Source organism: Cytobacillus firmus, assembly GCF_023657595.1.
GTDB lineage: Bacteria > Bacillota > Bacilli > Bacillales > Cytobacillaceae > Cytobacillus > Cytobacillus firmus_B.
The window spans coordinates 3,221,759-3,279,429 of sequence record NZ_CP098323.1 but is presented as its reverse complement, the minus strand read 5'-3'; the positions used below and the strand labels follow the sequence as shown (position 1 = coordinate 3,279,429).

Annotated in this window: 53 protein-coding genes, 3 rRNA genes, 2 riboswitches and 2 other annotated features (2 of these 60 running past the window's edge); of the genes, 47 read left to right on the top strand and 9 right to left on the bottom strand. The window is 42.0% G+C overall.

Annotated elements, in window-relative coordinates; translation table 11 throughout:
- On the top strand, positions 1-408 hold the 3' portion of the coding sequence (locus NAF01_RS16535) for an EAL and HDOD domain-containing protein (RefSeq protein ID WP_250800806.1). 837 nt of this gene lie to the left of the window's left edge; only the last 408 of its 1,245 coding nucleotides appear in the window; its start codon lies beyond the left edge, outside the window; the stop codon is at positions 406-408.
- Between the two features lie 125 nt (positions 409-533).
- Complete coding sequence (gene dapF, locus NAF01_RS16530; protein ID WP_250800805.1) at positions 534-1,517, top strand: diaminopimelate epimerase; 984 nt, start codon at positions 534-536, stop codon at positions 1,515-1,517.
- Between the two features lie 17 nt (positions 1,518-1,534).
- Here dapF and NAF01_RS16525 read toward each other — a convergent pair whose 3' ends face one another.
- A complete protein-coding gene (locus tag NAF01_RS16525) occupies positions 1,535-3,373 on the bottom strand; it encodes a DNA ligase D (protein WP_048011435.1) in 1,839 nt (612 codons plus the stop codon).
- 143 nt (positions 3,374-3,516) lie between these two features.
- On the opposite strand from NAF01_RS16525, the gene NAF01_RS16520 reads away from it, so the two are divergent.
- The 13 genes from NAF01_RS16520 to NAF01_RS16460 all read left to right on the top strand — a co-directional run bounded on the left by NAF01_RS16520 (position 3,517) and on the right by NAF01_RS16460 (position 16,753).
- Entirely contained in the window at positions 3,517-4,371 is an 855-nt protein-coding gene (locus NAF01_RS16520) for a non-homologous end joining protein Ku (protein ID WP_048011436.1), read from the top strand.
- A 145-nt stretch (positions 4,372-4,516) separates the two neighbouring features.
- Positions 4,517-5,176: a phosphatase PAP2 family protein gene (locus NAF01_RS16515; protein ID WP_222498066.1), complete on the top strand. Its 660-nt coding sequence runs from the start codon at positions 4,517-4,519 to the stop codon at positions 5,174-5,176.
- A 66-nt stretch (positions 5,177-5,242) separates the two neighbouring features.
- Complete coding sequence (locus tag NAF01_RS16510; RefSeq protein WP_048011438.1) at positions 5,243-5,788, top strand: glycerol-3-phosphate responsive antiterminator; 546 nt, start codon at positions 5,243-5,245, stop codon at positions 5,786-5,788.
- A gap of 172 nt (positions 5,789-5,960) precedes the next feature.
- The gene (locus NAF01_RS16505; protein WP_222498068.1) at positions 5,961-6,785 is read left to right on the top strand and encodes an MIP/aquaporin family protein; all 825 of its coding nucleotides are present in this window, start codon (positions 5,961-5,963) and stop codon (positions 6,783-6,785) included.
- Positions 6,786-6,820: 35 nt separating this feature from the next.
- Positions 6,821-8,311: a glycerol kinase GlpK gene (gene glpK / locus NAF01_RS16500; RefSeq protein ID WP_163142063.1), complete on the top strand. Its 1,491-nt coding sequence runs from the start codon at positions 6,821-6,823 to the stop codon at positions 8,309-8,311.
- Between the two features lie 194 nt (positions 8,312-8,505).
- Positions 8,506-10,170, top strand: a complete 1,665-nt coding sequence (locus NAF01_RS16495) for a glycerol-3-phosphate dehydrogenase/oxidase (protein WP_048011441.1) — start codon at positions 8,506-8,508, stop codon at positions 10,168-10,170.
- Positions 10,171-10,268: 98 nt separating this feature from the next.
- Positions 10,269-11,228, top strand: coding sequence for a nucleoside hydrolase (locus NAF01_RS16490; protein ID WP_222498070.1), 960 nt, complete (start codon positions 10,269-10,271; stop codon positions 11,226-11,228).
- 182 nt (positions 11,229-11,410) lie between these two features.
- Positions 11,411-11,899, top strand: coding sequence for a hypothetical protein (locus NAF01_RS16485; protein WP_048011452.1), 489 nt, complete (start codon positions 11,411-11,413; stop codon positions 11,897-11,899).
- Positions 11,900-12,601: 702 nt separating this feature from the next.
- Positions 12,602-12,684, top strand: a riboswitch (ZMP/ZTP riboswitch).
- A gap of 83 nt (positions 12,685-12,767) precedes the next feature.
- The gene (locus NAF01_RS16480; protein WP_048011443.1) at positions 12,768-13,649 is read left to right on the top strand and encodes a bifunctional 5,10-methylenetetrahydrofolate dehydrogenase/5,10-methenyltetrahydrofolate cyclohydrolase; all 882 of its coding nucleotides are present in this window, start codon (positions 12,768-12,770) and stop codon (positions 13,647-13,649) included.
- A 213-nt stretch (positions 13,650-13,862) separates the two neighbouring features.
- Positions 13,863-14,063 (top strand): cold-shock protein, encoded by a 201-nt coding sequence (locus tag NAF01_RS16475; protein WP_009332508.1) that lies wholly within the window; start codon positions 13,863-13,865, stop codon positions 14,061-14,063.
- 297 nt (positions 14,064-14,360) lie between these two features.
- On the top strand, positions 14,361-15,815 hold the full coding sequence (locus NAF01_RS16470; protein ID WP_048011444.1) for a degradosome RNA helicase CshA: 1,455 nt from the start codon (positions 14,361-14,363) through the stop codon (positions 15,813-15,815).
- Between the two features lie 139 nt (positions 15,816-15,954).
- Positions 15,955-16,155 carry a cold-shock protein gene (locus NAF01_RS16465; RefSeq protein WP_009332506.1) on the top strand — a complete coding sequence of 67 codons (201 nt, stop codon included), beginning with the start codon at positions 15,955-15,957 and terminating at the stop codon, positions 16,153-16,155.
- Between the two features lie 100 nt (positions 16,156-16,255).
- Positions 16,256-16,753: a metallophosphoesterase family protein gene (locus NAF01_RS16460; RefSeq protein WP_227888333.1), complete on the top strand. Its 498-nt coding sequence runs from the start codon at positions 16,256-16,258 to the stop codon at positions 16,751-16,753.
- A gap of 7 nt (positions 16,754-16,760) precedes the next feature.
- Here NAF01_RS16460 and NAF01_RS16455 read toward each other — a convergent pair whose 3' ends face one another.
- The gene (locus tag NAF01_RS16455) at positions 16,761-17,606 is read right to left on the bottom strand and encodes a GNAT family N-acetyltransferase (protein ID WP_048011445.1); all 846 of its coding nucleotides are present in this window, start codon (positions 17,604-17,606) and stop codon (positions 16,761-16,763) included.
- 156 nt (positions 17,607-17,762) lie between these two features.
- On the opposite strand from NAF01_RS16455, the gene NAF01_RS16450 reads away from it, so the two are divergent.
- Entirely contained in the window at positions 17,763-18,155 is a 393-nt protein-coding gene (locus tag NAF01_RS16450; protein ID WP_048011446.1) for a hypothetical protein, read from the top strand.
- A gap of 30 nt (positions 18,156-18,185) precedes the next feature.
- Here NAF01_RS16450 and NAF01_RS16445 read toward each other — a convergent pair whose 3' ends face one another.
- Positions 18,186-18,479 carry a DUF6509 family protein gene (locus tag NAF01_RS16445; RefSeq protein ID WP_048011447.1) on the bottom strand — a complete coding sequence of 98 codons (294 nt, stop codon included), beginning with the start codon at positions 18,477-18,479 and terminating at the stop codon, positions 18,186-18,188.
- Positions 18,480-18,753: 274 nt separating this feature from the next.
- Between NAF01_RS16445 and NAF01_RS16440 the strand changes: the two genes are divergently transcribed.
- The 5 genes from NAF01_RS16440 to rrf all read left to right on the top strand — a co-directional run bounded on the left by NAF01_RS16440 (position 18,754) and on the right by rrf (position 25,256).
- Complete coding sequence (locus NAF01_RS16440; protein ID WP_048011448.1) at positions 18,754-18,963, top strand: cold-shock protein; 210 nt, start codon at positions 18,754-18,756, stop codon at positions 18,961-18,963.
- A gap of 223 nt (positions 18,964-19,186) precedes the next feature.
- On the top strand, positions 19,187-20,014 hold the full coding sequence (locus tag NAF01_RS16435) for a hypothetical protein (protein ID WP_048011449.1): 828 nt from the start codon (positions 19,187-19,189) through the stop codon (positions 20,012-20,014).
- Positions 20,015-20,266: 252 nt separating this feature from the next.
- A 16S ribosomal RNA gene (locus NAF01_RS16430) occupies positions 20,267-21,816 on the top strand.
- A gap of 306 nt (positions 21,817-22,122) precedes the next feature.
- A 23S ribosomal RNA gene (locus tag NAF01_RS16425) occupies positions 22,123-25,058 on the top strand.
- A gap of 81 nt (positions 25,059-25,139) precedes the next feature.
- Positions 25,140-25,256, top strand: a 5S ribosomal RNA gene (rrf, locus tag NAF01_RS16420).
- Together the 16S, 23S and 5S rRNA genes form the textbook arrangement of a ribosomal RNA operon.
- 129 nt (positions 25,257-25,385) lie before the next feature.
- Here rrf and NAF01_RS16415 read toward each other — a convergent pair.
- Positions 25,386-26,009: a LysE family transporter gene (locus tag NAF01_RS16415; protein ID WP_048011338.1), complete on the bottom strand. Its 624-nt coding sequence runs from the start codon at positions 26,007-26,009 to the stop codon at positions 25,386-25,388.
- Positions 26,010-26,218: 209 nt separating this feature from the next.
- On the opposite strand from NAF01_RS16415, the gene NAF01_RS16410 reads away from it, so the two are divergent.
- Positions 26,219-26,398 carry an H-type small acid-soluble spore protein gene (locus NAF01_RS16410; protein ID WP_048011339.1) on the top strand — a complete coding sequence of 60 codons (180 nt, stop codon included), beginning with the start codon at positions 26,219-26,221 and terminating at the stop codon, positions 26,396-26,398.
- 36 nt (positions 26,399-26,434) lie between these two features.
- On the opposite strand, the gene NAF01_RS16405 is transcribed toward NAF01_RS16410, so the two are convergent.
- Positions 26,435-26,584, bottom strand: coding sequence for a hypothetical protein (locus tag NAF01_RS16405; protein ID WP_197087756.1), 150 nt, complete (start codon positions 26,582-26,584; stop codon positions 26,435-26,437).
- A 165-nt stretch (positions 26,585-26,749) separates the two neighbouring features.
- Here NAF01_RS16405 and NAF01_RS16400 point away from each other — a divergent pair, with 165 nt between their 5' ends.
- The 5 genes from NAF01_RS16400 to NAF01_RS16380 all read left to right on the top strand — a co-directional run bounded on the left by NAF01_RS16400 (position 26,750) and on the right by NAF01_RS16380 (position 33,768).
- The gene (locus tag NAF01_RS16400) at positions 26,750-27,091 is read left to right on the top strand and encodes a metal-sensitive transcriptional regulator (RefSeq protein ID WP_048011340.1); all 342 of its coding nucleotides are present in this window, start codon (positions 26,750-26,752) and stop codon (positions 27,089-27,091) included.
- A 17-nt stretch (positions 27,092-27,108) separates the two neighbouring features.
- Positions 27,109-27,315, top strand: coding sequence for a copper chaperone CopZ (gene copZ, locus NAF01_RS16395; RefSeq protein WP_197217025.1), 207 nt, complete (start codon positions 27,109-27,111; stop codon positions 27,313-27,315).
- Positions 27,316-27,463: 148 nt separating this feature from the next.
- Complete coding sequence (locus NAF01_RS16390; protein ID WP_250800804.1) at positions 27,464-29,899, top strand: heavy metal translocating P-type ATPase; 2,436 nt, start codon at positions 27,464-27,466, stop codon at positions 29,897-29,899.
- 268 nt (positions 29,900-30,167) lie between these two features.
- Positions 30,168-30,361: riboswitch (cobalamin riboswitch) on the top strand.
- A 134-nt stretch (positions 30,362-30,495) separates the two neighbouring features.
- Positions 30,496-32,718: a ribonucleoside-diphosphate reductase subunit alpha gene (locus NAF01_RS16385; protein WP_222501377.1), complete on the top strand. Its 2,223-nt coding sequence runs from the start codon at positions 30,496-30,498 to the stop codon at positions 32,716-32,718.
- Positions 32,719-32,730: 12 nt separating this feature from the next.
- Positions 32,731-33,768: a ribonucleotide-diphosphate reductase subunit beta gene (locus tag NAF01_RS16380; protein WP_048011343.1), complete on the top strand. Its 1,038-nt coding sequence runs from the start codon at positions 32,731-32,733 to the stop codon at positions 33,766-33,768.
- Between the two features lie 487 nt (positions 33,769-34,255).
- Here NAF01_RS16380 and bioB read toward each other — a convergent pair whose 3' ends face one another.
- The 3 genes from bioB to NAF01_RS16365 all read right to left on the bottom strand — a co-directional run bounded on the left by bioB (position 34,256) and on the right by NAF01_RS16365 (position 37,455).
- Positions 34,256-35,248 (bottom strand): biotin synthase BioB, encoded by a 993-nt coding sequence (gene bioB, locus NAF01_RS16375; protein ID WP_197217013.1) that lies wholly within the window; start codon positions 35,246-35,248, stop codon positions 34,256-34,258.
- A gap of 24 nt (positions 35,249-35,272) precedes the next feature.
- Entirely contained in the window at positions 35,273-35,869 is a 597-nt protein-coding gene (locus NAF01_RS16370) for a biotin transporter BioY (protein WP_048011345.1), read from the bottom strand.
- A gap of 209 nt (positions 35,870-36,078) precedes the next feature.
- Positions 36,079-37,455, bottom strand: coding sequence for a M28 family metallopeptidase (locus tag NAF01_RS16365; protein ID WP_250800803.1), 1,377 nt, complete (start codon positions 37,453-37,455; stop codon positions 36,079-36,081).
- Between the two features lie 270 nt (positions 37,456-37,725).
- On the opposite strand from NAF01_RS16365, the gene NAF01_RS16360 reads away from it, so the two are divergent.
- From NAF01_RS16360 to NAF01_RS16330, 9 genes are all read left to right on the top strand, one after another.
- Positions 37,726-38,001 carry a DUF2188 domain-containing protein gene (locus NAF01_RS16360; protein ID WP_250800802.1) on the top strand — a complete coding sequence of 92 codons (276 nt, stop codon included), beginning with the start codon at positions 37,726-37,728 and terminating at the stop codon, positions 37,999-38,001.
- 404 nt (positions 38,002-38,405) lie between these two features.
- Entirely contained in the window at positions 38,406-39,158 is a 753-nt protein-coding gene (locus tag NAF01_RS16355; protein ID WP_250800801.1) for a DeoR/GlpR family DNA-binding transcription regulator, read from the top strand.
- Positions 39,155-40,084: a 1-phosphofructokinase gene (gene pfkB / locus NAF01_RS16350; RefSeq protein ID WP_250800800.1), complete on the top strand. Its 930-nt coding sequence runs from the start codon at positions 39,155-39,157 to the stop codon at positions 40,082-40,084. The genes NAF01_RS16355 and pfkB overlap by 4 nt, the downstream gene beginning before the upstream one ends.
- A gap of 1 nt (position 40,085) precedes the next feature.
- Positions 40,086-41,957 carry a PTS fructose transporter subunit IIABC gene (locus NAF01_RS16345; protein ID WP_197249335.1) on the top strand — a complete coding sequence of 624 codons (1,872 nt, stop codon included), beginning with the start codon at positions 40,086-40,088 and terminating at the stop codon, positions 41,955-41,957.
- 251 nt (positions 41,958-42,208) lie between these two features.
- A complete protein-coding gene (locus tag NAF01_RS16340; protein WP_048011351.1) occupies positions 42,209-43,075 on the top strand; it encodes a GNAT family N-acetyltransferase in 867 nt (288 codons plus the stop codon).
- Positions 43,076-43,208: 133 nt separating this feature from the next.
- Positions 43,209-44,006 (top strand): DUF2935 domain-containing protein, encoded by a 798-nt coding sequence (locus NAF01_RS16335; RefSeq protein ID WP_197249336.1) that lies wholly within the window; start codon positions 43,209-43,211, stop codon positions 44,004-44,006.
- 485 nt (positions 44,007-44,491) lie between these two features.
- The gene (locus NAF01_RS25085; RefSeq protein WP_226280784.1) at positions 44,492-44,575 is read left to right on the top strand and encodes a putative holin-like toxin; all 84 of its coding nucleotides are present in this window, start codon (positions 44,492-44,494) and stop codon (positions 44,573-44,575) included.
- A 280-nt stretch (positions 44,576-44,855) separates the two neighbouring features.
- Positions 44,856-44,981, top strand: coding sequence for a hypothetical protein (locus tag NAF01_RS24990; protein ID WP_261391768.1), 126 nt, complete (start codon positions 44,856-44,858; stop codon positions 44,979-44,981).
- 109 nt (positions 44,982-45,090) lie between these two features.
- Positions 45,091-45,852 (top strand): alpha/beta fold hydrolase, encoded by a 762-nt coding sequence (locus NAF01_RS16330; RefSeq protein WP_206701414.1) that lies wholly within the window; start codon positions 45,091-45,093, stop codon positions 45,850-45,852.
- Positions 45,853-45,888: 36 nt separating this feature from the next.
- On the opposite strand, the gene NAF01_RS16325 is transcribed toward NAF01_RS16330, so the two are convergent.
- Positions 45,889-47,148 carry a bacillibactin exporter BcbE gene (locus tag NAF01_RS16325; protein WP_048011354.1) on the bottom strand — a complete coding sequence of 420 codons (1,260 nt, stop codon included), beginning with the start codon at positions 47,146-47,148 and terminating at the stop codon, positions 45,889-45,891.
- 179 nt (positions 47,149-47,327) lie between these two features.
- On the opposite strand from NAF01_RS16325, the gene NAF01_RS16320 reads away from it, so the two are divergent.
- The 11 genes from NAF01_RS16320 to NAF01_RS16270 form a co-directional block, all read left to right on the top strand.
- Positions 47,328-47,960, top strand: coding sequence for an MOSC domain-containing protein (locus NAF01_RS16320; protein WP_222501381.1), 633 nt, complete (start codon positions 47,328-47,330; stop codon positions 47,958-47,960).
- A gap of 61 nt (positions 47,961-48,021) precedes the next feature.
- Positions 48,022-48,273: a binding site (T-box leader), on the top strand.
- A 39-nt stretch (positions 48,274-48,312) separates the two neighbouring features.
- Positions 48,313-48,557 (top strand) — a binding site (T-box leader).
- Positions 48,558-48,623: 66 nt separating this feature from the next.
- Positions 48,624-50,018 (top strand): anthranilate synthase component I, encoded by a 1,395-nt coding sequence (trpE, locus tag NAF01_RS16315; protein ID WP_222501383.1) that lies wholly within the window; start codon positions 48,624-48,626, stop codon positions 50,016-50,018.
- Positions 50,015-50,626, top strand: a complete 612-nt coding sequence (locus tag NAF01_RS16310) for an anthranilate synthase component II (protein ID WP_222501385.1) — start codon at positions 50,015-50,017, stop codon at positions 50,624-50,626. Before trpE ends, NAF01_RS16310 begins: the two co-directional genes overlap by 4 nt.
- Positions 50,598-51,623 carry an anthranilate phosphoribosyltransferase gene (gene trpD, locus NAF01_RS16305; protein WP_048011358.1) on the top strand — a complete coding sequence of 342 codons (1,026 nt, stop codon included), beginning with the start codon at positions 50,598-50,600 and terminating at the stop codon, positions 51,621-51,623. The genes NAF01_RS16310 and trpD overlap by 29 nt, the downstream gene beginning before the upstream one ends.
- A complete protein-coding gene (gene trpC / locus NAF01_RS16300; RefSeq protein WP_197249339.1) occupies positions 51,624-52,412 on the top strand; it encodes an indole-3-glycerol phosphate synthase TrpC in 789 nt (262 codons plus the stop codon). It begins immediately after the preceding gene.
- Complete coding sequence (locus tag NAF01_RS16295; RefSeq protein ID WP_222501387.1) at positions 52,409-53,032, top strand: phosphoribosylanthranilate isomerase; 624 nt, start codon at positions 52,409-52,411, stop codon at positions 53,030-53,032. The genes trpC and NAF01_RS16295 overlap by 4 nt, the downstream gene beginning before the upstream one ends.
- On the top strand, positions 53,029-54,234 hold the full coding sequence (trpB, locus tag NAF01_RS16290) for a tryptophan synthase subunit beta (RefSeq protein WP_048011361.1): 1,206 nt from the start codon (positions 53,029-53,031) through the stop codon (positions 54,232-54,234). The genes NAF01_RS16295 and trpB overlap by 4 nt, the downstream gene beginning before the upstream one ends.
- Positions 54,231-55,016: a tryptophan synthase subunit alpha gene (gene trpA / locus NAF01_RS16285; RefSeq protein ID WP_048011362.1), complete on the top strand. Its 786-nt coding sequence runs from the start codon at positions 54,231-54,233 to the stop codon at positions 55,014-55,016. The genes trpB and trpA overlap by 4 nt, the downstream gene beginning before the upstream one ends.
- 153 nt (positions 55,017-55,169) lie before the next feature.
- On the top strand, positions 55,170-55,958 hold the full coding sequence (locus tag NAF01_RS16280; protein ID WP_048011363.1) for an ABC transporter ATP-binding protein: 789 nt from the start codon (positions 55,170-55,172) through the stop codon (positions 55,956-55,958).
- Entirely contained in the window at positions 55,942-56,697 is a 756-nt protein-coding gene (locus tag NAF01_RS16275; protein WP_048011364.1) for an ABC transporter permease, read from the top strand. The genes NAF01_RS16280 and NAF01_RS16275 overlap by 17 nt, the downstream gene beginning before the upstream one ends.
- 16 nt (positions 56,698-56,713) lie before the next feature.
- Positions 56,714-57,671 carry the 5' portion of an aliphatic sulfonate ABC transporter substrate-binding protein gene (locus NAF01_RS16270; RefSeq protein WP_048011365.1) on the top strand. The gene runs 35 nt beyond the window's last position, so the window shows 958 of its 993 coding nt (coding positions 1-958); it begins with the start codon at positions 56,714-56,716; its stop codon lies off the right edge, out of view.

The following is a 57,671-nucleotide window of genomic DNA, read 5'->3' as shown; positions in this document are numbered from 1 at the left end:
GAAAATATCGTTCATCATTCCCAAATGGCAGAAGAGACCATCAGGTTATCAATGACACGAGCAAAAATGTGTGAGGAAATAGGCAGACTCCAAATCGGAAAAAGCGTTTCGTCAAGCTATTTTATGACTGGAATGTTTTCATTAATGGATTCATTGCTTAATATCCCGATGAAGCAAATTCTTGATGAGCTTCCCCTGCAGGATGATATTTGTGAAGCCCTCCGCGGGGAAATTAATCATCTTAAAGTGATACTCGATCTTGCTGTTGCAGTCGAGAAAGCACAATGGAGCAGAATCAGTGAAATGTGCGAGAAGCTGAATGTTGATGAAAAAACCATTTTTAAGATCTATTCAGAAGCATTAGCCTGGTCCAGTCAGCTGCTGAACCCTGAAAAGATCACAAACTAAAGCCCAAGGTTTGTAGAACTATATTCTCCGAGTCTATATTATATAGAAAACAAATATTGAATAATAAAAGCTTTTATGGCACTCTTATCTATAAGTTGAATTACTATTGATCTGGAGGTATTACATTGAATATTGAACTATTGAAATGTCATGGATCAGGAAATGATTTCTTTATTATAGATGAGATGTCCAATACGTATCATTTTACAGAAGAGAATCGTGCGGAGCTAGCCAGAGCTATATGCGACCGCAGCACCGAGCTGGGCTCAGATGGAATTCTTTTCGTACTAAAAAGTGATAAAGCAGATGCCCGGATGCGTGTTTTTAATCCGGATGGATCTGAAGCCTCAATGTGCGGAAATGGGTTAAGATGCGTCGCCCGTTATGTTTGTGAACTTCTTGGGCTGAAAGAAGCTATCATTGAGACCATGAAAGCTGATTTGCAGGTGAAAAAGCAAGAAGATATATTTGAGGACATTCCGACTTATCTTGTTGAAATCTCACCTGTTTCATTCGATTTGAAGGATCTTCCTTTAGTTCTTGATAAAGATACTGTAATTAATGAAAAAGTGAGCGGGATTTCAGATGAATTAGCTTTTACAGCCTTATCAGTCCCTAATCCTCATTTTGTTTCCATTGTGGAGAAAGAGCAAATAGCATCAGACCTGCAAAAAGAGATCAGCGAATATTTGAATGGACCGAATGAATTCTTTCCTGATGGAGTAAATGTCAGCTTTGTAAAGCCGCTAAAAAAAGGGCGGATTTATGTACGAACATTTGAACGGGGAGTAGGATTTACCAATGCCTGCGGTACTGCCATGTCCGCTTCGACACTTGTCACTTGCATGAATGGGCTTAATAAAATCGAAGAGCCTGTAGAGGTATATAATAATGGCGGAAAGGTGCGCTGTGTAGTCCATGAAGAGAATGGCAGGCAATCCATTGACTTAATTGGAAATGCGAGCTATGTTTACCGCTGTGAAGCAGAGACTGACATGGATAACCCTGCAGAGTTTTCCCTTTCCCCGAAAGAGGAATATACTGGAGAAATTAAGCAGTATGCTAAACTTCAGGAATTTGCTCAGGCAGTACTTAAAGAGTGGTTGTAGGATAAGGCATCAAGGCCTTATCCTTTTTTATTATGTTCCTTTAAAAACTCCAGCACTGGTGAAAACGGCTGAATTTCCTTTGTTTGAAAATAAGTGTTAAAAGGATCGCCATCACTGTTTATTCTTTTAATCATATTGGTTATTTGAAACCTTTCCATAGTGAGCTTTTCGTTAACTTCCTCCCAAAACAGCGGAGCTGCAACAGTCGCCGATTTATTTCCTCTGGGTGAATAAGGGGCTATAATCGTCTTACCTTCTGCATGCTGGATATAGTCCACATAAAGCCGCCCACCCCGGTGTTTCTTCAACCTTTCAATTGTAAAAGAATCCGGGTCTTTGTTTAGGAGATACTGGGCAATGAACTCAGTGAAAAGCCGTGTATCATCAAAGGTATAAGCATTTTCCGGCAAAGGAATATAAACTTGCAGCCCTTTATTGCCTGATGTTTTAACGAAGCTGATTAATTTAAGCTGATCCAGCACCTCTTTAATATAAACAGCGGCTTTAATGGCGAGAGGAAAAGCCTCCCGGGACGGCGGGTCCAAATCAAAAACGATTTCACTTGGTCCGGAGCTTGCGATCGTTTTGAACGGTATATGATATTCAAAAGCAAGCTGGTTGCCAAGCCACAACAATGTTTTTAGATTATTGCAGACAATATAATCAATACCTTCTGACATTTCCGTTTCGACAAAATCCGGTGCGTAATCCGGGCAATTTTTCTGGTAGAAGGGCTCTGCAAAAATCCCATGCGGATACCGGATAACGGTTAAAAGCCTGTTTTTTAAAAATGGCAGCATATAGGGTGCAACTTCTCTTAAAAAATGAATGTAATCAATCTTTTGAATAGCCGGAGTTTCCCATAATGGTTTTTCCGGATGGGTGATTTCTATTTCTGGAGGCAGGTTTTTCTGCTGCTGTATAAATTGATCATATGTACAGGCATCAGGCTTCAAATCGAAACGAAACTGGTGAAAGTGCGGCTCCCGCATTTGCTCCTCATAGATCTCGAGGTATTTAACATCCACACAGATTGCAGGTTCTACATATATGAATTGGCTGTTTTCATCTGCTTTATTTTCTTTAATTATTTGAAATAAGGCTTGTTTTTCATCAGGCTTCAAGCCAAAAAGAAACTGTCCGATTCCTATGACAGTATCCCCCTGATATATCCCGGCATAAAAGTATCCATTAGATTTTTCATAAGCAGTGATAAAACAGGAAACGTATTTCCAGTTTTTGAATTTCAGCCATAAAGAGGTTCTCTTTCCTTCTTCCCATTTATTCTTCATCTGCTTGGCCACAATTCCTTCACCGTCATGAAGAACGATTTTTTCCCATAGCTCCTTAAAACTGGGGTATGGGGGAACTAATTGAATCAGCCTGGAGTCCTTCTCGTCAGGTTTTAAGGGCAAATCACAGCTTTTAAACAAAGCTTCAAGCTCTGATTTTCTGGCAGAGTACTCTTTATCGGCAATTTTTCTGCCATTTATCATCAGGATGTCAAAAACAAGAAAACGGCAGGGAGCTGTTTTGGCTTTCTCAAGAATCTTTTTTTCAGATCTCATTCTCCCCCTGACCTGAATCGACCCAAAATGAGCTTTATAGGCATTTTCCAGCAAGACTACCTCTCCATCTAATATAAGCGGAAGGTATTGTTCAAATTTATCTTTGTGCTGTTCCAAAAAAGCATTAATCTCCGGGAAAAGGTTTAATAAAGGTTTATCGTTTCTGCTTGTCAGTCTGGGTTCCTTGTCCCAGTGCAGGATCCCTCTAAAACCATCATATTTTGCTTCAAACAGCCATTCTTTCTCTTCCGGAACATCGAAAGTTAATGTAGGAAGCATAGGTCTCATACAATTTGGCCTCCTTTACAATCGTCATTATAGTTTTGGCAGTTGCCGCTAAAACTACTCAGTTTCCAATTCTTTTTGCGTATCTCCTTTTTTATTAATACACAAATTATGACTATTACATCAAAATGAATGGGAGTCTGACTATGCATACAATGTGGAAAGGAAGCATCAGTTTTGGGCTGGTTAATATACCAATTAAGCTGCATTCGGCTACAGAAGATAAGGATATCAAGCTGAGAAATCTTCATAAGGAATGTCATTCGCCAATTAAGTATGAGAAAACATGTCCTGTTTGTGAAAAGGAAATTAAGAACGAGGATATTGTAAAAGCTTATGAATACACAAAAGGAAAGTTTGTTGTTTTAGAGGATGAGGATTTAGAAAAGCTTAAACAGGAAAATGAGGATAAAGCTGTAGAAATTATGGACTTTGTAAAAATACAGGAAATTGATCCAATTTACTACAATCGCACCTATTATATGTCTCCAGGGGACGGGGGAGGGAAAGCTTACTCCCTTTTAAGAAAAGCGCTCGAGACGTCTGAAAAAGTAGGTTTGGCAAAAATCATTATCCGCTCCAAAGAACAGCTGGCTGTTGTCCGTGTATATGAAAATACTCTTGTCATGGAGACGATCCATTATCCTGATGAAGTACGCAAGGCTGCGGATGTGCCAAATGTGCCTGCAGAAGACAAAGTGACAGATAAGGAGATCGATACTGCCATCATGCTGATTGATCAATTAACCACAGAATTTAAACCTGAAAAATATAATGATGACTACCGGACAGCTCTTTTGGAGCTTATAGAAGCAAAACGGACTGGCAAAGATATCGTCACACCTGTTGAAAAAGAGCCTGCGGCAAATGTTACCGACCTCATGGCTGCCCTTCAGGCATCAATTGATAAAACTAAACCTGCTGATGCGGAAACAAAGAAAAAACCTGCAGCTAAAAAGAAACGTGCTTCAACAAAAACAAAGGCTAAAAAGCAAGCTTGATGAACCGAAACCGAATTTGCTGATGCAGACTCGGTTTTTTACTGGGCGGATTCGTAATTTCGAGGATGCGGCTCACTCTGATCCGAAAAAAAATGTTCCGTTCATGATGTTTTGTGGTAATTCTAACTAAAAAGGATATGAGTGAATGAACTGGAGAAATATAACACGTAAAAACATATTTTACTTAACGCTTGCCGCCTCTATCATAGCCGGATTTTTGCTGCTATTTATCGAAATAGTGGATGAACTGAAGGAAGAGGAGCTAATTCATTTCGATGAGTCTGTGATCAAGTATGTCCAGGCATTTATTTCTCCCCGGCTCACAGAATTTATGAGTGTAGTTACTTTTTTGGGGTCGGTAAAGTGGCTGGCTTTTTCGGTACTTGCAGCAGCTGTTCTTTTGTTCCTGTTTAAAAAGAGATCACTTGCATGGTTCATGGTTCTTTCATCGGGTCTCGGAGCACTTTTTAACCTGCTCTTAAAATGGATTTTTAAAAGAGAACGTCCGGATATCAGACCTCTGATTGAAGAGCAGGGATTCAGTTTTCCGAGCGGACATTCAATGGGATCTTTTATTTTTTATGGCTCACTTGCCTATATGATCATTCATCTGGCAAAAAGAAAGCGCTGGAAGGCTGCATGGACATTGATGCTGAGCAGCTTTATCATAATGATTGGATTAAGCCGCATTTATTTAGGTGTTCATTTTCCAAGTGATGTAATAGCCGGTTTTGCAGCCGGGGGTGCCTGGCTGACCATCATGATTATTGGATTCCGCTATTATGAGTACCGTAAAGATTTATAAATGGGTATTGAGAAATACGCACATTCTTAATAACATAGGGGAATAACAGAAATAGGAGTGGAACGAATGAATCAAAAAATTTTGCCGGCATCCTCCAATATGAAAGAATTTGAAAAGTTCCTGAAAAGCCCTTATGAAATTGGTGTATTTCTCGATATGCATATTTCACAGCTGAAAAATGTTTCACAGATGGCTAAAGCGCAAAACAAAAAAATGATTTATCATGTTGACCTGATCCATGGCTTGAAAAGCGACGACTATGCCGTTGAATATATTTGCCAGGAATACAAGCCGTACGGGTTAATTTCTACTAAATCCAGCGTCATCCTGAAAGCGAAGCAAAAGGGAGTGATTGCAGTCCAGAGGATTTTCCTCATCGATTCGCATGCACTTGAAAAAAGTTATAAATTAATCGAGAAAACCAGGCCGGACTACATAGAAGTGTTGCCGGGTGCCATGCCATGGATGATAAAAGAGGTAAATGAACGTTTGAATACCCCTATATTTGCCGGAGGACTCATCCGCTCAGAAGAAGAAGTGAAGAATGCGCTTAAAGCAGGAGCAGCTGCCATTACTACATCAAAAATAGAATTATGGGAAAGGTTTTCATAAAAATGTTCTAGAAACGTTTGACAACGTTTTCATAGACTTGTATACTCGGTTTAACAAGTTAATTTATGTGTCGGAGATTAGGAGATTCACACAGTTTAGCCTTTGTAGGCTTAATCTGTCGTGAATCTCCTTTTTTGTTTCCGATCAGCCAAAATGGAAAGGGGATTTTAAGATGTCTGCATTTATGGGAGAAATGATTGGAACGATGATCTTGATTGTTTTTGGAGGAGGCGTTGTTGCCGGGGCGAATTTAAAAAAGACTTTTTCTTTTAATGGAGGATGGATTGTTATTACGATTGCCTGGGGGCTTGCTGTAACGATGGGGGTTTTTGCTGTAGGCTCGATCAGCGGTGCACACTTGAACCCTGCTGTAACCATCGGATTTGCGCTTAGCGGTGTTTTCCCGTGGCAAGACGTGCCCAGATATATTCTGGCTCAGGTCCTGGGTGGGTTCTTGGGAGGGGTGATTGTATTCCTTCACTATCTGCCGCATTGGAAAGAAACAGAAGACCAGGGTGCAAAGCTTTCTGTTTTCTCAACAAGTCCTGCCATTCCCCATACATTTTCAAATTTATTGAGTGAAATAATTGGGACGTTCATTCTTGTATTGGGTTTGATGTTTATAGGAGCAAATCAATTTACTGAAGGGTTAAATCCGATTGCTGTTGGCCTTCTTATCGTTGTTATCGGCATGTCGCTCGGCGGGACAACGGGCTATGCAATTAATCCTGCCCGTGACCTGGGACCGCGTATTGCTCATTTTCTTCTTCCCATTGCAGGCAAAGGGAAATCGAACTGGGGATATGCATGGATTCCGGTAGCTGGACCAATCCTAGGGGGATTAATGGGCTCAAGCTTCTATCAAGTGATGTTCGATGGCAAAGCTTCAGGTATGTTATGGGCAGTGCTGGGTGTTAATATAATAGTATTAATTCTTTCGTATATTTTTGGCAAAAAACAGCCTGGAGAAGTTGATTCTTCTAAAGTTGCTGCATAAATAAGAGTATTGAACGAGATTGGGAGGAGTTCATTATGGAAAAATATATTTTATCATTAGATCAGGGGACTACAAGTTCACGAGCTATTCTATTCAATAAAAAAGGCGAAATTGTCCACACGGCACAAAAAGAGTTCACACAGCATTTTCCAAAGCCTGGCTGGGTTGAACATAATGCCAATGAAATATGGGGTTCAATTTTATCGGTGATTGCAGGTGTCTTTTCAGAATCCGGCATAAAGCCTGAGCAAATTGCCGGCATTGGCATTACAAACCAGAGGGAAACTACTGTTGTTTGGGATAAAGAAACGGGAGCACCGATTTATAATGCGATTGTATGGCAGTCAAGGCAGACCAGCGAGATTTGTGATGACTTGAAAGAAAAAGGCTATAACGGTCTGTTCAGAGAAAAAACCGGCCTATTAATTGATGCATATTTCTCAGGAACAAAGGTGAAATGGATATTGGATCATGTGGAAGGGGCAAGGGAAAAAGCGGAACAGGGAAAATTATTGTTTGGAACCATTGATACATGGCTAATATGGAAGCTATCTGGAGGGAAAGCGCATGTGACCGATTACTCCAACGCCTCCCGGACATTAATGTTTAATATCTATGAACTTAAGTGGGATGAAGAGCTCCTAAATATTCTTGGAGTCCCGAAAGCGATGCTGCCTGAAGTGAAGCCATCTTCCGAGGTGTATGCTAAGACCATTGACTATCACTTTTTCGGAAAGGAAGTACCCATCGCTGGTGCGGCGGGGGACCAGCAGGCTGCGCTGTTTGGACAAGCATGCTTCGAGAAAGGAATGGCTAAAAACACTTACGGCACTGGCTGTTTCATGCTTATGAATACAGGCGAAAAAGCCGTGCAGTCTGAACATGGACTTCTAACAACCATTGCCTGGGGACTTGAGGGGAAAATTGAATATGCATTGGAGGGCAGCATTTTTGTTGCCGGCTCTGCTATTCAATGGCTCCGAGATGGGATGAGAATGCTTAAAGATGCAAAGGACAGTGAAAGCTATGCTAAAAAAGTGGACTCTACAGATGGAGTTTATGTAGTTCCGGCTTTTGTTGGCCTTGGGACGCCATATTGGGATAGTGATGTAAGGGGAGCAGTTTTCGGAGTAACACGGGGAACGTCCAAAGAACATTTTATCAGGGCGACACTTGAGGCACTGGCTTATCAGACAAAAGATGTCCTCTCTGCGATGGAAGCGGACTCTGGCATTGAACTTAAGACGCTTAGAGCTGATGGGGGTGCCGTGAAAAATAATTTCCTGATGGAGTTCCAGTCAGATATTTTAGATGTTCCTGTTGAGAGGCCGGTGATTAATGAAACTACCGCTCTGGGGGCAGCTTATCTTGCGGGATTGGCTGTCGGGTTCTGGAAATCACAGGAGGAAATCGCTGAGCAGTGGGCAATTGACCAATCATATCATCCTTCGATGGATGATCAAGTGCGTGAAAATCTTTATCAGGGCTGGAAAAAGGCTGTAAAGGCAGCTATTGCATTTAAATAATCAGAAGCAAGTTTTTTACACAAATCATATCTTGTATGTTATAATGATCCTAAGTTAATAGTTCGGCAGGAGATGCGGAGAGACCACAAAATCATTATCGTCTTATCGATAATGTATTTTGTGGTCTCTTTTTTATTCCCTGCTTTAAAAGGGTAGTTACAACTACTAGCCTTTTAAAAAAGGAGGAGACAACCATGACATTTTCTAATTTAAATCGTAATGACATGATAAATACACTTACAGCCGAAGAATTTGATCTTCTGATTATTGGCGGCGGCATAACGGGAGCTGGGATTGCTCTTGACGCGGCCACACGGGGAATGAAAACGGCGCTCGTTGAAATGCAGGATTTTGCAGCGGGAACCTCCAGCCGTTCAACCAAACTGGTTCACGGAGGATTAAGGTATCTTAAGCAATTCGAAGTTAAAATGGTAGCTGAAGTCGGAAAAGAGCGGGCGATTGTATATGAAAATGGGCCACATGTAACTACACCGGAGTGGATGCTGCTTCCAATGCATAAAGGAGGCACATTTGGAAAATTCTCAACTTCTGTCGGTCTTAGAGTTTATGATTTTCTTGCAGGCGTCAGAAAATCTGAACGAAGAAGTATGCTCAGTGTCCCGGAAACATTATCAAAAGAACCGCTTATAAAAAAAGATGGACTAAAAGGCGGCGGCTATTATGTTGAATACCGCACAGATGATGCCCGTCTTACAATAGAGGTAATGAAAGCTGCTGCAGAAAAAGGCGCTCTTCCAGTTAACTATTTGAAGGTCGAGAACCTTTTATATGATGAACAAGGTAAAGTTTGCGGAGCTGCTGCTGCAGATCAGCTGACCGGCAAGATTCATGAAATCAGAGCGGAAAAAGTCATCAACGCTGCTGGTCCATGGGTTGATTCTATTCGTGAGAAAGATGGTTCCAGGAAAGGAAAGACCCTGCGTCTGACTAAAGGTGTTCATTTGGTAATTGACCAATCCAAGTTCCCGTTAAAACAGGCAGTGTACTTTGACACTCCTGACAAAAGGATGGTATTTGCCATACCTAGAAACGGAAAAACATATGTGGGGACAACAGATACTTTCTATGATTCAGATCCCGTAAATCCAAAAATGACTGCAAGTGACAGAACATACATCATAAACGCCATTAATTTTATGTTTCCTTCTGTAAAAATAACGGAAAATGATATTGAATCAAGCTGGGCTGGTGTTCGTCCGCTTATTTGGGAAGAAGGAAAAGACCCTTCCGAAATATCACGTAAAGATGAAATCTGGGAGTCAGATACTGGATTGCTGACAATTGCCGGCGGGAAACTGACCGGGTACCGGAAAATGGCCGAAACCATTGTTGATATGCTTGCTGAAAAATTCAAGCAGGAATCGAATAGGACATTTAGCAGCAGTATTACAAAAACATTGCCCATTTCTGGAGGGAATGTAGGGGGATCATCCAAATTCCGTGAATTTATTGGGTTCCAGACTGAAAAAGGAACAAGTATTGGTTTATCAGCTGAGCAGTCCAAACACCTTGTAAATATGTATGGTTCTAACGTTGGCATCATTTTTAATATGATTGAAGCGGATAAGAGTGAAGCTGAGAATTACGGCCTGCCGATTGTATTGTGGGCAAAGTTAAAATATGCAATTAAACATGAAATGGCTGCAGCACCTGTTGACTTTTTTAACCGCAGAACAGGAGCGCTTCTTTTTGATATCGAAACGGTAAAAAAATATCAAAGGCAAGTAATTTCATATATGGCTGATGCGTTTAAATGGGATATGGCTGCTGAAAGAAATTTTGAGAACCAGCTGAACGAGGAACTAAGATCTGCAATGAAGCCTGCTGATCAGGACTAAAACTCTCCGGACGGGGAGTTTTCTTTTTATAGGAGAATTTAAACAAAAGGGACATTCCGCAGGCATACTATATTATAAATAGGGTGAGGAGGTGGGTTGTGTACAATGTTCTCATGTTTGTTGACTCTGGGGTTGACGATTCACTTGCCCTAATGTATGCCCTTCAGCATCCTGATATTAATTTAGTTGGTGTAGTCAGCGCTTATGGCAACATAACCAAAGAAGAATCCATTAATAATACTGCCTATTTACTGAACCTTGCCGGCAGAGAGGACATTCCCATTATAGCAGGGGCAAGCGGTCCATTATCCGGTGAGACTGCTGTCTTTTATCCTGAAATTCATGGGGAGGAAGGTCTGGGGCCCATTCGGCCTCCGGAGAATTTTAGCAGCAAAATAAAGGTATATGATATAGACAAAATTATTGAAATTGTAAATCAATACAAAAATGACCTTGTGATCGTTGGTGTTGGAAGGCAGACTGATTTGGCACTGCCGCTCATTCTTTATGGAAAGGATGCATATCAAGATGTAAATGCATTTTATTTAATGGGAGGTGCGTTTCTGGTTCCGGGAAATGTAACGCCAGAGGCAGAAGCCAACTTTTATGCTGACCCCATCGCAGCGGATTCAGTGCTGGAAAAAGCCAAAAACATTTATTTATTTCCTTTGAATGTAACAAATAAATCGATTATCCGGCCTGAGACGATTAATTTTATAGCAAATAATACCCAGTCACCTTTTAAAGATTTAATCAAACCTGCTTATGATTATTATTACGAAGCTTACCAAAAGCTTGTTCCGGGAATTCAGGGTGCACCTCTCCATGATGTTCTTGTTTTAAGTGTTCTTACAAATCCTGATCTTGTCAAATATGTTAAACGAAGAGTGAGAATTGAACAGTTTGGAAAGGCCAAAGGAAAAAGCATAGCTGATTTCAGGCCTAAGCCGGAAGAGGAACCGCCGGAAACAATTGATAATATCGCGATGGAGCTTGACATGGAACCATTTATCATTGATTTTATGGAGGTTTTTCTCTCTCAGAAAAAACAGAAATAGCTTTTGACACATTGTGTTAAAAGCTTTTTTATTTGTGTTGAAGGGGAATGAGAAGTTCACATAGAATGTATTAACATGGAAAACATTTGCAGTGAGTGGAAGATTCTTCTGGAAAAGTGAAAATGGCAATAATTCCATTTAACTTCGGCAGCATTAATCAAAATCAAATGGAGGCTTTCAAATTGCTGAAAAATAAAAAATTAAACATGACCCTTTCAATTCTTGGAATGGTCATAGCCATTGCCCTTGCTTACAGTGTGCTTGTCTTTTTAAATAAGGATGAATCTAAGATCCAAAAGACCTTGGCAAATGCGGAGGCGCCCGCACAGGGATTAATGTATGAAGATTTAGGAGACTTTATTGCCTCCAATCATACTTTTTATAATGAAACACTTGGCTGGGGAAGAGACCGGAAAGTCAGCTGGCCGAAACAAAGAAAACAAGCTGAACTAATCATAAACTCCCTAAAAAAAATATCAGCAGAGAATGAGGATCTGCAGAAGGACCTAGGAACAATAACAAGTCTGGCAGAAACTGTGCAGTCGGGCACCAAGGAAAAGGACGTATTAATCAAACTGCACCGGTATTTTCATGATCTGGATATAGGCTTTAATGATTATAAAGATACAACCGATTATTTTGATGTAACCGAGTACAAAGGAGAAAGCTGATCTGGGGGTGACAAGATTTTTTCTTGACAGATAACCGCATATAAGATAATATAGTGATTGAAGTATTTGAGGTATATTTTGAAGTCGTTAATTCACTTGGAATGTTCGGCAGCCGAACCTTCTATTTAGTGGAACTGCGGCTTTTTATTATGTTTTATGCTCTTTAGGATTTTGAAAGAGTAAGTATGTGTTTGTAATTAAGAATAATTTGTGTGGACAGCTTAACGCTGAATGTTCTTCTTAATCATCTTCTGTAAACCAGACACTTCTCCGTATTTTTACTTCAGTAAGTTTCTTACCATTTAATATTAAAATCTCAGAGAGCATCTAAGTCGGAAAGGATTCCGACCGACCTGATTCCCACTGGCGCGGTCTAGGAGCCGCAAGGATGGAAGAGAGGCAGGGCTTTCATTGTTTTAGGTAATAAATAATTAACTCAAATATATCACTTATAAGGACAGTATTTGCTGTCCTTTTTTATTTATTTTACAAGGCTATTTTCGCAAGGTCTGTTGCTTTTTTTGTATCTTATCTACTGAGCAGATTGGAGCGAAAGGTGCGAAATCCTCGTAAATGCATTCGCATTTTCTTCGTGCAGCGTATACTCAAGGAAACTTTTTGTAAAAAACACGAACATTTTAATAAATTTAAGTTTAATTATTTGTGTTTTTGTGCTATTATCTACTCATAAGAATAGCTTTTCAAAATCGCAGTGACTGACGACAATGCGGAATCAACCGCTGGGGAGCTGCGTCTATGTATAGCCGGTCGTCTGGGCAGAGATAAGGGATACCCTTGTCTCTTTTTTCATAACAAAATGGAAAAGCCCGCAAGCCGAATAGGTGCTTTTCCTATAGGAGGAATATGCATGGCGGAAAAAAAGATTATTCTTGATGGAACTGTTGTGGCAAAGCATGTAAAAGACCAATTAAAGAATCGAATTGAAGATTTAAAGGGAAAAGGTATTGAGCCTTGTTTAGCCACTATTTTAGTGGGAGATGATCCTTCGTCTGAAACGTATGTAAGAATGAAGGGGAATGCGTGTGAAAAACTGGGCATTATATCAAAACGTATCCATATGCCAAAGGATACAACAACACAAGAACTGCTGGAGAAAATTGCAGAACTGAATGATGATCTTTCTGTACATGGAATCCTTCTCCAGCATCCCGTACCTGGACATATAGATGAACGCAAAGCTTTTGAAGCTATTGCAATTGAAAAAGACGTTGACGGTGTTACGAGCCTTGGATATGGTCAAACTGCTTTCGGCTTTGGTGAATATCCGTCCTGTACACCTGCAGCTATTATGGAAATTATGGATTATTATAAATTGAATGCTGAAGGTATGCATGCTGTTGTCATCGGCAGAAGCCCGATCCTTGGCAAGCCGGTTTCTGCCCTTTTACTCAATCGAAATGCAACGGTCACAACCTGCCATTCATATACCAAAGACCTGCACAGGATTGTAAAGCAGGCTGATATTGTAGTTGCAGCTGTGGGAAAGCCTAACTTTGTTAAGGGTGAATGGATTAAAGAAGGGGCTATTGTTCTTGATGCCGGTTATAATGAAGGAAATATTGGAGATGCAGAGTATGACAGCTGTTTTGAAAAAGCGTTTGCTATTACACCTGTACCTGGTGGAGTAGGACCTGTTACGATTTCCATGCTTTTGAAACATACTGTACAGGCTGCGGAAAAGACACTATCTAATAAGAAAATCGTAAGTAGTCAATTTATCCCTAATTGAAAATTGATCTCCAAAGGGATTGACTTATAGATGGGTGTCGTTTATTATTAGGTTAACGCTGTAAAGTTCGTAATATACTTTTTGGATAAGTAGACGTAGCTGCAAAGAAATGTAGGCGATCGTTCATCCTCATTTCTGGCAGCTGCGGCTTTTTTATGTTTAAGTTTATATGGTACATTATAGTGAAAAACAACTTATTGGGAGGCAACACAAATGAACACAGGTAAAGTTAAATGGTTTAATGCAGAAAAAGGTTTCGGATTCATCGAATCTTCAGAAGGCCAAGATGTATTCGTACACTTCTCCGCTATCCAAACTGAAGGTTTCAAAACTTTAGAAGAAGGTCAAGACGTAACTTTCGAAATCGTTGAAGGTAACCGTGGACCTCAAGCTGCTAACGTAACAAAAGCATAATTTTGCTTAAATGAGGTGATGCATGTCTAATCATGCATCACCTTTTTATGTTTGCTTATCCACTTTGTAGCCTTCAGCATTCCTCAAAACAGATCTTCTGCAACACCTGCTTTTAGGATATGTATTTTTCATTTCACCCAATTAAAATTCTTCAATTACAAAAAGTTTAAAATTAGTGCAAACGGAAATGTAAAAAAGAGATGCAAACTGGAAAGCCTAGTAAAGTGTCATTGTCTTTATACAAAAACAGTCTTTCAGTACCTAATAACATATATAATTCAAGGAGGAACACATATTTTGACAACTTTTTCAGATTTTGGCTTAAGTAATGAAATAGTAAAAGCTCTTTCCAATATGGGCTTCGAGGAACCAACACCAATTCAGGCACAGGCGATTCCAATCGGAATGCAGGGGAAGGACATGATCGGCCAGGCGCAGACTGGAACTGGAAAAACCACTGCTTTCGGTGTACCGCTTTTAGAGCAGATTGATTTAAACGAAGGAATTCAAGGCCTTGTCCTTGCTCCAACGAGGGAGCTTGCCGTACAGGTAGCTGAAGAATTAAACCGTATAGGACAGGTAAAAGGTGTCCGGACACTTCCTGTTTACGGCGGTCAGGATATTAGCCGCCAAATACGTGCACTTAAAAAACACCCGCATATCATTGCAGCTACACCAGGAAGATTAATTGACCATATTGAAAGAAAAACAATCCGCTTAAGCAATATCAAAATGGTCGTTCTGGATGAAGCGGATGAAATGCTCAATATGGGATTCATCGAGGATATCGAAAGAATTCTAAGTGAAATTAAAGGGGAGCGCCAAACCCTGCTTTTCTCTGCTACAATGCCGAGAAGAATTCAGACCCTTGCTGAAAAATTCATGCAGGAGCCTGAAATGGTTAAAGTGAAAGCGAAAGAAATGACAGTTAAAAATATTGAACAGTATTATATGGAAACGCATGAAAAACAAAAATTTGATGTGCTTTGCAATCTTCTGGATATCCAATCACCTGAGCTGGCGATTGTATTTGGCAGAACCAAAAAGCGTGTGGATGAAGTGGTGGAAGGACTCATTAAGAGAGGATATTCGGCTGAAGGAATTCATGGCGATATTCCACAGGCGAAAAGAGATCAGGTAATCCGCCGATTTAAAGAGCAGACAATCGATATTATGGTGGCGACTGATGTTGCTGCCCGAGGCCTTGATATTTCAGGCGTCTCCCATGTTTATAACTTCGATATCCCGCAGGATCCTGAAAGCTATGTTCACCGGATTGGACGTACAGGCCGTGCTGGAAACAAGGGGCTTGCGATTACATTCGTTTCTCCAAGAGAAATTGACCACCTGAAAATAATTGAAAATGTTACAAAGAGTAAGATGGCGAAAAAGCCTGTTCCTTCCTTTAAGGATGTTGTTGCAGGCAATCAGCAGGCGACTATTAATAAACTTATGGAAGTTATTGAAAAAGAAGAATATGCAGACTTCAAGAGAGTGGCGGAAAATCTTCTTGAAGATACAGATTCTGTTACTTTGCTTGCTGCAGCCTTTAAATTGCTGACTAAAGGTCCTGATGTAACACCGGTTAAATTAACTGCGGTCGAACCTATCCGTGTCAGAAAACCTAAAGGTGATCGCGGAGGAAGAAGATTCAGCGACAGATCCAGAGGCGGCGGACGCGATAGAAGAGATTTTAAAGGCGGCCGGGACAGACGGAGCAGTAAGCCGCGCAGCAATAGCAATAAGGGGTAATGCGGCCTGAATAGCGAAAAAAAGATTTTTTTCACTGCTTTTTGAATTTTTTATTATAAAAATTGAAGTTTTTACCCATATTAGTAAATGCAGGGTAATTAATCACTCTGTGAGTTATTGATATTAGGAGGAAATTTACATGGCAACAGGCAAAGTAAAATGGTTTAACTCAGAAAAAGGTTTTGGTTTTATCGAAGTTGAAGGCGGAGAAGATGTATTTGTTCATTACTCTGCAATCCAGACAGAAGGTTTCAAAACCCTTGATGAAGGCCAGGAAGTTAACTTTGACATAGAGCAGGGCCAGCGTGGACCGCAAGCTGTAAATGTAACAAAGTTATAATGATTTAAAAGAGAGTCCCTTGATGGGGGCTCTCTTTTAATTTTTGGAGTAAAATAAGGGGTAAATAAGGTATAACAGTAAGGAGAAAGGGCTGATAGTGATTAGAATCCTCATTTTATCCGATACCCATATGCCAAAGAAATCAAAACATCTCCCAGGAGTATTGCTGGATGAACTGAACGGCTGTGACTTAATTATTCATGCAGGGGATTGGCAGAGCATCAAACTTTATGAGGAATTAAAGAAACGTGCGCCGGTTGAGGGAGTATATGGAAATACTGACAATGATGAACTTTGCGCTATTTTGAAGGAAAAAATTCTGCTTGAAATAAAAGGTTTTAAAATAGGTGTTGTCCATGGGCATGGGAAGGGGAAAACAACTGAAAAAAGAAGTATTGAGGCTTTCGATGATGAAGAAGTTGATGCACTAATTTTCGGGCATTCACATATTCCGGTTAAGAAACATCATAATGGGATTATTCTTTTTAACCCCGGGTCTCCAACTGACAAGCGCAGGCAGCCGAACTATTCGTTCGGCATCCTGGAAATTACAGATGAGTTAATATTTAATCATGTTTTTTTCGATTCAAAGGAATAATACCTCATTAAATCTTAATTGTATTAAGGTCATATTCATAATAATCCTGTGTGCCGTACGATTCGAAGCCGCATGATTTGTATAATGCTAGAGCATGGTCATTTTCTGCAGCGACTTCAAGACGCACCCAGCTGATTCCCTTGCTGTACTGATGGTTAACAGCATTAGTGAGGGTGCTCCTGCCGATTCCTTTTCCCTGAAATAAAGGATCGACAGCAAAGCCGTAAATCCAGGCAGCATCTTCTTCTATTTGAATCCTGATTTTGCCGGACTTTACGCCTTTGTATTCAATTATAAATGTCTTCTCATTTTCGCTGGTAAAGGTATTATTATTAAACGCCGCTGCCTCTTCTTTTGGAACATCAAAGCATACTGTGTCCAGATGATTAATGAAATCCAGGTCACTGCTCACTGCTTCCTTCAGGGTTACTTCCTGGTTTATTGTTCCGATTTCCTTGCTTTTATGGCGTTTCATTTGATACTCGGAGAAAGAATAGCTGCAAGGCAATGACTTTATAAAACCTTTCGCAGATTCAGAAGAGGCTGGTGCATTAATAAGCAATTTGCTTGCCTGAGTCAATTGTTTTACCGCTTCATTGAACAGACTGCAGAAGATGCCCTTGCGTCTATGATCCGGATGGACCATTCCGCATAATTCCACCGGGCCTCCGAAACTATAAAGAGCAAGGTACCCCAATAATTTTCCGTTTTTATTATAATGGAAATAGTCATGTTTCTCATCCGCGGGTCTCGATCTCAAAGTATCCCAATTTAATTTTAATTCGATATTCTCTGTCTCTTCGCATATTTGCTGCAGAGAACGAATATCGTCTAATTGTTTTTTTGTCAGCAATCAGGCGGCCTCCTGTATAAAAAATTGATAAACCAATAATATAAGAAAACAGTTCAAACGAATAGACCTAAAATTGAATTCGTTTGAGTGCTGATTGAAATTATGTTAATAAATATAGCAATATGTTAGGATTGTATGAATTAAGGGGGAGATTGAATGAAAAATTTCACAGTGAAGTTCCATAAGGAAGACAATATACAGCAAATGGTTGTCCAGAAGCTGAATGAAAATGACTTTGAGCAATATACAGAAGGCGGAACAAGGCATTTATTTGAATTGAACTCAAATGTGGGCTATTTTATATTTTTTGATGCTGTCGACAAGGAAGGTAAAGAGTCTTACATGGTTCTGCAATATGAAGGGGAATCGGAAGAACCCAGTGCGTGCTATGCTTTTGAATTAAAAGACTTCTACCAATTCACAGCTCTTTATCTGAATGACCTGGATTTTAATGAAGGAAATAATGTGGACAGGGAAGAATCTTATACACCTATACAGCATTTAGCGCATCTCATGTATCACATTATTGAAGAGGGAAAGGGGATTTAAATATAGTAAAAGAGCAGGGGAACCCTGCTCTTATTCTTCTGCCTGGGAAAGGTTGTCCCGGCAGAAAGCTGAAATTGTTTTTTCTTCATCCTCGTCTAAAGCGAAATCCAAAACTGTTCCAGAACTGCCTTCAACAAAATGATAATTGAGAATTCTCTCGTCTTCTCCATTTTTAAAATAAAGCACTCTTAGCCTAATGCCATTCTCTGAATATAACTCATCTTCTTCATCCACATCAATATCTAAAAAGAATTCGTAGCGGTCACCTGTTAAAATGCCAGTAGGATCCTGTATGTACTCAACAGTATAACTTGTAATATTCATGGTCTTCACCCTTTCTATCGCTGCTGTACATGTCATTATACACTTTTCCCGGATTGGGTTAATAGTATTTAACAATTTTTTGATGTTTCAATGATTATAGCTGCGGGTTTAGAACTTTTTGACAGAAGCTTTTAAATATGTTATACTATTTTTAGTTAAAAGAATATAATATTGCCCTTAAACACTTGTTATATAGAGCCAGTGGTTCGTCACTTTATATAGCAAGTGATTTTTATTTTGGGTAAGGGTCTTACTCTTTGGGAGGTGCCTGTATATGGCAATGGGATTTGGCAGAAAAAACATGGAAGAAATCAAGGTTGAAGAAGTGAAAATTTGGGAGTGCACATCTGAGTCCTGCAACTGCTGGGTAAGAGACAACTTCAAAAGCAGCCAGGTGCCTCTTTGTCCGATTTGCAAAAGTGAAATGAAAGAAACGACTAAAGAATTGCAAGTCGTTAACAATAACAGCATATTTTCTAAATAGTTGCAAGGGCGATCTAAAAATCGCCCTTTTATTTTTTGCATAATAAATTAAGAGTAAGTCTCGACTAAAATACTTTCTCATTTGTATATTTGTTCCGCAGACAGCTCTTGGATTCGGATATTACGTTTTTTTATTAACAATTTTGTTGTTCCAGGGAGAAGTATATGTTTGTCCGAGATGAACAAAATAATGGAAACGAGCGAAAAAAACTGGATGTGGAAGAATGTCAAATTTGCTTTGGTTTCTTGGGTTAGTGCTCATTAGCGTGGGTCTTATTTATATAACTTATAAGAAAACAGACTTTCGTTTTAATCTGGCTGTTTATTTCTTTATTATGGGACTTTCTTTTTTAATGGAATATATCGTATTGATTTTAGGTGACGCTTACTCCTATTATCCGAATTTCTTTTCAATCCGTTGGTATGATGATGTTTTTGGTTCAAGTATTTCACAGGCTTTTTTTATTCCCAGTGTTTTGATGACTATAGCGGCTTTTAGAATCCCGTTCAAGTGGATCATTTTAATAATAGCCTCCATTTATGGAATAGAAGAGCTATTTCTGTGGCTTGGCATCTATGAACATAACTGGTGGAAATCCTGGTTTACCCCGGTAATATTGTTCGCGTCTGTCTTTGTTATAAAATGGTGGAGGAATAGAGTCGAAGACCCATCTTTTTTTATTCAATATATTACTGTGTATATGGCTATTACCACAATCTTTCAAGGAATCTCTTTTGGTTTGACTGCTATCGTGGGCTCTCATCATTATAAAGTCGGATGGTTTGATTCTCCTTATCAGGACCATGTAGCTTTCAGTGTTCTGATATGGATTATTTATGCCCTGCTGCTGACCATTGTTATAATAAAATTTTATCGGTTTAAATGGCTTGTATTATTATTTATTGCTGATTTTGCATTCCATATCATTATGGAAAAGATGGACATCTTAGTAATAAACTCTTATTGGAATCCTGTATTCTTTAGTGTGATACTTATGCTTTTACTCATGCTCATCAGGAAGTTAAATCATTATATGTTCCCATCGTTTTAAATTGGAATAATGTACCATGCATAAACGGTTGACCTGGAACATGGACGATGCTATTATTTAAGAACAGCTTTCGCAAAACATATTTTAAAAGTAATTTTTAAATTCTGTTGACATTGGAAGTTGTAAATAGTATTATAATAAAGTTGCTTTAAGAGATAGTGACTGATTGATCTTTGAAAACTGAACGAACAGAAACGTCAACGTTTAAATCATTAGTCTTTTTCGAAAAGACAAACGAGCTTAATCAACTCTTATATGGAGAGTTTGATCCTGGCTCAGGACGAACGCTGGCGGCGTGCCTAATACATGCAAGTCGAGCGGACTTCAGAGAGCTTGCTCCCTGAAGTCAGCGGCGGACGGGTGAGTAACACGTGGGCAACCTGCCTGTAAGACTGGGATAACTCCGGGAAACCGGGGCTAATACCGGATAACTCTTTTCCTCACATGTGGAAAAGCTGAAAGATGGTTTCGGCTATCACTTACAGATGGGCCCGCGGCGCATTAGCTAGTTGGTGAGGTAACGGCTCACCAAGGCCACGATGCGTAGCCGACCTGAGAGGGTGATCGGCCACACTGGGACTGAGACACGGCCCAGACTCCTACGGGAGGCAGCAGTAGGGAATCTTCCGCAATGGACGAAAGTCTGACGGAGCAACGCCGCGTGAGTGATGAAGGTTTTCGGATCGTAAAACTCTGTTGTCAGGGAAGAACAAGTACCGGAGTAACTGCCGGTACCTTGACGGTACCTGACCAGAAAGCCACGGCTAACTACGTGCCAGCAGCCGCGGTAATACGTAGGTGGCAAGCGTTGTCCGGAATTATTGGGCGTAAAGCGCGCGCAGGCGGTTCCTTAAGTCTGATGTGAAAGCCCCCGGCTCAACCGGGGAGGGTCATTGGAAACTGGGGAACTTGAGTGCAGAAGAGAAGAGTGGAATTCCACGTGTAGCGGTGAAATGCGTAGAGATGTGGAGGAACACCAGTGGCGAAGGCGACTCTTTGGTCTGTAACTGACGCTGAGGCGCGAAAGCGTGGGGAGCAAACAGGATTAGATACCCTGGTAGTCCACGCCGTAAACGATGAGTGCTAAGTGTTAGAGGGTTTCCGCCCTTTAGTGCTGCAGCAAACGCATTAAGCACTCCGCCTGGGGAGTACGGCCGCAAGGCTGAAACTCAAAGGAATTGACGGGGGCCCGCACAAGCGGTGGAGCATGTGGTTTAATTCGAAGCAACGCGAAGAACCTTACCAGGTCTTGACATCTCCTGACAACCCTAGAGATAGGGCGTTCCCCTTCGGGGGACAGGATGACAGGTGGTGCATGGTTGTCGTCAGCTCGTGTCGTGAGATGTTGGGTTAAGTCCCGCAACGAGCGCAACCCTTGATCTTAGTTGCCAGCATTCAGTTGGGCACTCTAAGGTGACTGCCGGTGACAAACCGGAGGAAGGTGGGGATGACGTCAAATCATCATGCCCCTTATGACCTGGGCTACACACGTGCTACAATGGATGGTACAAAGGGCTGCAAGACCGCGAGGTTAAGCGAATCCCATAAAACCATTCTCAGTTCGGATTGCAGGCTGCAACTCGCCTGCATGAAGCCGGAATCGCTAGTAATCGCGGATCAGCATGCCGCGGTGAATACGTTCCCGGGCCTTGTACACACCGCCCGTCACACCACGAGAGTTTGTAACACCCGAAGTCGGTGGGGTAACCTTTTGGAGCCAGCCGCCTAAGGTGGGACAGATGATTGGGGTGAAGTCGTAACAAGGTAGCCGTATCGGAAGGTGCGGCTGGATCACCTCCTTTCTAAGGAATATTTACAAGAAACGTGACGTTCTCTGTTCGTTCAGTTTTGAGAGTTCAATCTCTCAATGAAAGATTCGTTCTTTGAAAACTAGATAATGTTAATGAAGAAGCAATAACCGAGTAATCGCCATCTTAGTTTTTTCTCTTATATTTGTTTTAAAACGAAGTAAGAGCACAAACCTGAGGGCAATGAGAAGCAAGAAGATCAAGGAAGCGACCGAACGAGCACCGGAGCGTACGAGAGTACGTGAGGAGCACAGTCACGGAGCTGACGCAGAGATTCGCCGCTTATCATTGGCCGAAGTAGGTTAAGTTAGAAAGGGCGCACGGTGAATGCCTTGGCACTAGGAGCCGATGAAGGACGGTACTAACACCGATATGCTTCGGGGAGCTGTAAGTAAGCTTTGATCCGGAGATTTCCGAATGGGGAAACCCCCTATCCGTAATGGGATAGGATCCTTATCTGAATACATAGGGTATGGAAGGCAGACCCGGGGAACTGAAACATCTAAGTACCCGGAGGAAGAGAAAGCAAACGCGATTCCCTGAGTAGCGGCGAGCGAAACGGGATTAGCCCAAACCAGGAGGCTTGCCTCCTGGGGTTGTAGGACACTCTATACGGAGTTACAAAGGAACGAGGTAAATGAACAGGTCTGGAAAGGCCGGCCAGAGAAGGTAAAAGCCCTGTAGTTGAAACTTCGTTCCCTCCAGAGTGGATCCTGAGTACGGCGGGACACGAGAAATCCCGTCGGAAGCAGGGAGGACCATCTCCCAAGGCTAAATACTCCCTAGTGACCGATAGTGAACCAGTACCGTGAGGGAAAGGTGAAAAGCACCCCGGAAGGGGAGTGAAAGAGATCCTGAAACCGTGTGCCTACAAGTAGTTAGAGCCCGTTAATGGGTGATAGCGTGCCTTTTGTAGAATGAACCGGCGAGTTACGATTACATGCGAGGTTAAGTTGATAAGACGGAGCCGCAGCGAAAGCGAGTCTGAACAGGGCGAATGAGTATGTGGTCGTAGACCCGAAACCAGGTGATCTACCCATGTCCAGGGTGAAGTCCAGGTAACACTGGATGGAGGCCCGAACCCACGCACGTTGAAAAGTGCGGGGATGAGGTGTGGGTAGCGGAGAAATTCCAATCGAACTTGGAGATAGCTGGTTCTCTCCGAAATAGCTTTAGGGCTAGCCTCATGTAGTAAGAGTCTTGGAGGTAGAGCACTGTTTGGACTAGGGGCCCCCATCGGGTTACCGAATTCAGACAAACTCCGAATGCCAAAGACTTATCCATGGGAGTCAGACTGCGAGTGATAAGATCCGTAGTCAAGAGGGAAACAGCCCAGACCACCAGCTAAGGTCCCAAAGTATACGTTAAGTGGAAAAGGATGTGGAGTTGCTTAGACAACCAGGATGTTGGCTTAGAAGCAGCCACCATTTAAAGAGTGCGTAATAGCTCACTGGTCGAGTGACTCCGCGCCGAAAATGTACCGGGGCTAAACGTATCACCGAAGCTGTGGATTGACATCTTTCGATGTCAGTGGTAGGAGAGCGTTCTAAGGGCGTTGAAGCCAGACCGCAAGGACTGGTGGAGCGCTTAGAAGTGAGAATGCCGGTATGAGTAGCGAAAGATGGGTGAGAATCCCATCCACCGAATGCCTAAGGTTTCCTGAGGAAGGCTCGTCCGCTCAGGGTTAGTCGGGACCTAAGCCGAGGCTGAAAAGCGTAGGCGATGGACAACAGGTTGATATTCCTGTACCACCTCTTTACCGTTTGAGCAATGGGGGGACGCAGGAGGATAGGGTAAGCGCGCTGCTGGATTAGCGCGTCCAAGCAGTTAGGCCGGTAACGAGGCAAATCCCGTTACCATACAGGCTGAGCTGTGACGGCGAGGGAAATTTAGTACCGAAGTTCCTGATTCCACACTGCCAAGAAAAGCCTCTAGCGAGGGAAAAGGTGCCCGTACCGCAAACCGACACAGGTAGGCGAGGAGAGAATCCTAAGGTGAGCGAGAGAACTCTCGTTAAGGAACTCGGCAAAATGACCCCGTAACTTCGGGAGAAGGGGTGCTCATTAGGGTGAATAGCCCTGATGAGCCGCAGTGAATAGGCCCAGGCGACTGTTTAGCAAAAACACAGGTCTCTGCGAAGCCGCAAGGCGAAGTATAGGGGCTGACGCCTGCCCGGTGCTGGAAGGTTAAGAGGAGAGGTTAGCGCAAGCGAAGCTTTGAATCGAAGCCCCAGTAAACGGCGGCCGTAACTATAACGGTCCTAAGGTAGCGAAATTCCTTGTCGGGTAAGTTCCGACCCGCACGAAAGGCGTAACGATCTGGGCACTGTCTCAACGAGAGACTCGGTGAAATTATAGTACCTGTGAAGATGCAGGTTACCCGCGACAGGACGGAAAGACCCCGTGGAGCTTTACTGTAGCCTGATATTGAATTTTGGTACAGCTTGTACAGGATAGGTAGGAGCCTGAGAAGCCGGAGCGCCAGCTTCGGTGGAGGCGTCGGTGGGATACTACCCTGGCTGTATTGAAATTCTAACCCGCGCCCCTGATCGGGGCGGGAGACAGTGTCAGGTGGGCAGTTTGACTGGGGCGGTCGCCTCCTAAAAAGTAACGGAGGCGCCCAAAGGTTCCCTCAGAATGGTTGGAAATCATTCGCAGAGTGTAAAGGCACAAGGGAGCTTGACTGCGAGACCTACAAGTCGAGCAGGGACGAAAGTCGGGCTTAGTGATCCGGTGGTTCCGCATGGAAGGGCCATCGCTCAACGGATAAAAGCTACCCCGGGGATAACAGGCTTATCTCCCCCAAGAGTCCACATCGACGGGGAGGTTTGGCACCTCGATGTCGGCTCATCGCATCCTGGGGCTGTAGTCGGTCCCAAGGGTTGGGCTGTTCGCCCATTAAAGCGGTACGCGAGCTGGGTTCAGAACGTCGTGAGACAGTTCGGTCCCTATCCGTCGTGGGCGCAGGAAATTTGAGAGGAGCTGTCCTTAGTACGAGAGGACCGGGATGGACGCACCGCTGGTGTACCAGTTGTCTTGCCAAAGGCATCGCTGGGTAGCTATGTGCGGAAGGGATAAGTGCTGAAAGCATCTAAGCATGAAGCCCCCCTCGAGATGAGATTTCCCATAGCGTCAAGCTAGTAAGATCCCTGAAAGATGATCAGGTTGATAGGTCAGAGGTGGAAGCGTGGCGACATGTGGAGCTGACTGATACTAATCGATCGAGGACTTAACCAAGTCATATATGGTTATTACTCGGCAAATACTTCTTCATACATTATCTAGTTTTGAGGGAACGAAGTTTCTTCTATTACATAGTCCGGTGGCGATAGCGAGAAGGTCACACCCGTTCCCATACCGAACACGGAAGTTAAGCTTCTCAGCGCCGATGGTAGTTGGGGGCTGTCCCCCTGTGAGAGTAGGACGCTGCCGGGCAAATGAAAGAGCACCTGATGGGTGCTCTTTTTTATGTGTAAAGCTAGATTAACTCCGAACTTGCCAGTAATACCAATTTAACTGCAACCCAGTTCAAAGACACCTTGTCCGAATGGATGGAATATGTATTTAAAACAAAAGTTTATAAGCCTGCAATCCAAAATATATACCAAAGCCAATCAAAGATATTCCAGATACAATTGAAATAATAGCGAGAATCTTTCCGGTTAAAAATCTTCTAAAGCTGCTGGCGACGGCTGCCATAGTTACATCCCAGAGAAGAAGGCCTGTAAAAATCGCTCCACTGTATAAAATAACTTGGGCCTTGTCATACTCAGCTGCTGTTTTTGCCAGGATGGAACCATAGATGCCGAGCCAAAACAGTATGGTTAAAGGATTTGACAATGACATGAGGAAGCCTGACATAAAGGATTTTACTTTAGATTCATTTTTGGTTCTGACGCTTAATATTACTTTGCCGGCGCTTAATATGGTTTCCACACCTGTATATACCAGGACAAAAAATCCAAAGCACCATAAAAAAGCTTTTATAAATGGAATCTCAAGAAAATGTACTACACCCAAATATACGGCTGCCATATATACTGCATCTGCCGTTATAGCTCCCAGCCCCACAAGCCAGGCGTGGAAAAAACCATTTTTTATCCCTTTATCCAATTGCGCAGCATTTATTGGACCAATTGGCGCTGCAAGCGATAGACCCAAGAAAACATAGCCTAAAAATATGCTCATAAGTGTACAACCCCTAACTGCCAAAACCTGTTTGTACAAAGTGTATTCAGAGTATTGGAAGGATAGGACAACTATTTAATCCTTAGCAACCAGCAGTTTTTGCAATCAGAATGTATTTGGCCCAATAAAACTATTTTACTGAAAAAGCAGGCATAAATTTCTCAACCATGCAAAAAATAAACTGAAAAAAGCAGAGGAGAGTGTTTCTTATGGATGCAAAGCGAGTGAAGCAAATTCTTTCATCATCAGCAGATATCGAAGTAAGATACAATGGTGCTTCCGTGTGGATCGATAAGCTTAATGAAGATGGGAGAACAGCGACAGTACATTTACGCGGCCCGCTTGAAGAAAGGTCCGAGGTGGAAATTGGAGAACTGACTGAATTGTAATATGACATTAAGCCGCCATCACTGGCGGCTTTTCGTCTATATATCCTGATTGGAATCAGTTTCTGAACGTTCATTTAAGTACTTATTCTCAGCAGAAGCAAAGTTTACTGACTGCAGGCTAATTTCTTTGTCAATTCCATACAGATCTTTGCCCGTGTCTTCTAGATTTTCATGCCTTCTATCCACATCATTGACCTCCTTTTTAAAGTGTTTCCGTTAGTATAAACAGAGATTTTCAATAACATGAAAGGGAAATTATACTTAAAAAACTGGAAATTATCCCATTTTGAACTCAAAGCTTTACATAGGGTACCCGGGTATAATATAATTAATACAAAGGAGGCTGATCAAATGGCTTTTGATTTAGAAAATGAGAATTTATCTGCTGACAGCTGCTGTTCAATTGAATCAGAGCGAAAAAGTCATCATTCAGAAAAAGTTAAGAAGAATTTGACTACCCGATTAAATCGGATTGAAGGGCAAATACGCGGGATCAAAGGACTTATTGACAGAGACGTGTATTGTGATGATATCATAACACAAATTTCAGCAACTCAGTCCGCTTTGAATAGCGTAGCCAAGCTATTGCTTGAAGGCCATTTGAAAAGCTGTGTGGTTGAAAGAATCCACGAAGGCGATGAAGAAGTGCTTGATGAATTTTTAATCACAATCCAGAAATTAATGAAAAAATAGTTGGAGGCTGCATTATTATGGAAAACGTAACTTTGAAAGTAAGCGGAATGTCATGCGGACATTGTGTAAAAGCCGTGGAGGGCAGTGTCGGCAAATTAAATGGTGTGGATAAGGTAGCAGTGGACCTTGATAATGGCCAGGTACAGGTTCTATTTGACTCATCTGCAGTTTCACTTGAACAAATTAAAGAAACAATTGACGATCAAGGGTATGATGTAGAGTAATTTAATTGGTAAGGAACGTGTGAATAAAATGCACGTTCTATTTTTTTACAAATTAAGAAATTTGCCTAATTATATTTGATTGACATATAGGGTAGAGGGGTATAGTATATAAGTGTAAGGTACTTCGTTTGATAAAGGAGTGGGAGTTATGGGTGATGCAGCCCTGAAGGAAGTTCACCTTCCGATATCGGGAATGACATGTGCAGCCTGTTCATCTCGAATTGAGAAGGGGCTAAATAAGCTGGATGGTGTCCAGGAAGCAAGTGTCAATCTTGCATTGGAAAAAGCAGCAATAAAATATAATCCGGATGTAACTTCTGTTGAAGCTTTTGAGAAAAAAATTGAGGATCTCGGTTATGCAGTAGTATTGGAAAAAGCAGAGTTCGAATTGCTGGGGATGACATGCGCAGCCTGCTCCGGAAGAATTGAAAAGGGACTTAATAAACTTCCTGGGGTAAAACAGGCTGTGGTCAATTTGGCTCTTGAAACGGGTACTGTTGAATATAATCCCGAGCAAGTCTCCGTCCAGGAAATGATAAAAAAAGTAGAGAATTTAGGGTATCAGGCAAAAGTAAAAACGGATAAAGACCAAGAGATAGAAGGTTATAGGGAGAAGGAAATCGAGAAGCAAAAAGGCAAATTCGTCTTTTCATTAATTCTTTCCATTCCTTTGTTCTGGTCCATGGTGGGACATTTCGAGTTTACATCCTTTATTTACGTTCCCGATATGTTTATGAATCCGTGGGTTCAGCTGGCGCTTGCAGCTCCCGTGCAATTTTTTATAGGGAAGCAATTTTATATCGGAGCGTATAAGGCATTAAGAAATAAAAGTGCCAATATGGATGTACTGGTTGCATTGGGTACTTCTGCCGCTTTTTTCTATAGCTTATACCAATCACTGCTATCAATTGGCAGTAATGGACATATGGTGGAGCTCTATTATGAAACAAGTGCCATCCTTATAACATTAATCATTTTAGGGAAGCTGTTTGAAGCGAGGGCTAAGGGGCGTTCTTCTGAAGCAATCAAAAAGCTTATGGGTCTTCAGGCAAAAACAGCAACTGTCTTGAGGGAAGGGGAAGAAATTGAAATTCCTCTTGAAGAAGTAATTGCTGGAGATATCATATTTGTAAAACCGGGTGAAAAAATTCCGGTCGATGGTGAGATTATCGAGGGACAGTCAGCATTGGATGAATCCATGCTGACGGGGGAAAGCGTACCTGTTGATAAAACAGCAGGCGACACAGTCATCGGATCCACCCTTAATAAAAATGGCTTCCTGAAGATTAAAGCCACTAAAGTTGGAAAAGATACAGCACTGTCACAGATTATTAAAGTAGTTGAAGAAGCGCAAGGTTCCAAGGCGCCCATACAGCGAATGGCAGACAAAATCTCCGGGATATTCGTTCCGATTGTCGTGAGCATAGCAGTGGTTACATTCCTGGTATGGTATTTATGGGTAAGTCCCGGTAATTTTGCAGAAGCACTAGAAAAATTGATTGCCGTCCTGGTGATTGCATGTCCATGTGCCCTGGGCCTGGCTACGCCAACTTCTATTATGGCAGGTTCTGGCCGGGCAGCGGAATATGGAGTTCTTTTTAAAGGCGGGGAGCACCTGGAGCTTACACATGAAATTACTACTGTCGTTCTTGATAAAACCGGAACCGTAACACACGGCAAACCGGTTTTAACGGATGTGATTACGGAAGGCAATATTGAAGAAATGGCATTTCTCCAGCTTGTAGGATCTGCTGAGAAACAGTCTGAGCATCCATTAGCCGAAGCGATTGTAAAAGGAATAAAGGATAAAGGAATCACTCTTTTTTATCCGCAGGAATTTGAAGCTATTCCCGGCTATGGGATTAAAGCAAAAGTGGAAGGTAAAGACCTTCTAGTCGGTACAAGAAGATTAATGGAAAAATACGATATAAATGTCCATTCAGCCAAGCTTGAAATGGAGACACTTGAGGAAAATGGAAAAACGGCAATGCTAGTTGCAGTCGATGGCCAATACGCAGGTATCGTTGCAGTTGCGGATACAATAAAAGAAACTTCCAGAAATGCAATCAATCGCTTAAAGCAATTGGGGATTGAAGTCATTATGATTACGGGAGATAACAAACGTACGGCTCAGGCAATAGCTGAGGAAGGGGGGATAGACTCTGCAATTGCAGAGATTCTGCCTGAAGGCAAGGCAGAAGAAGTAAAAAAACTACAAAACCAAGGAAAAAAAGTCGCCATGGTCGGCGATGGCATAAACGATGCCCCTGCACTTGCTGTTGCTGATATAGGAATGGCGATTGGAACCGGTACAGACGTTGCGATGGAAGCAGCAGATATTACTCTAATGAGAGGGGATCTAAATAGTATCGCAGACGCCATCCTAATGAGTAAAAAAACCATAAGGAATATCAAACAAAATCTTTTCTGGGCATTTGCATACAATACACTTGGCATCCCAGTAGCTGCATTAGGGTTCCTTGCTCCCTGGCTTGCCGGTGCAGCCATGGCTTTCAGCTCCGTATCTGTCGTTTTAAACGCACTTAGATTACAAAGAGTAAAAGTAAGTGAAAAAAACGTTTAATTGGCAGGGGTAAATATAAATGAAGTAATGGGCAGGTGCAGCGATTGCTTACCTGGTGCTTGTAATGGCTGGTTATGCGGCATATGATTCTTTCTGGGCTAAGCCAGAGCCGATACCTCATGATATTGAAATCGAAAATCATGAATAACAAATGACCGGGCAGAGGGAATCCCCCTCTGCCATTTTTCGCAGATTAATAATTGTAATTTATTTCTCGTTATGATAGAATCGACTACAATATATGGTATGTATTTTCAGAAATAAAAACTACATATAGATCGTGATTGGTGTCCTATATGGACTTAATAGGGAATTCGGTGAAAAACCGAAGCTGTCCCCGCAACTGTAAGTGCAGACGAAAAAAGCATGCCACTGTACAAAACGCTTCATAGCGCTAGTATGGGAAGGGCTTTTAGTAGAGTGAAGCACAAGCCAGGAGACCTGCCAGGGCGATCGAAAGTTTCTTATCTTCGGGGATTGAGATGATGAAACGATCGCGTAATGGCCGCTTGTTCATCTGCTTCCTGCTATTATACTATCGTTTGATCCGCTCATTTTCCGGGCGGATTTTTATTTTGCCTTTAGGAGGAAGTAAGATGGTACAAACCATACAGCCGATAATAATTTTAGAAGAACTTAAGAACGAATTTCCACACCTCGGCATTGAACAATTGGTAAAAAGGTATGGAGAAATGAGTCAGCTGGGAGGGGAGGCAATGTATGATCAGCTTATACTGGATTGTTTATCTTTTATCAGCATTGAAGAGCCTGATTGGACGTTTGCCGCTTCACGTCTGCTTCTTAAAAAGCTCTATATCGAGTCCGGAAAAAATAGAGAGTGCCAGCCGGACGATTGCTACACACATTTTTATACGCTAATGGAACGTCTGACCGCTTTGGGAATTTATGAACAGGATTTACTAGATGTGTATTCAAAGGAAGAAATAAATGAGCTATCCCGTTATATTAAAAAAGAAAATGACCGTTTATTTACATATCTGGGGCTGAAAATGTTGGCAGATCGGTATCTTGCCAGGGACAAACAGAGAAAACTCTATGAGCTTCCACAGGAGCGGTTCATGATCATCAGCATGGTTCTGATGAAAAAGGAGCCTAAGAATAAGCGTCTTAAGCTTGTTAAAGAAGCATACTGGGCAATGAGCGGATTGTATATGACTGTTGCAACTCCAACACTCGCTAATGCAGGGAAAAACTGGGGTCAGCTTTCAAGCTGTTTCATTGAGACCGTTGATGACAGTCTTGATTCCATTTATGACAGTAATACCGATATTGCTTCACTTTCCAAAAATGGCGGAGGAATTGGAGTGTATTTGGGGAAGATCCGCAGCAGAGGCAGTGATATTAAAGGATTTAAGGGGGCATCTTCCGGTGTGATCCCCTGGATGAAGCAGCTGAATAACACAGCCGTCAGTGTCGATCAGCTTGGACAAAGGCAGGGTGCTATAAGCGTCTATCTGGATGTCTGGCATAAAGATATCTTCTCGTTTCTTGATGCAAAGCTTAATAATGGAGATGAAAGGCAGCGGACACATGATTTATTCACAGGTGTCTGCATTCCTGACTTATTTATGGAAAAAGTGGAAAGCCGCGGGTACTGGTATTTATTTGATCCCCATGAAGTCCGCAAGGTAATGGGCTTTTCACTGGAGGATTTCTATGACGAAGGAGAAGGAGAAGGTTCTTTCCGGCAGAAATATAAAGAATGCATTGATAACCCGAATCTATCAAGGGAAAAAGTATCAGCTATCGAGATCATGAAATCCATCATGAGAAGTCAGCTTGAAACCGGGACACCCTTCATGTTCTACCGTGATGAGGTTAATCGGAAAAATGCCAATTCGCATTGCGGAATGATTTATTGTACCAACCTTTGCACTGAGATCGTACAAAACCAAAGTGTTACTAAGAGGGTTGAAGAATATACGAGGGATGGGAAAATAATTATCGAAAAACGGCCGGGAGACTTCGTTGTCTGCAATCTTTCATCCATCAATCTTGCACGGGCCTTAAGTGAAGGAGTCCTTGAAAGGCTTGTGCCCATTCAGGTGCGAATGCTTGATAATGTTATTGATATAAATAGTATTCCGGTTCCTCAGGGGCAGATCACAAATCAAAAGTACCGTGCGATTGGACTGGGGACTTTTGGCTGGCACCACCTTCTTGCACTGAAAAAAATCACATGGGAAAGCGAAGAAGCAGAAGAATTTGCTGACAATCTATATGAACAAATTGCTTTTTTAGCGATAAATAGTTCTATGAATCTGGCAAAAGAGAAAGGAAGCTATTCAGCCTTTAAAGGCTCTGATTGGGAAACGGGTGCCTACTTTGAAAAGCGGGGATATCTGGAGGCAAAGACAGAAATGGACTGGACAGGATTGAGCAGGGATGTGAAGGAATTCGGCATCCGAAACGCCTATCTGCTGGCGGTAGCCCCTAATGCTTCAACTGCATTAATTGCAGGAAGCACACCCAGTATTGACCCTATATTTAACAAGCAGTATTCCGAAGAGAAAAAGGATTATCGAATCCCTGTGACTGCACCTGATATTAACAGTGAGACCATCTGGTACTACAAATCTGCCTATCATATTAACCAGGAGTGGAGCATCAGGCAGAATGCAAACAGACAAAAACACATAGATCAGGCTATTTCATTTAATTTCTATATACCTAACCATATTAAAGCTATCGATCTATTAAATCTGCATCTTTCAGCATGGAAGAATAAATTAAAAACAACTTACTACATCCGTTCAACTTCATCAGAGGTTGAAGACTGCGAATCTTGCTCAAGCTAAAGGAGGACCCTTATGAATACTCTAAAAAAACGCCTGATTATAAATCAATCGGCGCCTAATAAATCCACTTCAATCATTAACGGGGAATGCTCCAATATTCTTAATTGGGATGATGTCCGCTTTTCCTGGGCCTATCCAAAGTATAAAAAAATGCTCGCTAACTTTTGGACGCCTTTTGAAATAAACATGTCACAGGACATTAAGCAATTTCCTCATTTAACAAAAAGTGAACAAGATGCATTTTTGAAGATTATTGGGCTGCTTGCATTGCTGGACAGCATCCAAACGGACTATGCCGGAAAAGTTGCTGATTATATTACTGACTCAAGCATATCAGCACTCATGATCATACTTGCACAGCAGGAGGTGATTCATAATCACTCCTATTCCTATGTTCTATCAAGCCTTGTTCCCAAGCAAAAACAGGATGAGGTTTTTGAATTCTGGCGGACAGAACCTATATTAGCTGAAAGAAATGAATTTGTTGTGAACGGATATAAAGATTTTGCAGAGAATCCAAGTTCTGAGAACCTGCTGAAGTCGATTGTATTTGATGTCGTTTTGGAGGGGCTTTTCTTTTATTCAGGTTTTGCATTCTTTTATCACCTGGCAAGAAATCAGAAAATGGTTGCCACCTCAACAATGATAAATTACATCAACCGGGATGAACAAATCCATGTAGATTTGTTTGTTAAAATTTTCAAAGAAATTCTTAAGGAAAATCCGGAACTTAATACTAATGATTTAAGTGAATTCGTCCAGGAGACTTTTAAAAGAGCAGCTGAACTGGAAATTGAATGGGCCCGCGATGTGATCGGCAGCAAAACAGAAGGCATTCTGCTGTCTGACGTTGAAGCTTATATCAAATTCTATGCAAATGTCCGCTGCAATCAGCTGGGATTTGAACGGCCATTCGAAGGATATAGGACCAATCCTCTCCGCTGGATAGTAGCTTATGAGGAGGTTGACCAAGGAAAGTCTGATTTCTTTGAACAAAAATCGCGGCAATATACAAAAGTTCAAATAGATAATGGGTTTGACGAATTATAGAATAGAATTTACTAAAAAAGATTCTGCCCCGGGGCAGAATCTTTTTTTTATCGCAGTCTAACGGGCAGTAAGATCAGAAAAATAAATGGAGGATAAGTGTGGGGCAAACTGCCCAATCTAGCTGCCGCTCCTAGGGGCTTGAGGCCATAAGCCAATCAGCTGATGGGAAAAAGCACTTCCCGCCATCTGCTCGTCTTATGCTTGTCACCCCTGGGCAAGTCGTCTCGCATTATAATGTAAGGGCCCGAAATAAGGACAAAGACTAAGAACGCCACGTCCTCCCAAAAGCTGCCGCTTTCTGTCGTGTGATGTATCGCTGCCGCAGAAGCTTTCCTTGTCCTGTGGCTGTGACCCACTTCCTCCCAAAAGCTGTCGCATTTGGTCGTGCGATGCTCATGCTGCCGAAGCCTTCCTTGTCCTGTGGGCCTCAACTAACAAACAATCAGCGGGGTATAAAGGAACCCCCGCTGGTTGAAGTTTCACTTTATCAGGAGTATACCGGCTCCCCGGCTGCGAAATCAATTTCAAAACCCAAATCCTTCAGCATTTTATGATCAGCTGTGCTTTCCTGACCAGCGGTAGTTAAGTAATCTCCTACGAAAATGGAATTGGCCGGATATAATCCAAGCGGCTGCAGGCTCCTGAGATTCACTTCTCTGCCCCCGGATATTCTGATTTCCTTTGATGGATTAATAAAACGCATGAGACAAAGCACTTTCAGGCAATAGCGCGGATTCAGCTCATCCGTTCCTTCTAATGGCGTTCCATCAATGGCATGAAGAAAATTAACCGGAATTGAGTCGGCATCAAGCACCTTTAAGCTTCTTGCCATCGCTATGACATCTTCTTTGGTTTCCTTCATGCCGATGATAACACCGGAGCATGGTGAGATGCCTGCCTCCTTTATTAATTGGACAGTATTGACTCTGTCTCGATATGTATGGGATGTAGTAATGTTCTCATGATGATTTTCAGAGGTATTAATATTGTGATTGTAGCGGTCCACTCCCGCTTCCTTCAGCTTCTCAGCCTGTTCAGGCTTCAGAAGTCCAAGGCAGGCGCAGACCTTCATATTGTAGTGATCCTTTATCTCTTTAACAGCAGATACAACTTCATTTATCTCTTTGTTGCTTGGGCCCCTGCCGCTTGCAACGATACAATATGTTCCAACATTAAGCTGTTGTGCCTGTTTAGCTCCCTGTATGATAGAGTCCTTATCCATCATCCGGTATTTTTCAATAGGAGCAGTTGAGATGCTGGATTGTGAACAATAGCCGCAGTTCTCAGGGCATAATCCGGATTTTGTATTTATTATCATGTTTAATTTAACTTTATTCCCGTAATGATGATGACGGATTTTATAGGCACTGTGCAATAAATCCAGAAGCTCATCATCAGGGCAATTTAATATGGACATTGCCTCCGAGTCTGTCAATTCATGTCCTTCCAATACATTTAGAGCTAATCTTCGATAATCCATATGAATCCTCCTTTATACTATTAGTTAAGCTGCCCGGTTCATTTTTCTGAACTGACTGCGGGCAAATACTCTATGCTCCAGCCGATATGCCATTAACCCGGCAAATACAGAGAGAATAATGTCCTTTGGAAGAGGGACCGCCATCCAAAGCCATGCCATTTGATAGGAAAATCCTTCAGGTGCTGTAAACCAGAGCTTATAAGCCAAGTACATCCAATTTGTCCCAAATAGATAATTGATCGCCATTCCAATTAGAGCTGCTGTTATATATACCGGGACTGATTTTTTCTTTTCAATTATTTTCCCGGTGACATACGCTGTTAGAATGAACGAAAGGATAAAACCGAAAGTCGGGTTTAGTAATGAAGCAAAACCGCCGCCGAATTTTGAAAATACCGGGGCCCCTGCAAGCCCGACGAAAGCATAGACAGCCATTGTAATAGCTCCCAATCGGCTTCCTAAAATAGCCCCTGCCAAAATGGCAAAAAAAGTCTGTAAAGTAATGGGCACTCCTCCGATTACCAAAAATGGCACAATTGAAGTGATGTTTGCCCCAACCGCCATCAGGGCAACAAACATACCTGCCAATGTTAAATCAATTGTCCTCAAACCTGTCTTCATAAAAAGCCTCCTGCTAGATTTATATTTATACAATTTAGAATAATAGCAGCAGATAACAATTGTCAACCAAATTATAAATAAGGTTTACATATATGTCATGTTAAAGATGGTATCGGAGGGAAGGGAGGACAACTTGCGAAGAGGCTGGGTGGCTTGATTTTTCCTAATTAAATAGCCGCCGGCAATTCGCCAGCGGCTATATTGAGTTATTAATTATTGCCTTTTGTTTTTTTTCGAACCACATCAAAAAGTCCGGAACCAATAATATCAAGGGCTGATTGCATTCTTTCTTCAGAGATATTATCTTCAATTGTATCCTGCGGTGTATGGTATACCTTTTCAATATGATAAACAAGCGGATCCCAGCTGTCTATCCCCATCCAGATGAAAAGGGCCGCAGGAATGCCGGCATTATGAAAAGGCACATGGTCACTTGATCCGAATTTGCCTGGGAGAATGTCCGAATTGCCTATGCGTGCACCAGCTTCACCAGTTGAAGAAGTTACAATGTTTTGGCTGCCGTCTGGTGTCATGGCATATAGGTTTGTCGCCTTGTCATAATTTGTAGCAACCATATCAGGAACAAAAACAGCCTCTATCTGATCTTTTTGTGTCTCTGTTAACTGATCTACATAATATCTTGCTCCTAAAAGTCCGCGCTCCTCAGATCCAAATGCAATGAATTTGAGGGTTTTGTCTGTATTATAACCTTTATAAACTCTGGCTAGCTCAAGCATTAACCCTACCCCGGAAGCATTATCATTCGCACCAGGAGCACCCACTACACTATCATGATGGGCACCTAGTATAACTTCTTTTGTATCTTTATCTTTTGATTTTGCTTCCTTTGTTGCAATTACATTTACAGATTTAAGATCTTTATAATGCTTTGCTGTCAGGGAGAGCTCAACTGCACCTTGCTCCATTTGTTCCTTAAGCCATTCACCATGAATATAGGAAGCCCCGAAAATCGGAATATCATATTTTGCAGTAAGGTTGGGATTAAAAGTTTGTCCGTAATTTCCGCGGCTTCCAACGAGGCTTTGCAGAATTACACCTGCTGCTCCTGCCTCGACTGCTTTGTCTACCTGCTCACGGTATCCGGCTGTAGTATCTGCGCGTGCCAGCAGTACAATTTTACCTTCGGCTCCCTGGAAATTTTCATTTTCCACATAGACCACTTGAGCATGAACTGGTGCCTCGCTGATTGATCCATTCGGGGCAGCGCCCATTTGCCAAACAGTTCCGTCTCCAAATGCAGCACTGCCTATGTATTGATCTGCTACAGGAAAGTATTGAAATTCGACATCATAACCATAACTCTTAAGTGTATTTGCAATATACTGTGCTGACTTCTTTTCATTTTCTAATCCGCCCGGTCTCGTCCCAATTTCTTCTGATAGATACCTTACATGATCAATAGCACGCTCAGCATTTACCCTGGCAATAATCTTCTGATCCTGCGAGTGGGATGAGTTTCCGTTTTCAGTATTTAGCGGGGCAGCATACCCGACTGTCCCAAATGCTAATGAAGCTGCTAGAGCCGCAGCCAGGATACTGGCAGACTTTTGTTTTTTTCTTGACATAATAACCTCCTGAAAATTAGTATTTTTCGATTCCCTAACGATTCCTAGTTTAGTAGATATTGGTATTTTGTGAATAGAGTAATAATTCCTAAGAGGCATACCCATTGTTCCGACATAATCTGCCAAATCTATATGGTAAATGACAAAGTTTCCGGTACATTACTCCTATATTAATTTATTAGAAGCTGGTGTTTTTAATTTTTCCTGAGAGGGTAAAGTGAAACTGCTCATCAAATAGATGATGTCCACACAATATAAGGAGGTATAAACATGGCAAATAATCATAACAACATTCAAAGTGACGAACAGAAACAATATTTCAAGGACCGGGCAGGCACAGATGAAGCGAGATTCCATGTAGTACCGCACGATGAAGAAGGGTGGGCAGTCAAAAAGGAAGGCCAAGACAAGCCTGAGTACACTGCAGATTCGCAGTCGGATGCTGTCGAAGAAGCAAGGCGCATGGCTGAACAAGCCGGCACAATGGCCATTCTGCATAATGAGGATGGAAAAATTGAAGATCTGTTAAATTATGAAGATAAATAACTTTAAAGAAGGGCATTACCTTTGTGTAGTGCTCTTTTTTTGTTATGGAGAAAATGTGATTTTTTTCCTAAAACAAAAAAATTCCGCTTCCCATAAGAAAGCGGTTCAAAAAAGAGACCTTGGACCAAGTTAATTCTTAAATTAAAACAATATATAGTAGCGCTAGATGTCAGAAGAAACTATATATTGTTATTTTAGATTCTAGCATAATAAATCATAGAGAGCAAACTATTATTTTAATATATTTAAAATATTCTAATTAAAAGAATAAATATACTATAAACAATCAAAAACGATCAAATTATGATTGATTTTGATATATTTTGAACGAAAATGATTGATTTTTGCAATCGGTTTCAGTATGATGTAGTCAAGAAGAACAACACACCCAGGGAGGTGATGTTTTGTTAACACCAGAGCGCCACAAATTGATACTGCAGCTTGTAAAAGAGAAAGGTGTAGTGAAAATTCAGGATCTCGTTGACATGACAGAAACATCGGAATCCACAATTAGAAGGGACTTGACCCAGCTTGAGGAAGGGAAGTACTTAAAAAGAGTACATGGAGGGGCTGCCAGGCTTCAGGGAAAGCTGCAGGAACCCAGCATGTCTGAGAAGTCATCCAAAAACCTTCAGCAAAAGCGGCAAATCGCCCAACACGCAGCAAACCTTGTTGAAGAGGGGGATTCCATTTATTTGGATGCAGGCTCGACAGTAACTGAAATGATTCCCTTTTTGCCTGCAAAAGAAATTGTGGTTGTGACGAACGGATTAATGCATATTCAAGCATTGCTGGAACGAAATATAAAAACATTTTTAATTGGCGGATTTGCCAAGGAACAGACAAAAGCGATCATCGGCAGAGGGGCATTGGAGAGCCTGGAAAATTATCGATTTGATAAATGCTTTATGGGGGTTAACGGCATCCATCCTCAATTCGGCTACACCACACCGGATCAGGATGAGGCCATGATCAAGCAAATGGCCATTTCGCTTTCAAGAGAGGCATTCGTGCTTGCCGATGATACGAAGTTTTCAGAAATTGCATTTGCCAAGATTGCCGATTTGCATACAGCAGCAATTATAACAAATGAGCTGGATGAGGATCAGCAAGAGCCTTATAGCAGCAAAACTACAATAAAGGTCGTGACAGCATGATACACACATTGACGCTAAATCCGTCAGTGGACTACATCGTAGAATTGGATGAAATGATAGTCGGCGGTTTGAACCGCATGCAGCAGGATGCAAAGTTCCCTGGAGGAAAAGGGATAAATGTTTCCAGAGTGCTGAAAAGAATGGATGTTGAAAGCAAGGCCTTTGGCTTTGTAGGCGGATTTACAGGAGATTATATTGCTGATTGCTTAAATAAGGATAATATTCAAACCGACTTTGTCCAAGTTGCTGAAGACACAAGAATTAATGTAAAGATCAAGACAGAGACAGAAACAGAAATCAATGCCAAAGGACCGGCCATTTCAGGAAGGAATTTCGAGGATCTTAAAAATAAGATCCGCAGCCTATCAGAAGAAGATTTGCTTGTCCTCGCAGGCAGTATTCCATCAACATTGCCTGAATCAACTTATGAAGAGCTGGTAAGAATTTGTTCAGAAAATGGGACGGCTTTTGTGGTGGATGCAGAGGGAGAATTACTGAAAAAGGTGCTTCCATACAAACCGTTCTTAATAAAGCCGAATCACCATGAATTAGGTGAAATATTCAATACAGAATTTACTTCCGCAAGAGAAGTTATCCCATATGGACAGAAACTTGTAGAAATGGGCGCGCAGAATGTAATTGTTTCATTAGCCGGGAAGGGAGCCGTCTTGATTTCTGATGAAACAGCGTATATTTCAAGCGTTCCAAATGGGAAAGTGAAAAGTTCTGTGGGTGCCGGAGATTCCATGGTAGCCGGTTTTCTTGCAGCTTATGAAAAAAACAAAAATATAGAAAAGGCTTTTCAATACAGTGTTGCTTCCGGAAGCGCTACGGCTTTTTCACTTGGTCTTTGCACAAAGGAAAAAGCAGAGGAATTGCTTTCTCAGGTTTCGATTGAAAAGGTCAGCCTAAAAGGGGAGATTTAGGATGAGAATTACAGAATTACTGACAAGAGATACGATTCTGCTCTCATTGAGCGGAACAGGCAAAATGGATGCCATAAATGGATTGGTAAACAAGCTTGATGCAGCCGGAAAGCTTCATGACCGGGACGCCTTCAAGAATGCAATCTTAAAAAGGGAAGAACAAAGCACAACAGGCATAGGTGATGGAATTGCCATACCTCATGCCAAAACGGGTGCGGTCAAAGAACCTGCTATTGCGTTCGGCAAATCAGAAGAAGGCGTAAATTATGAATCACTTGACGGTCAGCCCGCACACTTATTCTTTATGATCGCAGCCCCGGAAGGAGCAAATAATACACACTTGGAGGCTCTGTCAAGGCTTTCATCGATATTAATGAACGAGGAAGCACGCAAAAAACTTCAGCATGCTGCTTCTGCGGACGAAATTATTGAAATCATTGACAGCTATGACGGGACAGAAGAAGAGGAAGTCCAAAATATTGCAGACAGCAAACGATTTGTTGTGGCTGTAACAGCTTGCCCAACAGGAATTGCCCATACTTATATGGCAGCTGATTCACTAAAGGCCAAGGCAGCTGAAATGGGTGTTGATATTAAGGTTGAAACAAATGGCTCAAGCGGTGCTAAAAACGTTCTCACACCAGAGGAAATTGCAAATGCAGCAGCAGTTATTGTTGCAGCAGATACAAAGGTTGAAATGGAACGATTCAGCGGAAAGCATGTCCTTGAAACGGCAGTTGCTGAGGGCATCCGGAAACCTCAGGAGCTTATTGAAAAAGCGCTTAAGCAGGATGCTCCTGTATACAAGGGCGGAAGTGCGGACAGCAGCGGGACCGCTGGGAATCAAAAAGAACAAAAAGCCGGAATTTATAAGCACTTAATGAATGGCGTATCCAACATGCTTCCATTTGTTGTGGGCGGAGGGATCCTGATTGCCATTTCATTTATGTTCGGTTATAAAGCAGCAGATCCTAATGATCCGTCATACCATCCTATCGCTGAAGCACTGATGACGATTGGCGGGGGGAATGCATTTGGATTAATCGTTCCAATCCTTGCGGCGTTCATTGCCATGAGTATTGCGGACCGTCCAGGCTTTGCTGCAGGCGCAGTCGGGGGAATGATGGCAGCATCTGGAGGCGCAGGATTCCTTGGCGGCATCATTGCCGGCTTCCTTGCAGGTTATGTAGTAGTTGGTTTGAAAAAGGTCTTTGCTGGCCTGCCTTCATCACTTGAAGGAATTAAAACGATTTTGCTCTATCCGCTCTTTGGAATTGCTATCACGGGATTGCTGATGCTTTATGTTGTCAACAAACCAGTTGGCGCATTAAATTCTGCTATCACCGAGTGGCTTTCAGGTCTTGGTACTGGAAATGCTGTCCTGCTTGGAGCAGTCCTTGGGCTGATGATGGCATTTGATATGGGTGGCCCGGTCAATAAATCGGCATACGTATTTGGTACAGGGCTGCTTGCGAACGGAGTATATGAACCAATGGCCGCAATCATGGCAGCGGGTATGGTTCCGCCTCTTGCCATCGCGCTTGCCACAACTTTATTTAAAAATAGATTTACTAAACAGGAACAGGATGCAGGAAAAGCAAACTACATTATGGGATTTTCGTTTATTACTGAAGGCGCAATCCCATTTGCAGCTGCAGATCCATTACGTGTTATCCCATCCATCATGGCAGGATCTGCCTTGGCTGGTGCCATCTCAATGATGGCTGGAATCGGATTAAGGGCGCCGCACGGCGGAGTCTTTGTCGTCCCACTAGTCGATGGCCCATGGCTAATTTACCTTGCAGGAATAATAGCAGGTGCTCTTTTGTCCGCTGTCCTTATTGGACTCCTGAAAAAGCCTGCAAATAAATAATGTATGAACCCAAGCCGGTACTCGAAGTATCGGCTTTCATTTTTGAAAAATCCTTTTAAAATTGATTGAAAAAACTGAAAATAAATGCTTTAATTAAAATAAACTCATTAGTCTATATAGTTTTGATATTAAATAAACTATCCAGTCTATTTAAAATGGAGGTGAAAGAGACATGGCCATTATCATTGTAATTAAAAAAGGGAACAAACATAAATAACAATCAAAAATTTAAAACATGAAGGAGAGCGGCTATGAAAATAAAAAGACTTTCCCAGTGCACCCTGGAGGAGGCGCTGACAGCTTGGAACAAAGGCTTTGAAGGATATATAGTTCCCATTAAGATGGATCTTCAGGCATTTGTTAACCGAATGATATCTGAGGGTCTTTCTCCTGAAATGTCGATTGTTGTATTTATGCACGGAGAACCTTGCGGAATCATAATGAATGGGTTTCGGGAGATTAACCGCAGAAAAATAGCCTGGAACGGAGGCACTGGAATCGCCCCGGAATTCCGTGGAAAAGGTCTCTCTGCAGCAATGATGGAAGAGGTAATTAGCATCTATAGAGCTGAAAGAGCCCACACCGCTGTTCTTGAAGCAATTGAAGAAAATGAGAGAGCGATTAAGCTGTACAAAAAAGCAGGCTATGTGATTACCGATCACTTGCTTTATTTAAACAAGAAGCTTTCACATACCGAACTGGGCGTATTAAAGGAAAACCATCTTTCCATTAAAAGGTTATATCCCGAACAGCTGCAGTCACTTAGCATTTATGACAGCAAAGCTGCCTGGCAATGCCAGTGGCAAAGCGTAAAACACGGAGAAGCTGCTGTGCTATTAAATGACGATGGGAAAGAGGAGGGCTACATTTTATACAAAAGAATACTGGAAGCGGGGGGACGAACAGACCGAATCATCATCTATCAGTTAAGATTAAATGATGGAAATGCTTATGATAAAATGACTGAAGGCATTCTCGCTCATCTGTTTCTGGCTGGGGACGATTCTATTGATTTTACTGCAGTTAATATTTCTGTTTCCAATCCCGCCTCAAAAGCTTTACTTGAATTGGGATTCGAAAAAAAGGCTGGACAGGTAATGATGGAAAAATCGCTTTAGTATATCTGCTTTTCAATTTCCCTCTCTCTCTTAAAAACTAAGTTGCAGATCCATAGTTGAGGTTAGTGCTTAGGCATAATTTCAGCTGGTTTCTGATATGTTTTTATGAGTACGTTTGAAAGGGGAGCTACACTTGGCTGCAGGATTTGAAAATGCTGCAAAATTTGAACACGGGTTTTGGCTGCAGATTTTGGGTGATCATGCACGCTTTATACATGATTCGCTATCACCAAAGGAAAAAGACAGCATTGAACGGGCAAATTACTTTATACAAACTTTTGATCAGCTGCTGGGAAGGGTTGGAGTGGATAATCTGGAGCAATTGAGCCGGAGGGCGGAACAGGAAGCTAAGAAGCTGCGGGAATTTAAATTGAACCTGATTGAACGTCATTTGACAGGGAAAATATCCATTCATCTTGGTCCGGTTTTTATTAACCATATGGTCAATGAGCTTGAGGAATATATGCTTGTCCTTCAATATTTAAAAAAGGGGGAAGCCCCGCCTGTATTTCATGAGCTCCATCACCATTTAATCTGGCTTCTGGATGCAGCTGGCCATGCAGGTGCCATATCGGACAATATGGAACGTGTTGAGAAGAAAATTAAGAAAATCAGTGATGGCTATACAAAGGATTTTGAAGCATTTTATTTAAAGGCCGTAGAAATGTCCGGCTTCCTTCGGACTAATGTTGAATCATTCCCCGCCCTGCAAAAGTTTAACAGCGATGTTACGCTGGAAATGTCTCTGTTTATGAACTTTCTCAATGAAATTGAGGAGCTTGAATTAAGCAAGGAGGCAATGGGGACATTTGCAGCTTTAATGGCAGATCATATGTACCGTGAAGAATGCTATTACCTCTCAAAGCTTGCCGAGTCTACTCAGTCTGAAAAGCCGAAATGTGACCCGGCCAAACCACGGCTTAAAGAATAATTTCAAAACTGCCATTTTCGGCAGTTTTTTTGCTTACAGAACATGAATCCATGTTTTCCAGGGTAAAGGAATATTAAAAAGGCTGATATCATGGAACTGATTAGATGGAGTTATATGAGGAGAAATCAGGTAAAGGGGTCCTTTGACTGTTTTCCTGAAGCAATCATTATTTTTAAAAGAATAAAAAATTATTATTTTATCCACAGTGCGGAATGGATAGGAAATCCCCAGATAATTGCTAAGCACCAGCTGGAGGAAATGGAATATTTACTTAATCAGGAGATGGGTTTTCTTCATGGCTATCTTCAAAGGAAATCTGCAGATAATAGAGAGAGTAAAATTTGAAAAAATAGGAAAGAAGAATCAATTTATTTAAAATAGAACACATGTTCGACTAAGTGGACAAGAATGTGTTATAATAGAGAAGCAATGGGAGTTTCTCAAGGGTGGTCGGCTAGCCCCGTACTGAAAGGGGGTGATGCCTTTTGACAGTTTTCGAATCGATCATGATGATGATTTCTTTTTCTAGTCTGATCATTGCTGTCATGACTTTTAACCATAAAAAATAGACCTCCCTTGATCTGACAATTGAGGGAGAGGTCTACGTTTTTGACAGGCCGATCCCCTAAGGGAACGACTATTGCGAATGACCGTGGGTGCGGCAACACCTGCGGTCGTTTTTTATTCATAATCTTAATTTAAGGATATCATATACGTCTCAAAAAGTCACGGAAATAAGCATATCGCATGATCACTTATAGTATATGCAGATCTGTGCTGAAAATCCATAATGATTCTTAGCCTGGTGTGAAATACTAATAAGGCATTGTGATATATGGAGGAACAGACATGACAAAGCGCAATATTAAGACTAAATCAGGATTGCAAAGTACAAAGAAAAGTATTAATGAGATGGAGTTCTCAAAAGAGCTTGGTACAGAAAGCAAAAGTGCCAAAAAGACAAAACCTGACTGATGTTGGAAATAAAGAATCAACAGAGATGGGGCAGACTAAAACTGCCCCATTTTTTTATGGAGCAGGGAGCAGGAGAGCGAAGAATGTTTGTATAGAAAGGACGATTCGAATGCCGTCATTTATTTATGAGGATACAAAGATTTTTTATGAAACAATGGGCAAGGGAGTGCCGATCATTTTTATACATCCGCCTGCCATGGGGAGAAAGGTATTTTATTATCAAGGTCTGCTGGCAGAGCACTTTCATGTTATTTTTCCTGATTTAAGCGGGAATGGAGATACCGCTGGCCCGGAAAAAACAGTAACTATACAAGGATATGCAGAAGAGATAAAAGCTGTATTAGACCACTTGGATATTGAAAAAGCTGTTATTCTGGGCTATTCATCAGGTGGCATAATTGCTCAGGAGTTTGCCCTCTCATATCCGGAAAGGGCACTTGGTGTCATTCTCTCAGGCGGGTTTCCTGAGGTGTTATCAGAAACCTTCAAATACGAGCATATTCTGGGAATGTATTTTGTGAAGCACTTTCCAGGTTTCCTGCGGTATATAATAGCATCGAGCCATACAAATGATAAAAAAGTCAGAGACGAGATTCTGGAGCATATGAAAAAAGCAAATCACACCATGTGGTTTCAATTTTATGATAGATCCCTTCACTATTCCTGCACCGATCGCCTTAGGAACTTAAGTGTCCCCCTTCTCCTTATATATGGCTCAAGAGATTTTGTTAATCAGCATATAAGGAGCTATAGAAGATATGTCAGCTTTCAGGCAGCCATAATCAAAGGCGTTTCCCATCAGGTGCCAACTAAAAAGTGGCAGCTATTCAATCAGGTCGTAACTGGTTTTGTACAGCAGCATTTTAAATAAAGAAATCCGTATCGTCATGGAACGATACGGATTTTTTTAGCTATCATTTGCGTCAGGTTTGATTGCTATAATGGCTGCAAGGGCAGCAAGAATGGTTATTCCGCTTAAAATATAAAAAAGCCCTTGATCAGAATGCTTCATCAGAATAGCAATGGCAGGCGGGCCGCCGGCAACGCCGATAAACCGCATTGAACTGTATAGCGAAGTAATGGTTCCACGTTCTTCTTTTACAATTCCTTCCGTAATCAGTGCATCCAATGAAGGCAATGCAACGCCTATGCCAATTCCGGCAAACAGGAACATGCTGATCATAAACCACATATTGTTTGAAAAGCTTAAGATTGCAGTGGCAGCTGCCACAAGCACTGTTCCTAAGAATATGATCCACTTCATTAGTATTTTATTTTCTTTTATTTTTTTTCCTGTCAGATAGGACGAAAGGCATAGTGCGCCAAGCGGTACAGCCAGGAGAAGCCCTTTTTTTACATCTTTAATATCGTATGTCTTTTCAAGCACATCAGATAAATAAAAAAGTATCCCAAAAAGCACAAACATAAGAATGGCACCAATTAAGAAAATAGCATAAAGCCATTTTCCGTTGTTCTTAAAGGTATCCTTAATATTGCTCCAAAATTTCTTTAGCGGAAGCGGCTCTTCTCTTTTATTTGGTGTTTTTACAAGAAAGAATACCAGCAGGATTGAAATCGTACAAAAAACCGGAAACGAAAAAAACGGTAAAAACCAAATAAACCCCGCCAAAAACGCTCCAAGTATAGGGGATAGAACTTTTCCAAAAGTATTGGAAGTTTCAATCAGGCCAAGGGAACTGCTGACTTCATCATCATTTTTAAACATATCCCCAACCAAAGGCATAACAATTGGTGCCGCGCCGGCTGCCCCAACACCCTGCAATGCCCTCCCGGCTAATATGATCCAATAAGCATCCGCCATTTTCCATGCCGCCCACCCAGAGATCAGTCCGCCGATTCCCGCAATGAGAAGACTTGGAATAATGACTTTTTTACGGCCGATATGATCCGATAAAAAGCCTGCGATTGGAATCAAAATAATGGCTACAATACTGTAAACGGTAATAATCATGCTGGATTGGAATGCAGAAATATTTAGTTTATTTTCCATCTCCGGCAAAACAGGAATCAGCATGGAATTCCCAAGTGTCATAACGAGAGGAATTGAAGAAAGTGAAAGAATGGCCCATTTTTGGTTATGAACATCATCACCTGACTTCTTTTTAGCTTTGGAATTTACAGATTGTAAATTTTCAATGTGCTCCATATTTCTGACCTTCCTTTTCGTTAATCAAACTAGTCTTAATATGAGCTAAATGAAGAAAAACTAACTAGAAAAAGCTTTGTCTTTTTATGGGAAAGTTCATATTCTGGAAAAATTTGTTTCGATTTCCTGAAAAGAAACCGTTACACTATAAAGAAAAACGAACACGGGGAGGGAATTATGTGAGGGAGATTATTTCCTTAAGCATAGGAAAGCCCAGAAAGCACAGCTGGAAAAGCAATGAGGAAATTTCGGGAATCGGCAAAGAAAAAATTAACAGTGTGTTTCTAACGAAGGAAGGTTTTCTGGGGGATGGAGTGGCAAACACTGATTTTCATGGCGGCCCAGACCGTGCAGTGTGCCTATATCCCTTCGAACATTACGGGATGTGGGAGAAAGAATTTAGAAAGACATTCTCTCCGCCCTCATTTGGTGAAAATATTTGTGCGGGAAATATGCTGGAAAAGGATGTTTTTATCGGTGACACCTTTTCTCTGGGGGAATCGGTCATCCAAATAACTCAGGGGCGGATCCCATGCTCCACAATATCAAAGCATAACGGAGAAGATCGGCTTTTAGGCAGAATTGTGGAAACATGCTTCACAGGCTACTTTTTTAGAGTTCTTAAAGAAGGAACTGTAACAGCAGACAGCGTCCTTAAACTCGAAGAAAGAAAGCAGGCAAGTGTATCGGTTCTGCAGGGGAATTTTATCATGTTCCATGACCGAAGAAACCTTAAAGCAGTAGAAGAACTGCTGCGGATTGAGGAGCTTGCAAGTGTGTGGAGAGAAAAGCTTGAAAAAGCATTATTATAAAAAAATGAAATTTTCCCCTTGACATTTTTCATTTATCGGAATAGTATAATAAGCAATATATCGATCGGCAATGACAAAGAGTAGTAACTGCTGGTGAAGCTAAAGAGAGCTGATGGTTGGTGCAAATCAGTGTGGAAACAGCAGTGAATGGACTTTCGAGCCTCCAAACCGAACCTTTTTTAAGCAGTAGGCTTTGGCGAACGGTCTCATCGTTACAAGGGACAGATATTTAGGCGATTTTCGCTTTGATATCTGTTAAGTGAGCTGATTGATCAGCTAACAAAGGTGGCACCACGGGTTTCTCGTCCTTTTTAGACGGGGAGCCCTTTTTATTTTCACGAAACTTTAATACTTTAAATCGCTAAGCAAGAGGAGTAGATTGATGGAGATCCGTTCAAGAGAGCTGGGGGTAGGTGAGAGCCCGGTACGGAACGTCATTCGAATGGACTTGCGAGAGGCTTCCTGAACGATAGTAGGGAAGCACGGGTTTCCGCCGTTAAAAGGATAGGGTATCGACTTATTTCCGTACCCGAAAAAGGGAGCAGCTTTTTTGCTCTAAAAAGAGGTGGCACCACGTTCACAAGACACGTCCTCTATACCTGCAGCTACTGTGGGTATAGGGGACTTTTTTTATTTTCCTTAAAGAACTGGAGGAGAGATATATTGAAACCAACATTAGATGGGACTTATATAATCGAAGAGCTGGAGGGTGACACATTAACACCAATTTCAATCTTTCAGAGAATGAGCGGAAGAAAAAAATTTCTGTTAGAAAGCTCGCTAAAGCATGAAAAATCGGGAAGGTATTCCTTTATTGGTGCAGATCCCGTGATGGAATTAAAAGGAGAAGGAAACCGGACAGCTGTTACTGCCAGGGGAAAAACAGAAGTTTTTGCTGAAAAGCCGCTTGATGCGGTAAGAAGGCTGATGCCGGAGCAGAAACATCACCCCTTTGAACAGTTCCCATTTTGTGGAGGAGCTGTTGGCTATGCAGGCTATGATGTCATCAGACAATACGAAGATATCGGGACGATTCCTTATGACGAGCTGAATGTACCGGATGTCCACCTTATGTTTTTTGAGGAAGTGGCGGTTTTCGATCATCTGGAGCAAAAGGTATATCTCGTAGGCATGCCTTTACTGGAAGAAACAGATGAATCTCAGCTGCGTGAAAAAATACAGAAAAGAAAGGCTGAAATCCAAAAGGGGACAGCGGGAGCTGAATCGGAAGAAGCAACGCTTTCAGCTTTCAAAGCTTCCATATCTAAAGAAGACTTCGTTGAAAAGGTAAACAGAGCCAAATCTTATATTGAAGAGGGCGACATTTTTCAGGTGGTGCTTTCTCAGCGGTTAAAGGCAGAATTGACTGGAGATCCTTTCGCCTTTTACCGGAAGTTAAGAGTTCAAAATCCTTCCCCATATATGTACTACCTTGATTTTGAAGAATATGCCGTTGCAGGTTCATCGCCTGAAAGCCTTATAAAAGCAGCAGGAAACAAAGTAATTACGAACCCAATTGCTGGAACAAGGCCAAGAGGCAAGTCAGAAGAAGAAGACTTACAGCTTGAAAGGGACCTGATAGAAGATGAAAAGGAGCTTGCCGAACACAGGATGCTGCTCGATCTGGGCAGAAATGATCTCGGCCGTGTCTGCGAATTCGGATCGGTCACTATAGAAAAAAACATGGTAATTGAGAGATATAAGCATGTCATGCACCTCGTATCCGAAGTTGGCGGGAGGCTGAAAAATCCCCACACATCGATTGATGCCTTAATTGCGTGTCTGCCTGCCGGAACAGTTTCTGGTGCTCCCAAAATTAGAGCAATGGAAGTCATCAATGAACTTGAAACTGTGAAAAGAGGAATTTACTCAGGAGCAGTCGGCTATTTTTCCGGGAATGGCAATATGGATTTCGCACTGGCTATCAGGACAATGGTGATTAAAGATGGATACGCCTATATACAAGCTGGGGCAGGCATCGTGCATGACTCCATCCCTGAAAAAGAGTACGAAGAAACACTTCATAAATTAAAAGCATTTTTGGAGGACAAAAAATGATTCTGCTGATTGATAATTATGATTCATTCACATTTAACCTTTATCAATATCTGGGTGAGCTGGGACAGGAAATTAAAGTTGTAAGGAATGATCAGATAACAGTCGAAGAAATTGAAAAATTGGATCCCGATGCCATTGTCCTTTCCCCTGGACCGGGACGGCCGGAACAAGCGGGAGTCATTGTTGAAGTGATTCAGCAATTTTACAGGAAGCTTCCTATCCTGGGCATTTGCCTTGGTCATCAGGCAATCGGCTATGCCTTTGGGGCAAAGATTGAAAAAGCCAAAAAAATTATGCATGGCAAGGTGTCTAAACTGAAGCACAACGGATCACAGCTGTTTCAATACATGCCGCAGCCAATAAGCATCATGCGTTATCATTCCTTAATAATTCAGTCAGGAACGCTGCCTGGCAGCTTTAAGGTTTTGGCCCGATCAATGGATGACAATGAAATAATGGCAATCAAGCATGAAGACTATTCATTATACGGCTTGCAGTTCCATCCGGAGTCAGTAGGAACAGACCTTGGAAAAAGGATTTTGGAAAACTTTTTACAAACAATCAGGAGGGAAGAAGAGAGTGAAAACAATACTGCAGAGGTTATCTGAACGGGAGTCATTGACAGAGGCAGAAATGAAGGAAGCAATGGACAATTTATTTGCCCAGGACGTAACGGACAGTGAGATTGCGGCATTTATGGTAAGCCTTAAAACAAAAGGGGAAACAGTTGAAGAAATTGCAGGCATCGTAAAAGCAATGAGGGATAAATCTCTTTCATTTAGTAAGAAGATTTCCAATGTTTTGGATAATTGCGGTACAGGAGGAGATGGCTCAAGCAGCTTTAATATCAGCTCCACTTCGGCCTTTGTGATTGCAGGTGCCGGAATTCCTGTTGCTAAGCACGGCAACCGAAGTGTCTCCAGCAAAACAGGCAGTGCCGATGTTCTGGAGCATTTGGGAATAAATCTAAATCATCCGCCTGAGCGCACGGAGGAAATATTGGAGGAAATCGGAATTGCTTTTCTTTTCGCCCCTCATGTGCATCCGAATATTAAAAGAATCATGAAAGTGCGCAAGGATTTGAGGATACCGACAACCTTTAATCTGATAGGGCCATTGACTAATCCGGTTGAACTTGATCATCAGCTTCTTGGTATTTACCGGAGGGATTATATTGAAATGTTTGCAGAGGTCTTAAAAACTTTGGGAAGAAAGCGTGCAGTTGTTTTAAATGGTGCAGGATTTATGGATGAAGCATCTCTGCAGGGGGAAAATCATCTGGCTATCCTTTCTGACGGGAAGGTAACGAAAAAGGTTCTCCATCCGGAGGAAGTTGGACTATCCATCTGCAGCAATGAGGCGATCAGAGGCGGAGATTCAAGGGAAAATGCTGAAATTCTTATGAGTGTCCTGAAAGGAGAAAAGGGAGCGAGAAGAGATACAGTCCTTCTTAATGCCGGCATTGGAATCTTTACAGGAGGCAAGGCGGCAACAATTCAAGATGGGATAAATGCAGCTAAAGAAAGCATTGATTCAGGAGCTGCCTTACAAAAGCTTCATCAGTTAATTGAGGCAAGCAGAAGCATCCATAAAGAGGTGATATAAGTGGGAACAATTTTAGATCAAATTCTGGCTGAAAAAAGAAAAGAAGTCATCGTGCTGAAACAGGAAATTATCGATGCTACAGAAACCGAAAGCAAACGCTCATTTATTAAAAGGCTTGCGTCAGGCAGCGAACTGGCTGTGATTGCTGAATTCAAAAGAGCCTCACCATCAAAGGGCGATATAAATACCGGACAAAATCCGAAAGACCAGGCATTATTTTATAAAAAGTATGGTGCGGATGCGATTTCCGTTTTAACAGATAATAGGTTTTTTAAAGGCAGCTTCGCTGATCTTTCAGCTGTCAGAGAGACAGTCGACCTTCCTATTCTCTGCAAAGACTTCATTGTAGACGAGGTGCAAATCTTAAAGGCAAAAGCATCAGGGGCAAACCTGATTTTACTCATTGCTGCTGCCATGGATGCAGAACGGCTTCAAGAGCTTTTTGATTTTGCTGAGGATGAAGGCCTTGAAGTATTAATGGAGGTTCATAATGAAGAAGAACTGGAAATCGCGCTGAAAACCGGGGCACAGCTGATCGGAGTCAACAACCGGAATTTAAAAACCTTTGAAGTGGATCTGAGTGTAACAGAAAAACTTGCGCCGCTAATAAAGAAAGCGGGGAAATTTCTGATCAGCGAGAGCGGAATTAAGTCTGAAGACGATGTGCGGCGTGTCATTGCAGCAGGAGCAAATGCCATCCTTGTCGGAGAAGCATTTATGAAAGCAGAGAACCTGGAAAGGCTTTTGAAGGCCATGAAGCTTCCTTTGCAGGGGGCTGTCAGACAATGAAGGTGAAGATTTGCGGAATTAGAGATATAAGCACGGCGCTTTCTGCCATTGAAAGCGGTGCGGATGCCCTGGGATTTGTTTTTGCTGAAAGCAAAAGAAAAATTACACCCGAGGCGGCAGGCGAAATAATTAAAGAGCTTCCCCGGGATGTTTTAAAAGTCGGAGTATTTGTGAATGAAACGAAAGAAAACATTGAGGAAATAGCCAGTATTTCAGGGATCAATGTCATTCAGCTTCATGGAGATGAAACGCCGGAATTTTGCAGCTTATTCTCTTTACCGGTTATAAAAGCTCTGAGCATTGGCTCACCTGATGATCTATCTAAACTGGATGAATATGCATGTGAATACGTTCTTCTTGATAGTCCAATAGGAAAATATCGGGGGGGCAACGGGGTATCGTTTGATTGGTCGATTCTAAACAAAAATTCAATGCATGATAAAAAAATCATCCTCGCAGGAGGGCTCAATCCTGAAAATGTGGGGGAAGGAATTAAAGCCGCCAATCCTTATATGGTTGATGTAAGCAGCGGGGTTGAGACGGAGGGTAAGAAAGATCTGGAGAAAATAAAAAGATTCATAGACAACGCTAAACGTATGGAGAGGGAGGAAGTAAAATGAACGCAGCTTATACTTTGCCTGATGAACGGGGTCATTTTGGGACATATGGAGGCAGGTACGTGCCTGAGACACTAATGCAGGCCATTCTTGAATTGGAGGAGGAATATAAGAAAGCGCAGGCTGATGAAAGTTTTCAAAAGGAACTTCAGGGTTTGCTGAAAGACTATGTCGGGAGGGAAACTCCTCTGTATTTTGCAGAAAACCTCACAAAATATGCCGGCGGTGCGAAAATCTATCTTAAAAGGGAAGATTTGAACCATACAGGAGCCCATAAAATCAATAACTCACTCGGCCAGGCTCTATTGGCGCAGCGAATGGGCAAAAGAAAAATCGTAGCTGAGACGGGTGCAGGGCAGCATGGAGTTGCAACAGCAACTGCCTGTGCACTTTTAAATCTTGAATGCGTTATTTTTATGGGTGAAGAGGATATTAGAAGACAGCAGCTGAACGTCTTCAGAATGGAGCTGCTTGGAGCGAAGGTTGTAGGTGTGCAATCAGGAAGTGCCACACTTAAAGATGCAGTCAACGAAGCCCTGCGCTACTGGGTGACAAATGTCGAGGATACCCATTACATTCTAGGTTCAGTCATGGGCCCGCATCCTTTTCCAATGATTGTCCGGGATTTCCAAAGTGTTATCGGAAATGAGACAAAGGAGCAATATCTTGAAAAAGAAGGAAAACTCCCTGATGCAGTTGTAGCCTGCATTGGCGGCGGCAGCAATTCAATGGGCATGTTCTATCCTTTCATTAAAGATGAAACGGTCCGCATGATTGGGGTGGAAGCAGCAGGATTGGGAACAGATAGTGAAAAACATGCTGCCTCTTTAACAAAAGGAACGCCCGGAGTTCTTCATGGGGCATTAATGTATTTGCTGCAGGATGAACACGGACAGATTCAGGAAGCCCATTCCATTTCAGCAGGCCTGGATTACCCTGGAGTAGGTCCGGAGCACAGCTATTTGAAAGACAGCGGAAGAGCCGAGTATGAATCAATCACAGATGAAGAGGCGCTCGAGGCGTTACAGCTATTATGCAAGCTGGAAGGCATTATTCCTGCTTTAGAAAGCTCCCATGCGGTGGCCTATGCATTAAAGCTTGCACCGCAAATGAATAAAAACGAAGGCCTTGTTATCTGTCTATCTGGCAGAGGGGACAAAGATGTAGAAACAGTGAGAGCAAGATTAGGAGGGAAAGGAAAATGAACCGGATTGAAAAAGTTTTTCAGAACCTAAAGCAAAACAATGAAAAAGCGTTTGTGCCATATATTATGGCCGGTGATGGAGGCTTGGAGACACTGGCTGAGAAAATTACATTCCTCGAAAAAGCGGGAGCAACAGCTATTGAGATCGGTATTCCCTTTTCGGATCCGGTCGCCGATGGGCCCGTAATCCAGCAGGCAGGCATTCGGGCATTAGAAGCTGGAACAACACTTAGGGGCGTATTAGCTGCAATTGCGGAAATCCGCCCTATTGTTCATATTCCGCTTATTTTTATGACATATATGAATCCGATCATGGCATATGGCATTGGCAACTTTATTTCTGATGCCTCAGGATCCGGGGTGGACGGCCTAATATTGCCTGATCTTCCTGCAGAGGAAGAGGAAATTATTGCACCGATTGCTGAGAGAGCGGGAATCGAGATCATCCGGCTTGTGACATTAACCAGTCCATTAGAGAGGATACAAGAGATTGCAGACAGAGGGAAAGGCTTTTTATATGCTGTAACTGTTAATGGTATCACAGGTGCAAGAAAAGGGTTCACGGATGAACTCGGAAAGCATTTGGAAAGAGTTAAAGAGGTAAGTCCGATTCCGGTATTGGCAGGCTTCGGAATTTCGGAGCCTGAGCATGTAATAGAAATGAATAAGCATTGCGACGGAGTAATTGTAGGAAGCAGGATCATAGAGCTTTTTCAAAGCGGTGAGTTAGCAAAAGTGGAAGAACTGATCGCTTCATCCAAAATAGAAGAAATTAAATTGTGAAACAAAAGCTTTCTCCTGATGGAGGAGGCTTTTTATTTGATTACGCCCAATTTTAAAAATATTTGTTGTAAAGGTTGACATGCAAAGTGAATACATTATAATTACAAGTAATCCGAGTAAATTAATGAGATTTATAAGAATAGGTGATTTTGAATGTTTATTGAGATAAACGATGTAAATAAACAATATAACGATAAAGAAAATCGTCCGGTTGACGTCCTGAAAGATATTAACCTATCGGTTGAAAAAGGGCAGTTTGTCTCGATTTTAGGACCTTCAGGATGCGGAAAGTCAACACTTCTATCAATTGTCGCAGGGCTGACTAAAACAACTTCAGGCAACATTCAAATCGATGGAAAAACCATAACAAAACCCGGAAAAGACAGGGGAATGGTTTTCCAGCAGGCAGCGTTATTTCCCTGGCTGACAGTCATGGAAAACGTTACGTTTCCCCTGAAAAAAGAAATGAAGAAAAAGGATGCAGAGGAAACCGCACTAAAGTATCTGCAAATGGTTCAGCTGGGAAAATATATATCCCATTATCCTCATGAGCTTTCAGGAGGAATGCAGCAGAGGGTAGCAATCGCAAGAGCACTTGCCATGAACCCTGAAACACTTCTAATGGATGAACCATTCGGTGCTCTTGATGAACAGACGCGAACGCGATTGCACGGACAGCTGGAAAACATTTGGACTGAGACGAAGAAAACGATTCTTTTTGTTACTCACAGCATCTCAGAATCTATTAAACTTTCAGACCGGATCATTGTAATGGGGACAAAGCCGGGAATTATATTACAGGATATAATCGTTGATATTCCCAGACCCCGTGAGGACCACAAAAAAGAAATGCTCGAAATTGAGGATCACATTATGAAATACCTGAAGAAGGAAATTGATAAAGTTGTCAGTGAGGAGCTCCAATATGCAAACAGCCATTAAACGGATCATATTTTTTGCAGCCATCATTGCCTTCTGGGAAATTGGATCACGGCTTGAACTCTGGCATCCTCTGATCTTCCCTTCCCTATCAAGTGTATTCAGTGCACTTGCTGAAGGGTTTCAGGATAAAACATTAATCTATGATTTAATCGCAAGCTTTAAGCGGCTCGCAGTCGGTTTAACGATCAGTCTTATTATTGGGACTCTAATTGGAATTCTTTTAGGGAAATCCAAAACGGCTGATGAAACACTGGGTGCTGTCATTCTTGCTTTGCAAAGTGTACCAAGCATTGTCTGGCTGCCGATCGCGATTATGTGGTTTGGCTTAAATGAAAAGGCTGTTATTTTTGTAACCATCCTTGGCGGTACGTTTGTAATGGCTCTGAACATGAGAACAGGTATAAAAAATGTTTCACCCTTATATATCAAAGCAGCCCAGACAATGGGTGCGACTGGAATTGATTTATTCACACGAGTCATTTTTCCGGCATCCATTCCTTACGTAGTAACCGGCTCCCGTCTTGCCTGGGCATTTGCCTGGCGGGCACTGATGGCTGGTGAACTTTTAAGCACAGGACCTGGATTGGGCTACACACTTCGATATGCTTCAGACTTTGGAAGAATGGACATCGTAATCGGTGTCATGATTATTATTGGAGCAATTGGAATGATTGTTGACCAATTCATATTCCAGCGCATTGAAAAATCTGTAATTAAAAAATGGGGACTAGAGTCTTAAATCTGGAGGGATATTTATGAAAAAGGCGTTTTTATGGGTTGCTGTATTATTTACTATCACCGGGCTGCTTGCCGGCTGCGGATCATCTGAGAAAAGCAGCAGTAAGGAAGACAAGATTGTCATCGGTTATTTTCCTAATATCAATCATGTGCCGGCAATGGTTGCGAAAGACCAGGGCTATTTTGAAAAACAGCTTGGCGATGGAACGAAAGTAGAATATAAGACATTTGCTGAAGGCGGTTCTTTCATGACAGCTCTGAAAACGGGCGACATTGATGCAGGTCTTGTAGGACCCGGACCAGCCATGAACAACTTCTCAACTGGCGCCGATGTTAAAATTATCGCAGGTGCTTCAACTGGCGGTACTGTTGTACTAGCCAGAGAAGGGGTAAAAATCAACTCACTGGAAGATTTTCAGGGAAAAACATTCATCACGCCTGGCGTAGGCTGCACACATGATGTCCAGTATGAAACATATCTTGAAGAAGCCGGCATCACCTCAGCACGCATCGGCGGTACTATGAAGCATTTAACAGGCAACCCTGCACAATATGCAAGTATGCTGAAAACGGGTAAAGTCGATATAGCAGTTGCTCCGGAACCATGGGCAGCAGTCATTGAACAGGAAACAAATGCAGAAGTGGTAATTGGATGGGATGAGGTATCCTTTGGTGAAACACTTCCGGCATCCGTATTAGTTGCAACGGGCGACGCAGTGAAGACCAGCCCGGAAAAAGTACAGAAAATTGTTGATGCGCATAAAGATGCTGTGAAATTTATCGAAGAAAATCCTGAAGAAGCAAAAGCCATTACAATCAAAGACATTAAAGAAGTGACCGGCCAGGAGCTGGAAAAAGAAGTCGTAGACCGCGCCTGGGAAAGAATTGGGTTCACTTACGATGTAGATGCAGAAACAATCCAGGAATTTGCAGATTCATCCTACACGTTAAAATTCCTGAAGGATAAACCGGAAT

Excerpts from the sequence above, each read along its gene's own strand:
- NAF01_RS16525 (WP_048011435.1), bottom strand. The coding sequence starts at position 3,373 with ATGAGACCTATGCTTCCTACATTAACTTTCGATGTTCCGGAAGAGAAA.
- NAF01_RS16520 (WP_048011436.1), top strand. The coding sequence starts at position 3,517 with ATGCATACAATGTGGAAAGGAAGCATCAGTTTTGGGCTGGTTAATATA.
- NAF01_RS16515 (WP_222498066.1), top strand. The coding sequence starts at position 4,517 with ATGAACTGGAGAAATATAACACGTAAAAACATATTTTACTTAACGCTT.
- NAF01_RS16510 (WP_048011438.1), top strand. The coding sequence starts at position 5,243 with ATGAATCAAAAAATTTTGCCGGCATCCTCCAATATGAAAGAATTTGAA.
- NAF01_RS16505 (WP_222498068.1), top strand. The coding sequence starts at position 5,961 with ATGTCTGCATTTATGGGAGAAATGATTGGAACGATGATCTTGATTGTT.
- glpK (WP_163142063.1), top strand. The coding sequence starts at position 6,821 with ATGGAAAAATATATTTTATCATTAGATCAGGGGACTACAAGTTCACGA.
- NAF01_RS16495 (WP_048011441.1), top strand. The coding sequence starts at position 8,506 with ATGACATTTTCTAATTTAAATCGTAATGACATGATAAATACACTTACA.
- NAF01_RS16480 (WP_048011443.1), top strand. The coding sequence starts at position 12,768 with ATGGCGGAAAAAAAGATTATTCTTGATGGAACTGTTGTGGCAAAGCAT.
- NAF01_RS16475 (WP_009332508.1), top strand. The coding sequence starts at position 13,863 with ATGAACACAGGTAAAGTTAAATGGTTTAATGCAGAAAAAGGTTTCGGA.
- NAF01_RS16465 (WP_009332506.1), top strand. The coding sequence starts at position 15,955 with ATGGCAACAGGCAAAGTAAAATGGTTTAACTCAGAAAAAGGTTTTGGT.
- NAF01_RS16450 (WP_048011446.1), top strand. The coding sequence starts at position 17,763 with ATGAAAAATTTCACAGTGAAGTTCCATAAGGAAGACAATATACAGCAA.
- NAF01_RS16445 (WP_048011447.1), bottom strand. The coding sequence starts at position 18,479 with ATGAATATTACAAGTTATACTGTTGAGTACATACAGGATCCTACTGGC.
- NAF01_RS16440 (WP_048011448.1), top strand. The coding sequence starts at position 18,754 with ATGGCAATGGGATTTGGCAGAAAAAACATGGAAGAAATCAAGGTTGAA.
- NAF01_RS16435 (WP_048011449.1), top strand. The coding sequence starts at position 19,187 with ATGTCAAATTTGCTTTGGTTTCTTGGGTTAGTGCTCATTAGCGTGGGT.
- NAF01_RS16415 (WP_048011338.1), bottom strand. The coding sequence starts at position 26,009 with ATGAGCATATTTTTAGGCTATGTTTTCTTGGGTCTATCGCTTGCAGCG.
- NAF01_RS16410 (WP_048011339.1), top strand. The coding sequence starts at position 26,219 with ATGGATGCAAAGCGAGTGAAGCAAATTCTTTCATCATCAGCAGATATC.
- NAF01_RS16400 (WP_048011340.1), top strand. The coding sequence starts at position 26,750 with ATGGCTTTTGATTTAGAAAATGAGAATTTATCTGCTGACAGCTGCTGT.
- copZ (WP_197217025.1), top strand. The coding sequence starts at position 27,109 with ATGGAAAACGTAACTTTGAAAGTAAGCGGAATGTCATGCGGACATTGT.
- NAF01_RS16390 (WP_250800804.1), top strand. The coding sequence starts at position 27,464 with ATGGGTGATGCAGCCCTGAAGGAAGTTCACCTTCCGATATCGGGAATG.
- NAF01_RS16385 (WP_222501377.1), top strand. The coding sequence starts at position 30,496 with ATGGTACAAACCATACAGCCGATAATAATTTTAGAAGAACTTAAGAAC.
- NAF01_RS16380 (WP_048011343.1), top strand. The coding sequence starts at position 32,731 with ATGAATACTCTAAAAAAACGCCTGATTATAAATCAATCGGCGCCTAAT.
- bioB (WP_197217013.1), bottom strand. The coding sequence starts at position 35,248 with ATGGATTATCGAAGATTAGCTCTAAATGTATTGGAAGGACATGAATTG.
- NAF01_RS16370 (WP_048011345.1), bottom strand. The coding sequence starts at position 35,869 with ATGAAGACAGGTTTGAGGACAATTGATTTAACATTGGCAGGTATGTTT.
- NAF01_RS16365 (WP_250800803.1), bottom strand. The coding sequence starts at position 37,455 with ATGTCAAGAAAAAAACAAAAGTCTGCCAGTATCCTGGCTGCGGCTCTA.
- NAF01_RS16360 (WP_250800802.1), top strand. The coding sequence starts at position 37,726 with ATGGCAAATAATCATAACAACATTCAAAGTGACGAACAGAAACAATAT.
- pfkB (WP_250800800.1), top strand. The coding sequence starts at position 39,155 with ATGATACACACATTGACGCTAAATCCGTCAGTGGACTACATCGTAGAA.
- NAF01_RS16345 (WP_197249335.1), top strand. The coding sequence starts at position 40,086 with ATGAGAATTACAGAATTACTGACAAGAGATACGATTCTGCTCTCATTG.
- NAF01_RS16340 (WP_048011351.1), top strand. The coding sequence starts at position 42,209 with ATGAAAATAAAAAGACTTTCCCAGTGCACCCTGGAGGAGGCGCTGACA.
- NAF01_RS24990 (WP_261391768.1), top strand. The coding sequence starts at position 44,856 with ATGACAAAGCGCAATATTAAGACTAAATCAGGATTGCAAAGTACAAAG.
- NAF01_RS16330 (WP_206701414.1), top strand. The coding sequence starts at position 45,091 with ATGCCGTCATTTATTTATGAGGATACAAAGATTTTTTATGAAACAATG.
- NAF01_RS16325 (WP_048011354.1), bottom strand. The coding sequence starts at position 47,148 with ATGGAGCACATTGAAAATTTACAATCTGTAAATTCCAAAGCTAAAAAG.
- NAF01_RS16310 (WP_222501385.1), top strand. The coding sequence starts at position 50,015 with ATGATTCTGCTGATTGATAATTATGATTCATTCACATTTAACCTTTAT.
- NAF01_RS16295 (WP_222501387.1), top strand. The coding sequence starts at position 52,409 with ATGAAGGTGAAGATTTGCGGAATTAGAGATATAAGCACGGCGCTTTCT.
- trpB (WP_048011361.1), top strand. The coding sequence starts at position 53,029 with ATGAACGCAGCTTATACTTTGCCTGATGAACGGGGTCATTTTGGGACA.
- trpA (WP_048011362.1), top strand. The coding sequence starts at position 54,231 with ATGAACCGGATTGAAAAAGTTTTTCAGAACCTAAAGCAAAACAATGAA.
- NAF01_RS16280 (WP_048011363.1), top strand. The coding sequence starts at position 55,170 with ATGTTTATTGAGATAAACGATGTAAATAAACAATATAACGATAAAGAA.
- NAF01_RS16275 (WP_048011364.1), top strand. The coding sequence starts at position 55,942 with ATGCAAACAGCCATTAAACGGATCATATTTTTTGCAGCCATCATTGCC.